At 70.5% G+C, this 55,764-nt stretch carries 57 protein-coding genes and 2 pseudogenes (2 of these 59 running past the window's edge); 41 read left to right on the top strand and 18 right to left on the bottom strand.

Translation table 11 applies throughout. The annotated features are described in order from the left end of the window. The 3 genes from dnaJ to OG883_RS24510 form a co-directional block, all read left to right on the top strand. On the top strand, nt 1–769 hold the 3' portion of the coding sequence (gene dnaJ / locus OG883_RS24520) for a molecular chaperone DnaJ (protein ID WP_266544666.1). The gene continues 368 nt to the left of window position 1, outside the view; only the last 769 of its 1,137 coding nucleotides appear in the window; the start codon falls outside the window, past its left edge; it ends in the stop codon at nt 767–769. A gap of 663 nt (nt 770–1,432) precedes the next feature. Continuing rightward, nucleotides 1,433–2,509 carry a nitronate monooxygenase gene (locus OG883_RS24515; RefSeq protein WP_266544663.1) on the top strand — a complete coding sequence of 359 codons (1,077 nt, stop codon included), beginning with the start codon at nt 1,433–1,435 and terminating at the stop codon, nt 2,507–2,509. After that, nucleotides 2,506–3,249, top strand: coding sequence for a 16S rRNA (uracil(1498)-N(3))-methyltransferase (locus tag OG883_RS24510; protein ID WP_266544660.1), 744 nt, complete (start codon nt 2,506–2,508; stop codon nt 3,247–3,249). Before OG883_RS24515 ends, OG883_RS24510 begins: the two co-directional genes overlap by 4 nt. Before the next feature lie 126 nt (nt 3,250–3,375). Here OG883_RS24510 and OG883_RS24505 read toward each other — a convergent pair whose 3' ends face one another. Further along, nucleotides 3,376–6,171 (bottom strand): LuxR C-terminal-related transcriptional regulator, encoded by a 2,796-nt coding sequence (locus OG883_RS24505; RefSeq protein ID WP_266544657.1) that lies wholly within the window; start codon nt 6,169–6,171, stop codon nt 3,376–3,378. A gap of 132 nt (nt 6,172–6,303) precedes the next feature. On the opposite strand from OG883_RS24505, the gene OG883_RS24500 reads away from it, so the two are divergent. Together OG883_RS24500 and OG883_RS24495 are read left to right on the top strand one after the other, a co-directional pair. Next, nucleotides 6,304–6,660, top strand: a complete 357-nt coding sequence (locus tag OG883_RS24500; RefSeq protein ID WP_266544654.1) for a VOC family protein — start codon at nt 6,304–6,306, stop codon at nt 6,658–6,660. Next, a complete protein-coding gene (locus OG883_RS24495; RefSeq protein WP_266544652.1) occupies nt 6,657–7,109 on the top strand; it encodes a pyridoxamine 5'-phosphate oxidase family protein in 453 nt (150 codons plus the stop codon). The genes OG883_RS24500 and OG883_RS24495 overlap by 4 nt, the downstream gene beginning before the upstream one ends. A 61-nt stretch (nt 7,110–7,170) precedes the next feature. On the opposite strand, the pseudogene OG883_RS24490 reads toward OG883_RS24495, so the two are convergent. After that, nucleotides 7,171–7,290, bottom strand: a pseudogene (locus OG883_RS24490) (IS5/IS1182 family transposase); the annotation flags it as partial. Between the two features lie 112 nt (nt 7,291–7,402). Further along, the gene (locus tag OG883_RS24485; RefSeq protein WP_266544649.1) at nt 7,403–7,762 is read right to left on the bottom strand and encodes a hypothetical protein; all 360 of its coding nucleotides are present in this window, start codon (nt 7,760–7,762) and stop codon (nt 7,403–7,405) included. A gap of 112 nt (nt 7,763–7,874) precedes the next feature. On the opposite strand from OG883_RS24485, the gene OG883_RS24480 reads away from it, so the two are divergent. The 17 genes and pseudogenes from OG883_RS24480 (at nt 7,875) to era (ending at nt 25,663) form a co-directional block, all read left to right on the top strand. Next, the gene (locus tag OG883_RS24480; protein ID WP_323180961.1) at nt 7,875–8,483 is read left to right on the top strand and encodes a hypothetical protein; all 609 of its coding nucleotides are present in this window, start codon (nt 7,875–7,877) and stop codon (nt 8,481–8,483) included. 45 nt (nt 8,484–8,528) lie between these two features. After that, on the top strand, nt 8,529–11,723 hold the full coding sequence (locus OG883_RS24475; protein ID WP_266544644.1) for a S41 family peptidase: 3,195 nt from the start codon (nt 8,529–8,531) through the stop codon (nt 11,721–11,723). Nucleotides 11,724–11,891: 168 nt separating this feature from the next. Continuing rightward, a complete protein-coding gene (locus tag OG883_RS24470) occupies nt 11,892–12,251 on the top strand; it encodes a histidine triad nucleotide-binding protein (protein WP_266549396.1) in 360 nt (119 codons plus the stop codon). A gap of 6 nt (nt 12,252–12,257) precedes the next feature. Next, nucleotides 12,258–13,163: a ribonuclease Z gene (locus OG883_RS24465; protein ID WP_266544641.1), complete on the top strand. Its 906-nt coding sequence runs from the start codon at nt 12,258–12,260 to the stop codon at nt 13,161–13,163. A 26-nt stretch (nt 13,164–13,189) separates the two neighbouring features. Then, nucleotides 13,190–14,191 carry an adenosine deaminase gene (locus OG883_RS24460; RefSeq protein WP_266544639.1) on the top strand — a complete coding sequence of 334 codons (1,002 nt, stop codon included), beginning with the start codon at nt 13,190–13,192 and terminating at the stop codon, nt 14,189–14,191. Between the two features lie 158 nt (nt 14,192–14,349). After that, the gene (locus OG883_RS24455; protein ID WP_266549394.1) at nt 14,350–15,645 is read left to right on the top strand and encodes a glucarate dehydratase family protein; all 1,296 of its coding nucleotides are present in this window, start codon (nt 14,350–14,352) and stop codon (nt 15,643–15,645) included. 105 nt (nt 15,646–15,750) lie between these two features. Beyond that, nucleotides 15,751–16,857 carry a carbohydrate kinase family protein gene (locus OG883_RS24450; protein ID WP_266544637.1) on the top strand — a complete coding sequence of 369 codons (1,107 nt, stop codon included), beginning with the start codon at nt 15,751–15,753 and terminating at the stop codon, nt 16,855–16,857. Between the two features lie 267 nt (nt 16,858–17,124). Next, nucleotides 17,125–18,153, top strand: a complete 1,029-nt coding sequence (locus OG883_RS24445) for a PhoH family protein (protein WP_266544634.1) — start codon at nt 17,125–17,127, stop codon at nt 18,151–18,153. A gap of 31 nt (nt 18,154–18,184) precedes the next feature. Next, nucleotides 18,185–18,682: an rRNA maturation RNase YbeY gene (ybeY, locus tag OG883_RS24440; RefSeq protein ID WP_266544631.1), complete on the top strand. Its 498-nt coding sequence runs from the start codon at nt 18,185–18,187 to the stop codon at nt 18,680–18,682. After that, entirely contained in the window at nt 18,679–19,959 is a 1,281-nt protein-coding gene (locus OG883_RS24435; protein WP_266544629.1) for a hemolysin family protein, read from the top strand. The genes ybeY and OG883_RS24435 overlap by 4 nt, the downstream gene beginning before the upstream one ends. Beyond that, nucleotides 19,956–20,306: an MmcQ/YjbR family DNA-binding protein gene (locus OG883_RS24430; RefSeq protein WP_266544627.1), complete on the top strand. Its 351-nt coding sequence runs from the start codon at nt 19,956–19,958 to the stop codon at nt 20,304–20,306. Before OG883_RS24435 ends, OG883_RS24430 begins: the two co-directional genes overlap by 4 nt. A 182-nt stretch (nt 20,307–20,488) precedes the next feature. Then, a pseudogene (locus tag OG883_RS24425) lies at nt 20,489–20,617 on the top strand (XRE family transcriptional regulator); the annotation flags it as partial. An 89-nt stretch (nt 20,618–20,706) separates the two neighbouring features. Further along, nucleotides 20,707–21,417 (top strand): hypothetical protein, encoded by a 711-nt coding sequence (locus OG883_RS24420; RefSeq protein WP_266544624.1) that lies wholly within the window; start codon nt 20,707–20,709, stop codon nt 21,415–21,417. Nucleotides 21,418–21,500: 83 nt separating this feature from the next. Continuing rightward, the gene (locus OG883_RS24415) at nt 21,501–21,854 is read left to right on the top strand and encodes a cytidine deaminase (RefSeq protein ID WP_266544621.1); all 354 of its coding nucleotides are present in this window, start codon (nt 21,501–21,503) and stop codon (nt 21,852–21,854) included. 470 nt (nt 21,855–22,324) lie between these two features. Next, a complete protein-coding gene (locus OG883_RS24410; protein WP_266544618.1) occupies nt 22,325–23,668 on the top strand; it encodes a beta-xylosidase in 1,344 nt (447 codons plus the stop codon). A gap of 79 nt (nt 23,669–23,747) precedes the next feature. Continuing rightward, nucleotides 23,748–24,701, top strand: a complete 954-nt coding sequence (locus OG883_RS24405; protein WP_266544615.1) for a DUF916 domain-containing protein — start codon at nt 23,748–23,750, stop codon at nt 24,699–24,701. Nucleotides 24,702–24,721: 20 nt separating this feature from the next. Then, nucleotides 24,722–25,663 carry a GTPase Era gene (gene era / locus OG883_RS24400; protein ID WP_266544612.1) on the top strand — a complete coding sequence of 314 codons (942 nt, stop codon included), beginning with the start codon at nt 24,722–24,724 and terminating at the stop codon, nt 25,661–25,663. Between the two features lie 118 nt (nt 25,664–25,781). On the opposite strand, the gene OG883_RS24395 is transcribed toward era, so the two are convergent. Both OG883_RS24395 and OG883_RS24390 read right to left on the bottom strand, forming a co-directional pair. Next, nucleotides 25,782–26,048 (bottom strand): protealysin inhibitor emfourin, encoded by a 267-nt coding sequence (locus tag OG883_RS24395; RefSeq protein ID WP_266544610.1) that lies wholly within the window; start codon nt 26,046–26,048, stop codon nt 25,782–25,784. A gap of 127 nt (nt 26,049–26,175) precedes the next feature. Beyond that, a complete protein-coding gene (locus tag OG883_RS24390) occupies nt 26,176–27,237 on the bottom strand; it encodes a M4 family metallopeptidase (RefSeq protein WP_266544607.1) in 1,062 nt (353 codons plus the stop codon). 326 nt (nt 27,238–27,563) lie between these two features. On the opposite strand from OG883_RS24390, the gene leuA reads away from it, so the two are divergent. From leuA to OG883_RS24355, 7 genes are all read left to right on the top strand, one after another. Beyond that, a complete protein-coding gene (gene leuA / locus OG883_RS24385) occupies nt 27,564–29,333 on the top strand; it encodes a 2-isopropylmalate synthase (RefSeq protein WP_266544605.1) in 1,770 nt (589 codons plus the stop codon). Nucleotides 29,334–29,565: 232 nt separating this feature from the next. After that, complete coding sequence (locus tag OG883_RS24380) at nt 29,566–30,258, top strand: TerB family tellurite resistance protein (RefSeq protein WP_266544602.1); 693 nt, start codon at nt 29,566–29,568, stop codon at nt 30,256–30,258. A 175-nt stretch (nt 30,259–30,433) separates the two neighbouring features. Continuing rightward, complete coding sequence (locus tag OG883_RS24375; RefSeq protein WP_266544599.1) at nt 30,434–32,521, top strand: MMPL family transporter; 2,088 nt, start codon at nt 30,434–30,436, stop codon at nt 32,519–32,521. A 293-nt stretch (nt 32,522–32,814) separates the two neighbouring features. Next, nucleotides 32,815–34,050, top strand: coding sequence for a sensor histidine kinase (locus OG883_RS24370; protein ID WP_266544597.1), 1,236 nt, complete (start codon nt 32,815–32,817; stop codon nt 34,048–34,050). Next, the gene (locus tag OG883_RS24365) at nt 34,047–34,715 is read left to right on the top strand and encodes a response regulator transcription factor (protein ID WP_266544594.1); all 669 of its coding nucleotides are present in this window, start codon (nt 34,047–34,049) and stop codon (nt 34,713–34,715) included. Before OG883_RS24370 ends, OG883_RS24365 begins: the two co-directional genes overlap by 4 nt. A gap of 577 nt (nt 34,716–35,292) precedes the next feature. Beyond that, on the top strand, nt 35,293–35,688 hold the full coding sequence (locus OG883_RS24360) for a hypothetical protein (protein WP_266544591.1): 396 nt from the start codon (nt 35,293–35,295) through the stop codon (nt 35,686–35,688). Between the two features lie 60 nt (nt 35,689–35,748). After that, nucleotides 35,749–37,041: a VanZ family protein gene (locus OG883_RS24355; RefSeq protein ID WP_323180960.1), complete on the top strand. Its 1,293-nt coding sequence runs from the start codon at nt 35,749–35,751 to the stop codon at nt 37,039–37,041. Between the two features lie 434 nt (nt 37,042–37,475). On the opposite strand, the gene OG883_RS24350 is transcribed toward OG883_RS24355, so the two are convergent. Next, nucleotides 37,476–38,846: an FAD-dependent oxidoreductase gene (locus OG883_RS24350; protein WP_266544589.1), complete on the bottom strand. Its 1,371-nt coding sequence runs from the start codon at nt 38,844–38,846 to the stop codon at nt 37,476–37,478. 495 nt (nt 38,847–39,341) lie between these two features. Here OG883_RS24350 and OG883_RS24345 point away from each other — a divergent pair, with 495 nt between their 5' ends. Beyond that, nucleotides 39,342–40,157, top strand: a complete 816-nt coding sequence (locus OG883_RS24345) for a hypothetical protein (RefSeq protein WP_266544586.1) — start codon at nt 39,342–39,344, stop codon at nt 40,155–40,157. Nucleotides 40,158–40,164: 7 nt separating this feature from the next. Here OG883_RS24345 and OG883_RS24340 read toward each other — a convergent pair whose 3' ends face one another. Both OG883_RS24340 and OG883_RS24335 read right to left on the bottom strand, forming a co-directional pair. Then, nucleotides 40,165–40,437 (bottom strand): DUF397 domain-containing protein, encoded by a 273-nt coding sequence (locus OG883_RS24340; RefSeq protein ID WP_266544584.1) that lies wholly within the window; start codon nt 40,435–40,437, stop codon nt 40,165–40,167. Next, nucleotides 40,419–41,252 (bottom strand): helix-turn-helix transcriptional regulator, encoded by an 834-nt coding sequence (locus OG883_RS24335; RefSeq protein ID WP_266544581.1) that lies wholly within the window; start codon nt 41,250–41,252, stop codon nt 40,419–40,421. Before OG883_RS24335 ends, OG883_RS24340 begins: the two co-directional genes overlap by 19 nt. Nucleotides 41,253–41,366: 114 nt before the next feature. Between OG883_RS24335 and OG883_RS24330 the strand changes: the two genes are divergently transcribed. Together OG883_RS24330 and OG883_RS24325 are read left to right on the top strand one after the other, a co-directional pair. Beyond that, nucleotides 41,367–41,606: a hypothetical protein gene (locus OG883_RS24330; protein ID WP_266544578.1), complete on the top strand. Its 240-nt coding sequence runs from the start codon at nt 41,367–41,369 to the stop codon at nt 41,604–41,606. After that, nucleotides 41,603–41,818 carry a hypothetical protein gene (locus tag OG883_RS24325; protein ID WP_266544575.1) on the top strand — a complete coding sequence of 72 codons (216 nt, stop codon included), beginning with the start codon at nt 41,603–41,605 and terminating at the stop codon, nt 41,816–41,818. Before OG883_RS24330 ends, OG883_RS24325 begins: the two co-directional genes overlap by 4 nt. A gap of 9 nt (nt 41,819–41,827) precedes the next feature. Here the strand turns inward: OG883_RS24325 and OG883_RS24320 are convergent, their stop codons facing one another. Both OG883_RS24320 and OG883_RS24315 read right to left on the bottom strand, forming a co-directional pair. Further along, on the bottom strand, nt 41,828–42,241 hold the full coding sequence (locus OG883_RS24320; RefSeq protein WP_266544572.1) for a PIN domain nuclease: 414 nt from the start codon (nt 42,239–42,241) through the stop codon (nt 41,828–41,830). Further along, a complete protein-coding gene (locus OG883_RS24315; RefSeq protein ID WP_266544569.1) occupies nt 42,242–42,499 on the bottom strand; it encodes a type II toxin-antitoxin system VapB family antitoxin in 258 nt (85 codons plus the stop codon). A gap of 104 nt (nt 42,500–42,603) precedes the next feature. Between OG883_RS24315 and OG883_RS24310 the strand changes: the two genes are divergently transcribed. Next, nucleotides 42,604–42,873, top strand: coding sequence for a DUF1905 domain-containing protein (locus tag OG883_RS24310; protein WP_266544566.1), 270 nt, complete (start codon nt 42,604–42,606; stop codon nt 42,871–42,873). A 115-nt stretch (nt 42,874–42,988) separates the two neighbouring features. On the opposite strand, the gene OG883_RS24305 is transcribed toward OG883_RS24310, so the two are convergent. Continuing rightward, complete coding sequence (locus OG883_RS24305; protein ID WP_266549390.1) at nt 42,989–44,164, bottom strand: RNA polymerase sigma factor; 1,176 nt, start codon at nt 44,162–44,164, stop codon at nt 42,989–42,991. Nucleotides 44,165–44,172: 8 nt separating this feature from the next. Beyond that, nucleotides 44,173–44,580 carry a YciI family protein gene (locus tag OG883_RS24300; RefSeq protein ID WP_266544563.1) on the bottom strand — a complete coding sequence of 136 codons (408 nt, stop codon included), beginning with the start codon at nt 44,578–44,580 and terminating at the stop codon, nt 44,173–44,175. 302 nt (nt 44,581–44,882) lie between these two features. Between OG883_RS24300 and recO the strand changes: the two genes are divergently transcribed. The 3 genes from recO to OG883_RS24285 are packed head-to-tail and all read left to right on the top strand — an operon-like array spanning nt 44,883 to nt 46,855. Beyond that, nucleotides 44,883–45,629 carry a DNA repair protein RecO gene (gene recO / locus OG883_RS24295; RefSeq protein ID WP_266544560.1) on the top strand — a complete coding sequence of 249 codons (747 nt, stop codon included), beginning with the start codon at nt 44,883–44,885 and terminating at the stop codon, nt 45,627–45,629. Nucleotides 45,630–45,665: 36 nt separating this feature from the next. After that, a complete protein-coding gene (locus OG883_RS24290; protein ID WP_266544557.1) occupies nt 45,666–46,523 on the top strand; it encodes an isoprenyl transferase in 858 nt (285 codons plus the stop codon). Next, nucleotides 46,520–46,855, top strand: a complete 336-nt coding sequence (locus tag OG883_RS24285) for a hypothetical protein (RefSeq protein ID WP_266544554.1) — start codon at nt 46,520–46,522, stop codon at nt 46,853–46,855. The genes OG883_RS24290 and OG883_RS24285 overlap by 4 nt, the downstream gene beginning before the upstream one ends. Before the next feature lie 219 nt (nt 46,856–47,074). Here the strand turns inward: OG883_RS24285 and OG883_RS24280 are convergent, their stop codons facing one another. From OG883_RS24280 to OG883_RS24265, 4 genes are all read right to left on the bottom strand, one after another. Next, the gene (locus tag OG883_RS24280) at nt 47,075–47,512 is read right to left on the bottom strand and encodes a Fur family transcriptional regulator (RefSeq protein ID WP_266544551.1); all 438 of its coding nucleotides are present in this window, start codon (nt 47,510–47,512) and stop codon (nt 47,075–47,077) included. A gap of 75 nt (nt 47,513–47,587) precedes the next feature. Beyond that, complete coding sequence (locus OG883_RS24275; RefSeq protein WP_266544548.1) at nt 47,588–48,481, bottom strand: metal ABC transporter permease; 894 nt, start codon at nt 48,479–48,481, stop codon at nt 47,588–47,590. A gap of 2 nt (nt 48,482–48,483) precedes the next feature. Next, the gene (locus tag OG883_RS24270) at nt 48,484–49,242 is read right to left on the bottom strand and encodes a metal ABC transporter ATP-binding protein (RefSeq protein ID WP_266544546.1); all 759 of its coding nucleotides are present in this window, start codon (nt 49,240–49,242) and stop codon (nt 48,484–48,486) included. Nucleotides 49,243–49,283: 41 nt separating this feature from the next. Continuing rightward, a complete protein-coding gene (locus OG883_RS24265; protein WP_266544543.1) occupies nt 49,284–50,270 on the bottom strand; it encodes a metal ABC transporter substrate-binding protein in 987 nt (328 codons plus the stop codon). Nucleotides 50,271–50,414: 144 nt separating this feature from the next. On the opposite strand from OG883_RS24265, the gene OG883_RS24260 reads away from it, so the two are divergent. Continuing rightward, entirely contained in the window at nt 50,415–51,797 is a 1,383-nt protein-coding gene (locus OG883_RS24260; protein ID WP_266544540.1) for a glycine--tRNA ligase, read from the top strand. Nucleotides 51,798–51,809: 12 nt separating this feature from the next. Here OG883_RS24260 and OG883_RS24255 read toward each other — a convergent pair whose 3' ends face one another. Next, nucleotides 51,810–52,295, bottom strand: a complete 486-nt coding sequence (locus OG883_RS24255; RefSeq protein ID WP_266544538.1) for a hypothetical protein — start codon at nt 52,293–52,295, stop codon at nt 51,810–51,812. Nucleotides 52,296–52,481: 186 nt separating this feature from the next. Between OG883_RS24255 and OG883_RS24250 the strand changes: the two genes are divergently transcribed. From OG883_RS24250 to OG883_RS24235, 4 genes are all read left to right on the top strand, one after another. Further along, complete coding sequence (locus OG883_RS24250) at nt 52,482–53,693, top strand: sensor histidine kinase (RefSeq protein ID WP_266544535.1); 1,212 nt, start codon at nt 52,482–52,484, stop codon at nt 53,691–53,693. Beyond that, complete coding sequence (locus OG883_RS24245) at nt 53,681–54,328, top strand: response regulator transcription factor (RefSeq protein WP_266544532.1); 648 nt, start codon at nt 53,681–53,683, stop codon at nt 54,326–54,328. The genes OG883_RS24250 and OG883_RS24245 overlap by 13 nt, the downstream gene beginning before the upstream one ends. Nucleotides 54,329–54,421: 93 nt before the next feature. Then, complete coding sequence (locus tag OG883_RS24240) at nt 54,422–54,625, top strand: hypothetical protein (RefSeq protein ID WP_266544529.1); 204 nt, start codon at nt 54,422–54,424, stop codon at nt 54,623–54,625. 205 nt (nt 54,626–54,830) lie between these two features. After that, entirely contained in the window at nt 54,831–55,025 is a 195-nt protein-coding gene (locus OG883_RS24235; RefSeq protein WP_266544528.1) for a DUF6243 family protein, read from the top strand. 56 nt (nt 55,026–55,081) lie between these two features. Here the strand turns inward: OG883_RS24235 and OG883_RS24230 are convergent, their stop codons facing one another. Next, on the bottom strand, nt 55,082–55,764 hold the 3' end of the coding sequence (locus tag OG883_RS24230) for an MFS transporter (protein WP_266544525.1). Its footprint extends 772 nt past the window's final position; only the last 683 of its 1,455 coding nucleotides appear in the window; its start codon lies beyond the right edge, outside the window; it ends in the stop codon at nt 55,082–55,084.

Below are 55,764 nucleotides of genomic sequence, written 5' to 3'. Positions count from 1 at the left end.
GCTCAGCGAGGCGGCCTTCGGTACGACGAAGGACATACAGGTCGACACCGCTGTGGTCTGTACGACCTGCAGCGGCGAGGGCGCTGCGCCGGGTACCTCGGCGCAGACCTGCGACATGTGCCGCGGCCGCGGTGAGGTCTCGCAGGTGACGCGGTCCTTCCTGGGCCAGGTCATGACCTCGCGGCCGTGCCCGCAGTGCCAGGGCTTCGGCACGGTCGTGCCGACGCCGTGCCCGGAGTGTGCGGGTGACGGGCGTATCCGCTCGCGCCGCACGCTGACGGTGAAGATCCCGGCGGGCGTCGACAACGGCACGCGGATCCAGCTCGCGGGCGAGGGCGAGGTCGGCCCGGGCGGTGGCCCCGCGGGTGATCTGTACGTCGAGATCCACGAACTGCCGCACCCGGTCTTCCAGCGGCGCGGCGACGATCTGCACTGCACGGTGACGATTCCGATGACGGCGGCGGCGCTGGGCACGAAGTGCCCGCTGGAGACGCTCGACGGCGTGGAGGAGATCGACATCCGCCCGGGCACACAGTCGGGCCAGTCGATCCCGCTGCACGGGCGCGGCATCACGCATCTGCGGGGCGGCGGGCGTGGCGACCTGATCGTGCACGTCGAGGTGACGACGCCGACGAAGATGGACGCGGACCAGGAGCGACTGCTGCGGGATCTGGCGAAGCTGCGGGGCGAGGAGCGGCCGACGGGCCAGTTCCAGCCGGGGCAGCAGGGGCTGTTCTCGCGGCTGAAGGACGCGTTCAACGGCCGGTAGGCGGGAGTACGGGTGGCGGGTGGCGGGCAGGCGCGGGTCCTCCCGCGCCGGGCCCGCCTGACGGCGGCGGCTTGTGACGCGCCCGGGTCGACGCCCGCGCCTGCCTGACGGCGGCTCGCCTCGTCGGCGCCCGCGCCTGGGCCTGCCTGACGGTGGCCTGTGATTCCCACCCGCACTGCCCGTGTTGAGTAGCGGGGCAGGCGCGGGTCCTCCCGCGCCGCGTTGGTGCCCGCGCGCCTGACGGCGGCCTGTGACGTACCCGGGTCGGCGCCCGCGCCTGGGCCTGCCTGACGGTGGCCTGTGATTCCCACCCGCACCGCCCGTGTTGCACAGCGGGCAGGTGCGCGGCCGTGGGTGGTCCGTCCGCCTGGCGGGGGTCGTGCGGTTGTTCTGCCGCGTTGCTCGCCGCCGGCGGCTGCGCCTGGCACGCGGGTGCGTGCCCTCCGCACCGCCCGTGCAGGTCTCCCGGGCTCGGCAGCTCGTCGCCCCGCTGCGCGGAGCGTCCCGTGACCCCCAGCAGCCCCTCACAAAGGGCTGGGGGACCGGGGCTTGCCCCGGATCGGGAAGGGGCGGGCGAAGGGGCGAGCAGGGGAAGAGCACCCCCGAGCCGCACCCGGAACTCCCGATTCGGGCGGTCCGTGAGAGGCATGGCACCATGCCTGCATGTCCTCCGCACTGACCGATCTCTGCCGTCTTCCGATCGTGCAGGCCCCCATGGCGGGCGGCGCCTCCTGTCCCCAGCTGGCCGCGGCCGTTTCCGACGCCGGTGGTCTCGGCTTCCTCGCCGCCGGGTACAAGACCGCGGACGGCATGTACCAGGAGGTCAAACAGGTCCGCGGGCTCACCTCCCGCCCCTTCGGCATCAATCTCTTCATGCCGCAGCCCGGCACCGCCGACCCCGCCGCCGTCGGTGTCTACCGGCAGCAGCTCGCCGGTGAGGCCGCCTGGTACGAGACCCCCCTCGGCGACCCCGATTCCGGACGCGACGACGGATACGAGGCCAAGCTCGCCATCCTTCTCGACGACCCCGTTCCGGCCGTCTCGTTCACCTTCGGCTGCCCGACGCGCGAGGTGCTCGACTCCTTCGCCAAGGCCGGCACCTTCACCGTCGTGACGGTCACCACGCCCGAAGAGGCGCTGGACGCGCAGTGGGCAGGTGCCGACGCCGTGTGCGTGCAGGGCATCGAGGCCGGCGGACACCAGGGCACCCACCGCGACGACCCCGCCACCGACGGGGCCGGAATCGGGCTTCTCTCGCTCGTCGGGCTGGTCCGCGAGACCGTACAGCTGCCGGTCATCGCCGCCGGCGGCCTGATGCGCGGCGGCCAGATCGCCGCCGTGCTGGCGGCAGGCGCGAGCGCGGCGCAGCTCGGGACCGCCTTCCTGGTCTGCCCGGAGTCCGGCGCCAACGTGCTGCACAAGCAGGCCATGACCAACCCGCTGTTCGTACGCACCGAACTCACCCGTGCCTTCTCCGGCCGCCCCGCCCGTGGCCTCGTCAACCGCTTCATGCGGGAGCACGGCCCGTACGCCCCCGTCGCCTACCCCGAGGTGCACCATCTGACGAGTGGCCTGCGCAAGGCCGCCGCAAAGGCGGGCGACGCCCAGGGCATGGCGCTCTGGGCAGGCCAGGGACACCGGATGGCGCGCGAGCTGCCCGCAGGTCGGCTTGTCGAGGTCCTCGCCGCCGAAACGGACTCCGCGCGAGCCGCCCTGGCTCTGGGCGGCGGCGCCCGATGACCGCGCCCGTATTCGTTGTCGAGTCCCTCGAGGGCGTCGGACCCGGTTCGATCCTCACCCTGGACGGGCCCGAGGGACGGCACGCCGTCTCCGTACGCAGGCTCCAGTCCGGCGAGCGCATCGTGCTCACGGACGGCCAGGGGCGCGGGGCAGCCGGTGTCGTCGTGCGGGTCGTGGGCAAGGACCAGCTGATCGTCGAGCCGTTCGAGTTTCCGACGGAGCCCGAACCCAGGCCCCGTATCACCGTCGTTCAGGCACTCCCCAAGGGCGACCGCGGCGAACTCGCCGTCGAGACCATGACGGAGACCGGCGTGGACGCGATCGTGCCCTGGGCCGCCGCGCGCTGCATCACGCAGTGGCGGGGCGACCGGGGAGCGAAGGCCCTGGCCAAGTGGCGGGCCACGGCGCGTGAGGCGGGCAAGCAGTCGCGCAGGCTCCGCTTCCCCGAGGTCGCGGACGCCGCAACGACCAAGCAGGTCGCGGCACTTCTCGCCGAAGCGGACTTCGCCGCGGTGCTGCACGAGGAGGGCGCCGAGCCGCTGGCCACCGCCGGGCTTCCCGCCGAAGGTTCGATCGTGCTGGTCGTCGGGCCCGAAGGGGGCGTGTCTCCCGAGGAGTTGGCGGCCTTCGCCGAAGCGGGCGCGAAGCCCTACCGGCTGGGCGGCAGCGTGCTGCGTACGTCGACGGCGGGCACCGCCGCCACGGCGCTCCTGCTGGGACGCACCGGCCGCTGGTCCTAGGGCTTCCTGCCGCCTGCCGAGGCTGGTCGTCAGCAGTGAACAGCCGGCAGACCGAGTGGCCGCTCGGCGGACGGTACGCGGGACCGTCCCCAGGAGGGCGCCCGGCGGTCGGTGTCGACGCCACGGCTACCGGACGGCCCCGGGCGCGAGGCCGAGGCCGGTGAACGCGGCTGTGCCTGCGGCGGCATGCTCGCCCCCGGCGAGCAGCAGCGTGCGCGCCGACTGGTAGCGGCAGCCGGCCGCACCGAACGCGTCCGCGGCGGCGAGCAGCCGCGGCAGATCGCCGTCGAGCAGCGCCTCCGCCCGGTGCACCTGGGCGGTGGCAACCGGGTTGCCGGCGACCATGACCCGGGCGGCATCGACCCGGTCCCGGGCGTCCGGGTGCCCGGCGAGCACCGCCGCCTCCGCCCTGAGCGCCACATACCAGTGCAGCCAGATCCAGCTGACCCACTTCCACACCTGATCCGGCTCCGGAGCGACCCGCTCCAGCGCCGCGCTCGCGTCCCCGTGATGGAGCAGGACCATGGCGTCGAGGACCGCACCATAGCCGTAGCGGTGCTCCGGTGTGGTGCCCGCCCGGTCGACGACCGCGAGCCAGGTTGCCCGGGCGTCGTGGTCGCCGCGCAAGCCGTGGATCATCGCGATCGACGCGGCGGCCGGGCCGAGAGAGAACGACCGTTGCCGGCTGCTCTGCTCCCACGCATCGAGGAATCTCACGCTGCCCGTGAGTACCTCGTCGACATTGCCGGCGAAGGCATCCGCGACCAGGAGCCAGGACATGGAGTAGTGGCCCACCTCGGCCAGCAGCGGCTGGTCGGCGAGCTGCCTGCCCCACCGGCGGGCTTCCGGCAGCTCACCCACGCCGAGGGCGGTTCCGGCGGCCATGGCGAGGGCGTCCATCAGCTCGTGCGTACTGGCCGGGGTACGCGGTGCCGAGGCCAGGATGTCAATCCGGCGCCGGGCGGCAGCTGCGGCGGCGAAGGCCTCACCGGACCAGCTCCGGGCGCCGGAGAGCGCGTCGAGGGCGGCCGACTCGGCCACCGGGTCGCCCGCGCGCCGGGCGAGCTCGACTGCCTGTTGGGCGCGCGCGACCGTCTCCTCCACGGTGTTGTCCGTGGCTCCCTGGACCGCGCCGAACGCGTCCGCGACCACCGCCGCCTCGGCCAGCGCGACAGCCGCCTCGGCGGCCGGGTCGTCATCGCCGGCCAGCTCCCGCGCTGCCGCGAGCATGGCGGTCACCTCGTCCACCGGGGGAATCTGCGTGAACTCACTGGAGAAGCGGTACGCGATGGTGGCGGCGGCCGCCAGGTCGCGGCCGGCACCGGCAAGGTCCCCGGCCCGGCGTGCGGCCTCCCCGGCGGCACGGTGCAGGCGGAACATGTCGTCACCGAGCCTGCGGCACCCGGCCACCCCGGCGGCCTGCCGCAGCGCCGCGGCACCGGCGGCGTCGACAGCGAGCACGGCCGCCTGCTCGTACCGCTGTTGGGCCTCGCCGAGCAGGTTGCGGGTGAAGGTCAGCTCGGCCATGCACAGGGCGAGACGGTAGGCGTCCACGCGCTGCTCCGGCCGGCCGGCGGCCCAGGTGAGGGCGGACCGGAGATCCTCTGCCAGCGCGTCGAACCGGGCGCGCCAGTCCGCGCCGCCGGCTCCCGCGAGGGCGGTCGCGCCGGCCGAGCACCAACCGACATGGCGAGATCGGACGTTCAGCAGCTCGCCGGCGTCGGCGAGCCGCTCCGTCCCGTACTGACGGATGGTCTCCAGCGCCTGGTACCGGGTGCCGGCCGCGGACGGTGTCACGGCGAGCAGGCTCTGCTCGGCCAGCCTGCCGAGCCCGTTGGCAACCGCGGCCGGATCCAGCGGGGCGAACCCGGCCACCTCGGCGGCCGCCTCGGCGGTGAACGGCACGACGAAAACCGACACCCGCCGCAGCAGCGCCCGGTCCTGCGGGTCCAGCAGGTCATGGCTCCAGTCCAGCACCGCCCGCACCGACCGGTGCCTGTCGTCGGCGCGGGGTCCGCCGGCGAGGATCCGCAGTTGGTCGGAGAGGCCGGCCGTGAGGCCGTCCAGCCCGAGCGTGGGGCACCGCGCCGCCGCCAGCTCGATCGCCAGCGCCATGCCGTCGAGGCGTTCGCAGACGGCCGCGACCTGGTCGCGTACCGCCGGATCCGGCGGCCGGCCGACCGCCGCCGCCCGATCCATGAACAGGGTCACGGCCTCCGACTCGCCGCCGCCGACCCGCGACAGCGGCGGGACCGGGAAGACCCATTCGAACGGCACCATCATCCGGGCCCGGCTGGTCGTGAGCACCCGCAACTGCGGGCAGGCCGCCAGTAGTCGTTCCAGGAACGGCGCCACCCCGTCGCGTACCTGCTCGCAGTTGTCCAGCACCAGCAGCGCCTGACGATCCGCCAGTGCGGCCAGCACCGACTCGTCGATGCCGCGCCCGGGTTGCTCGCCCACACCCACGGCCGCCGCGACCGCCGCCCCTACCCGCCCCGGATCGGTGATCGGGACCAGGTCGACGAACCACACTCCGTCGGCGAAGTCGCCGGCCAGCTCCGCTGCCACCGCCAGCGCGAGCCGCGTCTTTCCCACCCCACCCGGACCGACCGCGGTCACCTGGCGATGTGCCTTCACCGCCTCGGCCAACTTCCCGCGCTCCCGCACCCGGCCGATGAACGCCGTCAGCGGTGCCGGGAGGCCGGGCGCCGAGGGCGACCGCTCGGCGCGAGCCGGCTCGGCCGCGCGCCGGGAGAGCGCCCGTCGATCCGGCACCTCCAGCTTGCGCAGCAACGAGGAGACGTGCGACTCGACCGTGCGTACGGAGATGAACAGCTGCGCGGCGATCTCCGCGTTGCTGAGGTACTCCCCGAGCAGCGCGAGCACTTCGGCTTCTCGAGCCGAGACCACTGGATTGGACACCGACTCATTATCCGTGGTGCTTTCCGTGGTCAGCACGGAGGTGGGCCACCCCTCGGCCGGGAGAGGCTGTGACCACAGAGAACGAGCCAGACACGACCGGGTCGACCGTGACCCACAACCACAGGAGTGACCATGACCGGTTCTTCCACCCAGGGAATCAAGACCGTGCTGCATCCCGTGTCCGACCTGGCGAAGGCCAAGGCCGTGTACGCCGCTCTGCTCGGCGTCCCGCCGCAGACCGACTCGCCCTACTACGTCGGCTTCGAGGCCGAGGGCCAGTCCATCGGACTGCTGCCGGGCGGTGGACCGCAGGGTCTGACCTCGCCGCTGGCGCACTGGCACGTGACGGACATCGAGGCGAAGCTGGCCGAGGTGACCGCCGCGGGCGCCGCCGTGAAGGAGCCCGTGCACGACGTCGGGGGCGGCCGCCTGGTGGCCACTGTCATCGACCCCGATGGCAACCTTCTCGGGCTGCTTCAGGACCGATGAATTCCGAACCCCGCTCCCGCGATCGGCGCCGTCGCGACACCGAGCACCGGCTCACCCACGACATCGACGTCTGGGTGGCCAGTGCCTCGGCGGACGGCGTACCGCATCTGGTGCCGCTGTCCTTCGACTGGGACGGCGAGGCGCTGCTGGTGGCCACCCCGACGGACAGCCCGACCGGCAGGAACATGGCCGCTACCCGGGCCACTCGGCTGGGGCTGGGCCACACCCGCGACGTGTCCATGATCGAGGGCGAGGTCGAGGTCCTCGAGATCGACGCACTGCCGCAGGAGCGGGGTGACCGGTTCGCCGCGCGCACCGGCTTCGACCCGCGCGCCCTGGCCACGCCGTACCGCTGGTTCCGTATCACCCCGCGCCGCGTCCAGGCTTGGCGCGAGGAGAACGAGCTGCCCGACCGCGCGCTGCTGCGCGACGGCCGCTGGCTGGTCTGACATCCCGGCCGGGCACCAGCGGCTCCCCGAGCCGAAGCCACCCCACTGATCACGCTCGGGATGGCAGGAACGCAGGTGCGTCACCGGCTTGTCCGGCGGTCACGGTGATCGCCGGCGGCCGGGCGCGGGAGTCGCCGGCCAGGCGGACCTCGGTGCTCGGGCCGCCTCGGGACCGCCCGAGGGCGAGCGCCCACCGCAGCAGGCGCGCGTGCGCGGTTTTCCGGAACGGGCCGAGCACGTCCGGAAGGTCCCGCCAGAGACAGGCCTGAGAGACAGGCCGTGAGAGCCAGGCCCTAGGCGCAGATCGCGTCGAACAGCGGCCAGCCGTCCAGCTCCACCGTCTCGTTGGCGGCCGGCAGGATCCCGCGCGCCTCGGCCTCGTCGACGAAGCGGCGTACGACGCCCGGCTTGTGGAGGTTGAGCCAGTGGTCCCGGTCGTCGGCCACCCCGCCCGACGGGATGTACGCGCCGGGGGTGAACCGGCCGGGCCCTGCCTGGAAGACGAGCCGCAGCCGTGCCTGTGTGCCCTCGCGCAGCAGCGAGAGCACTTCGGCGCAGTGTTCGCCGGTCTGGTCGTGGTGCCGGTGCCGTACCGACCACAGGTGGACAGTGTCGCCGACAACGAGGCGCCTGACTCTTCGGGTGGCTCCCATGCCGTCAGCGTACGTTTTCCGGTCCGCTTCCGGCCGCCGGTTTTCCGGCGAGTGGCCGCAAGCGGTCTACCGCAGTCGTGAGTACGGTGGGAGGCTGCCACTCATGGGGGCCATGAGACAAGCACTCCACCGGCGGACCCTGGCCGCGATCGGCGCCGCCGGTGCGGCAGTTGTGGGTGTGGCGGCGTGCGAGCCGTCGGCGGCCGACGGGGTGAGCGCCGTCGCCGTCGCGATCACCACCGACAAGACGGCGACCAGCACGCTCGAACGCCTGGACTTCGATGTGCGCTGGCTCAGCTGTACGGCGACGCTCAAAGTCGGAGCCAAGGCGTCCAAGTCCGCGTCCGGGACCGGATCGTCCGGGACAGGATCGTCCGGGACCGGATCCACGTCGCCCTCCGGCCGCAGCGTGGCCACCGTCGACTGCCAGGGCGAGACCGGATCCGGTCAGGAGATCACGCTCACCGGCAACGTGACCGAGGAGCGCTCCGGGAGATGCGTACGCGGCGACCTGATTGCCAAGATCGACGGCAAAGTCGTCTTCCGGGCCAGTGTGCTCGGCAACTGCGCCGCCGAACCGACGCACACGTCGACGCACACCTCGACGCGGACTCCCCCGTATACCCCGCCCGTCACCCACCGGCCGCCCACCGCGCCGCCCGGGCCCACCACGACCGTGACCGTTACCGTCACCGCGACAACCGATCCCGGCCACAAGTGATCGAAACTGCTGACCGTGCCGCGTCCACATGCCTAGGGTGATCGTGTGACGCACCCTGCCTACCTCCGGTATCCGCATCTCCACGGCGAGTTGATCGCCTTCACCGCAGAGGACGACGTCTGGGTCGCGCCGCTCGACGGCGGCCGGGCGTGGCGCGTGAGTGCCGACAACGTTCCGGTGAACCACCCCAGGATCTCGCCCGACGGCGCGCACATCGCCTGGTCCTCGCTCCGCGACGGCGCCCCCGAGGTGCATGTCGCGCCCGTCGAGGGCGGCCCCTCGGACCGTCTGACGTACTGGGGGAGCGGGAGGACCTCCGTACGGGGCTGGACCCCGGACGGCGAGGTCCTCGCCATCAGTACGTACGGCCAGGCCTCGCTGCGCCGAAGCTGGGCACGGGCCGTGCCGCTCGACGGCGGACCCGCCACCGTCCTGCCGTACGGGCCCGTCGGCGATGTGGCGTACGGGCCGCACATCCTGCTGCTCTCGGTCACCATGGGGCGCGAGGCCGCCGCCTGGAAGCGCTACCGGGGCGGCACGGCAGGCAAGTTGTGGATCGACCGGGCGGGCGAGGGCGAGTTCGTCCGCGTCCACGAGGAGCTCGACGGGAACATCGAGTATCCGCTGTGGGTGGGGGACAGGATGGCGTTCCTCTCCGACCACGAAGGCGTCGGGGCCGTCTACTCCTCGCTGCCCGACGGAGCGGATCTGCGCCGCCACACCGGCCTGGACGGTTTCTACGCCCGCCATGCCGCCACCGACGGGACCCGCGTCGCCTACGCCTCGGCCGGTGAACTCTGGCTGCTGGACGACCTCGACGCGGCCGAGCCCCGCCGCCTCGACATCCGCCTCGGCGGCCAGCGCACCGATCTGCGGCCCCGCCCCGTCACGGCCGCCCGCCACCTCGGCACCGCCGCGCCCGATCACACCGGACGCGGCAGCGCCGTCGAGATCCGCGGCGGCATCCACTGGGTCACCCACCGCGAGGGTCCCGCGCGCTCGCTCGCCGCGCAGCCGGGCGTACGGGCCAGGCTGCCCCGCACCTTCCGCGTCGAGGGCGAGGAACATGTCGTCTGGGTCACCGACGCCGAGGGCGACGACGCCCTCGAATTCGCCCCGGCCACCGGGGCGACGCCCGGCGCCGCACCGCGCAGGCTCGCTGCGGGCCGGCTCGGCCGCGTACTGAGCCTCGCCGTCGCCCCCGACGGGAGCCGGGCCGCCGTCGCCTCGCACGACGGCCGGGTGCTGCTCGTCGAGCGGGAGTCGGGCGAGGTGCGCGAGGTCGACCGCAGCGAGCACGGCGAGGCCAACGGGCTTGTCTTCTCGCCCGACTCGGGCTGGCTCGCCTGGTCGCACCCCGGGCCGTCGCCGCTGCGTCACCTCAAGCTCGCCAACACCGCTGATCTGTCGGTGGCCGAGGCCACCCCGCTGCGCTTCGCGGACTTCCAGCCCGCCTTCACGCTGGACGGGAAGCACCTTGCCTTCCTTTCCGAGCGCGCCTTCGACCCGGTCTACGACACGCATGTCTTCGACCTCGCCTTCGTCGGCGGCTGCCGCCCGCACCTGATCACGCTCGCCGCGACGACGCCCTCGCCCTTCGGGCCGCAGCGTCACGGGCGGGCCTTCGAGGCCGACAAGGACAATCAGCAGGACGGCGAGGAGAGCAGCGTCCCCGTCACCCGCATCGACCTCGACGGTCTCGCCGACCGCATAGTTCCGTTCCCGGTCGAGGCCGCCCGCTACTCCACGCTGCGCGCCGCCAAGGACGGGCTGCTGTGGCTGCGCCACCCGCTGCACGGCGTCCTCGGCGCGACCCGTGCCACGCCCGACGACCCGGGGCCCAAATCCGCGCTGGAGCGGTACGACCTGGTCCAGCAGAGCATCGAGGAACTGTCCGCGGACGCGGGCCACTTCGGGGTCAGCGGCGACGGCAAGCGGGTGCTGCTGTACACCGACGGCAAACTCAAGGTCGTACCGAGCGACCGCAGGGCATCGCGCGACGAGGACAGCGACACCAACATCACGGTGGACCTCACACGGGTACGCAGCCGTGTCGATCCGGCCGCCGAGTGGCGGCAGATGTACGACGAGGCCGGACGGCTGATGCGCGACAACTTCTGGCGTGCCGACCTCGGTGGCGTCGACTGGGACGGCGTTCTGGACCGCTACCGCCCGGTGCTCTCGCGGGTGGCCACGCACGACGATCTGATGGACCTCCTGTGGGAGGTCCAGGGCGAGCTCGGCACCTCGCACGCCTATGTCACGCCCCGGGGCGGGTACGGGAACAGCTCGACCCGGCAGGGGCTGCTGGGCGCCGACATCTCCCGCTCGGCGGAGGGCAGTTGGCGCATCGACCGCGTCCTGCCGTCCGAGACGTCCGACCCGAACGCCCACTCACCGCTGGCCGCGCCGGGCGTCGCGGTGCGCCCGGGGGACGCGATCCTCGCGGTGGACGGCCGGCCGGTGGACGAGGTCGCGGGTCCCGGGCCGCTGCTGGTCGGCGCGGCCGGCCAGCCCGTCGAGCTGACCATCTCCCCGGCGGGCGGGGGCGATCCGCGGCACGCCGTCGTCGTACCGCTGGCCGACGAGGAGCCACTGCGGTACCACGCGTGGGTCGCCGGCCGGCGCGCGTACGTCCATCAGCAGTCCGGGGGCCGGCTGGGCTATCTGCACGTGCCCGACATGCAGGCGCCGGGCTGGGCCCAGATCCACCGCGACCTGCGGGTCGAGGTGGCCCGCGAGGGTCTGGTGGTGGACGTACGGGAGAACCGCGGCGGCCACACCTCGCAGCTCGTCGTCGAGAAACTGGCGCGCCGCATCGTGGGCTGGGACCTGCCGCGCGGCATGCAGCCGTTCAGCTATCCGCAGGACGCGCCGCGCGGCCCGGTCGTCGCGGTGGCGAACGAGTTCTCGGGCTCGGACGGCGACATCGTGAACGCGGCGATCAAGGCGCTGGGGATCGGTCCGGTGGTGGGGACACGGACGTGGGGCGGCGTTGTCGGCATCGACAGCCGGTACTCCCTGGTCGACGGCACGCTGGTGACCCAGCCCAAGTGGGCGATCTGGCTGGAGGGTTACGAGTGGGGCGTGGAGAACCACGGCGTGGACCCGGACGTGGAGGTGGTGATGGCCCCCCAGGACCATGCGGCGGGCCGGGACCCGCAGCTCGACGAGGCGATCCGGATGGCACTGGCGGTGCTCGCCGAGAACCCGGCGAAGACGCCACCGGAACTGCGGTAGGCCTGCGCGGGGTGTGGCCGCGGCCGAGGGCCGGCCGCGGCCGGCGGGCGGCTGCCCGTGGGCGGCGTTGTGGCTGTCCGCCGCGGCGATGGGCAGGGGCGCCCGGCTCCGGGTGGTGTGGCCGATACGATGACGGACGTACTGGCCACACGCGAGGAGGACCCCGGCATGGCGGGAGAACCGCAGGCTGACTGCCTGTTCTGCAAGATCGTCGCGGGGGAGGTGCCGGCCACCGTCGTACGGGAGACGGAGACCATCGTCGCCTTCCGCGACATCAACCCCCAGGCGCCGACCCACGTTCTGGTCATCCCCAAGGCGCACTACCCGGACGCCGTCTCCCTCGCCGCCGCGGAGCCGCAGCTCACCGCCGATCTGCTGCGTGAGGCGGGCGAGGTCGCCGCCCAGGAGAAGGCCGTCGAGGCCGGGTACCGCATCGTCTTCAACACCGGCGCGGGCGCCGGACAGACCGTGTTCCACGCCCACGCACATCTGCTGGCCGGCCGCGGCCTCGCCTGGCCTCCTGGATAAAGCGCCTTGTCCGTACGTGAATTGGTCGTGCTCGGCACCGCCAGCCAGGTCCCGACCCGGCACCGCAACCACAACGGCTATCTGCTGCGCTGGGACGGCGAGGGCATCCTCTTCGATCCCGGCGAGGGCACCCAGCGCCAGATGCTGCGGGCCGGTGTGGCCGCGCACGACATCAACCGCATCTGCGTCACGCACTTCCACGGCGACCACTCGCTCGGTCTCGCCGGGGTGATCCAGCGGATCAACCTCGACCGGGTGCCGCACGAGGTGTCCGCCCACTACCCGGCGAGCGGGCAGCACTTCTTCGACCGGCTGCGGTACGCGACGGCGTACCGCGAGTCGGTGCGGCTCACCCAGACGCCGGTCGCCGCCGACGGGGTGCTGGCCGAGTCCCCCTCGTACGCCCTCGAAGCCCACCGGCTCTCGCACCCCGTCGAGTCGTACGGCTACCGGATCGTCGAGCCCGACGGCCGCCGGATGCTCCCCGGGAAGCTGGCCGCGCACGGGATCAAGGGACCCGACGTGGGCCGGCTGCAGCGCGAGGGATCGCTCGGCGGGGTGACTCTGGACGACGTCAGCGAGGCCCGCCGCGGCCAGCGGTTCGCCTTTGTGATGGACACCCGGCTCTGCGAGGGCGTGTACGCGCTCGCGGAGGGCTGCGACATGCTCGTCATCGAGTCGACGTTCCTCGACGAGGACGAACAACTGGCCGTGGAACACGGGCACTTGACCGCAGGACAAGCGGCGCGAGTGGCGCGGGACGCGGGCGTACGGCACCTTGTCCTGACGCACTTCTCGCAGCGCTACAGCGACGCGGACGACTTCGAGCGCCAGGCACGCGCGGCCGGGTTCGAGGGCGAGCTGAGCGTTGCCCAGGACCTGTGGCGCATCGCCGTACCCAAACGGATCTGACACCCGTACCCGCCTAATATGGGGCAATGCCCCTCCCCAAAGCCGAACTGCACCTTCATATCGAAGGCACTCTCGAACCCGAGCTCGCCTTCGCGCTCGCCGCGCGCAACAGCGTCCTGCTGCCCTACAAGGACGCCGAGGAGCTGCGCCGCGCGTACCTCTTCGAGGATCTCCAGTCCTTCCTCCATCTGTACTACGGGCTGATGGCCGTGCTGAACACCGAGGACGACTTCACCGACCTCGCCGACGCCTATCTCGCGCGCGCCGCCGGGCAGGGCGTACGCCACGCGGAGATCTTCTTCGACCCGCAGGCGCACACCGCCCGCGGCGTCGCGCTCGGCACCGTCATCGAGGGCCTGGCTCGCGCGCTGGACCGCAGCGAGGAGCGGCACGGCGTCTCCACCCGGCTGATCATGTGCTTCCTGCGCGATCAGTCCGCCCAGTCCGCGATGGAGACGCTGGAGGCGGCGAAGCCGTATCTGGGCCGGATCGCGGCGGTGGGTCTGGACTCGGCGGAGGTGGGGAATCCGCCGTCGAAGTTCCGCGAGGTGTACGAGGCGGCGGCCGCGCTCGGGCTGCGCAGGGTGGCGCACGCGGGCGAGGAGGGCCCGCCCGCCTACATCCGTGAGGCCCTGGACATCCTCGGTGTCGAGCGCATCGACCACGGGCTGCGCTGCATGGAGGAGCCGGAGCTGGTCGAGCGGCTGGTGCGGGAGCGGATTCCGCTGACGCTCTGCCCGTTGTCGAACGTACGGCTGCGGGCCGTCGACACCCTGGAGGAGCACCCGCTGCGGCGGATGATGGACGCGGGGCTGCTGTGCACGGTCAACTCCGACGACCCCGCGTACTTCGGCGGCTATGTGGGTGACACCTTCCACGCGGTGCACGAGGCGCTGGGGCTCGACGACGAGCGGCTGCGCGAGCTCGCCCGCAACTCCTTCCTGGCGTCGTTCCTCGAGGACGACGAGGAGCGGCGGGCGCGTCTGATCGCCGAGGTCGAGGCGTACGACTTCGAACGGCCCGAGTAGCCGGCCCGGTCGGCGGCCGGCTGCGGCCGGCGCGGGTGTTGACGTCCACTGTTCGCGTATCTCATCTCCCTTCTCATCCATGTGTGTGTCTGTAATGTCGCTTGTATGGGGTTATGTGGGGATGTGCGGGGAGGCGGAGTCGCGGCATGACCGAGGACCTGGACAGGAACCTCGCGATCACCGGGGTGCGGCTCACGCCCGTCCTCATCAGCGATCCGCCGCTGCTCAATGTGCAGGGCGTGCACCAGCCGTACACCCCGCGCCTGGTCGTGGAGATCGACACGGCCGGCGGCGTCACCGGCATCGGTGAGACGTACGGCGACACCACGTACCTGGAGCTGGCCCGGCCGTACGCCGCGCTGCTGCCCGGACACTCCGTCGCCGACCTCAACGGCCTGTTCACCCTTGCCAACCAGTTCGGCGTCACCGACGAGTGTGTCGAGGACGCCATCGACGTCGGCGGGCTGCGCGGCGTCCGGACCGCCGACAAGCTGAGGCTCTCCATCGTCTCGGCCTTCGAGGTCGCCTGCCTGGACGCCCTCGGCAAGGCGTACGGACAGCCGGTGCACGCCCTCCTCGGCGGCAAGGTCCGCGACACCGTCGAGTACAGCGCGTATCTCTTCTACCGCTGGGCGGAGCACCCCGGGGGCGGCGAGCGGGACGACTGGGGCGCGGCCGTCGATCCGGCCGGGATCGTCGAGCAGGCGCGCCGCTTCGTACGCGACCACGGCTTCCGTTCCTTCAAGCTCAAGGGCGGCGTCTTCCCGCCCGAGCGGGAGATCGCCGCGGTCAGGGCACTTGCCGAGGCCTTCCCGGGGCACCCGCTGCGGCTCGACCCCAACGGCGGCTGGACCGCAACGACTTCACTGCGGGTCGCGGAGGAACTGAAGGGCGTACTCGAGTACCTGGAGGATCCGGCGCCCGGCACCCCCGCCATGGCCGAGGTCTCGGCCGGGACCGATGTCCCGCTCGCCACCAACATGTGTGTGACGACCTTCGCGGAGATCCGCGAGGCCTTCATGAAGGACGCGGTCCAGGTTGTCCTCTCCGACCACCACTACTGGGGCGGTTTGCGCAATACGCGCGAACTGGCAGCGATCTGCCGGACGTTCGGGGTCGGCCTGTCCATGCACTCCAACACCCACATGGGCGTCAGCCTCGCCGCGATGACCCACGTCGCCGCGACCGTTCCCAACCTGGACTACGCCTGCGACAGCCACTACCCCTGGCAGAGGGACGACGTGATCACCGCGCGCCATGTCTTCCGGGACGGCCGGCTGACGGTCTCCGACGCCCCTGGCCTCGGTGTCGCACTCGACCGGGAGGCCCTCGGCCGTCTCCACCGGCGCTGGCTCGACGACGACGGCACGATGCGCGACCGCGACGACGCCGCCGCCATGCGCAGGGCGAAGGGCTACGAGGACTGGACGACTCCCGCCCTCCCGCGCTGGTAGCGGCTGCCGGGCCCACCGGACCAGGCACGCGAGTGCGCATCCACTGCCCCCTCCTGCTCCATCAGGCACACTGTCCTGATCCGCACCACGTACGGGGAGCGCACGGTGAGCACTCGGCACGGAGAGCATCCGGAACACACGGCCGGCCTGGACCCGCTGGCGGCACTGCGGACCTCCGACGATCCGCCCTGCGACGTCTTCCTCACCGGCAACGTCTTCCTCGACATCATCTTCACCGGCCTCGACTCCGCCCCCGTGCGGGGCACCGAGACCTGGGCCCGGGGCATGGGATCCAGCCCCGGCGGCGTCGCCAACATGGCCACCGCCCTCGCCAGGCTCGGCCTGCGCACCTCCCTCGCGGCGGCCTTCGGCGACGACCACTACGGCGAGTACTGCTGGGACGCCCTCGAACAGGGCGAGGGCATCGACCTGTCGCTGTCCCGCACCGTGCCCGGCTGGCACTCGTCCGTCACCGTCTCGATGGCGTACGAGGGCGAGCGCACGATGGTCTCCCACGGACACGAGGCGCCGCCGACCGAGCACGGCCTCCTGTGCCCGGCGCGTACCCGGGCCGCGATCGCCTCCCTCACCCCCGGCCGCGCCGAGTGGATCACCCAGGCCGCCCGCAACGGCACGCGCATCTTCGCCGATGTCGGCTGGGACGAGACGGGCCGCTGGGACCCCGCCGACCTCGCCGATCTGGAGCACTGCGAGGCCTTCCTGCCGAACGCCGAGGAGGCGATGCGCTACACCCGCACCGACTGCCCGCGTGCCGCCGCCCACGCCCTGACCGAGAAGGTCCCGCTCGCCGTGGTCACCCTGGGCGCGGAGGGCGCGTACGCCGTGGACGGTTCGACCGGCGAGAGCGCCCAGGTCCCGGCGATCGCGGTGGAGGCGCTCGACCCGACCGGCGCCGGGGACGTGTTCGTGGCCGGCTTTGTCACCGGCACGCTCGCCGGCTGGCCGCTCGAGGACCGCCTGGCTCTCGCGGGCCTGACCGCGGCGCTCTCGGTGCAGGAGTTCGGCGGCTCGCTCTCGGCGCCGGGCTGGTCGGAGATCGCGGCCTGGTGGCAGTACGTCCAGGGCTGCGACGACCAGGACCCGGCGGCCCTGCGCCGGTACGCCTTCCTGGAGGCGGTGCTGCCCGCGCCGAGCAGGCCGTGGCCACTGCGCAGGGCCGTACCGACGATCGGCTTCGGCCGCTCGGTCTGAGGCCCGCCCCGCGGCACGGCGGGCCTCCCCGGGGGCGGCCCCGGACGACGCCCCGGACGTTCCCGGCGGGCGCCCAGGACGAGCCCCGGCGGGCGCCCGGAAGGCCCGGGCAGAGCCCCGACAGAGCCCCGTCGGGGCCCCGGGCCGAGCTCCGCCGGAAAAAGCCCTCGGTCTTGTCAGTGTCAGGTCGTACGCTTGGTGTCCCAGAGGTTGTCGAGCAGCGAGAACCCTGCAACGGGAGGTATGTGCAGGCCACAGAGCCGGCCCATGACTCAGACACCCACAGCCCAGACCCCCGCGCCGGGGCAGGCACGAGCCCACTTCACCGTCCCCGCCAAGCATCCGATGGTGACGGTCCTGGGTTCGGGTGACGCCCTGCTGCGCGTGATCGAGAAGGCCTTCCCGGCAGCCGACATACATGTCCGGGGCAATCAGGTGAGCGCGGTCGGAGACGCGGTGGAAGTCGCTCTGATCCAGCGCCTGTTCGACGAGATGATGCTCGTGCTCCGCACCGGGCAGCCGATGACGGAGGACGCAGTGGAACGCTCGATCGCCATGCTCAGGGCGAGCGACAACGGCCAGGCCGAGGGCGGGAGCGAGACCCCGGCCGAGGTGCTCACCCAGAACATCCTCTCCAGCCGCGGCCGGACGATTCGCCCCAAGACCCTCAACCAGAAGCGGTACGTCGACGCGATCGACAAGCACACGATCGTCTTCGGCATCGGCCCCGCCGGTACCGGCAAGACGTATCTGGCCATGGCCAAGGCGGTGCAGGCCCTGCAGTCCAAGCAGGTCAACCGCATCATCCTGACCCGGCCCGCGGTGGAGGCGGGCGAGCGGCTCGGCTTCCTGCCCGGCACCCTCTACGAGAAGATCGACCCGTATCTGCGGCCGCTGTACGACGCGCTGCACGACATGCTCGACCCCGACTCGATCCCGCGGCTGATGGCGGCGGGCACGATCGAGGTCGCGCCCCTGGCGTACATGCGTGGGCGGACGCTCAACGACGCGTTCATCATCCTCGACGAGGCGCAGAACACCAGCGCCGAGCAGATGAAGATGTTCCTGACCCGGCTCGGCTTCGACTCGAAGATCGTCGTCACCGGTGACGTCACCCAGGTCGACCTGCCGAGCGGCACGAAGAGCGGACTGCGGCAGGTCCAGGACATCCTCGAAGGCGTCGCGGACGTCCACTTCTCCCGGCTCACGAGCCAGGATGTCGTCCGGCACAAGCTCGTCGGCCGTATCGTCGACGCGTACGAGAAGTACGACGGCCAGAACGGGCAGCGGCACTAGCGGTCGCGGACGAGAGAAGTAGCAGCGCACCATGTCGATCGACGTCAACAACGAATCCGGAACCGAGGTCGACGAGCAGGCGATCCTCGATGTCGCCCGCTACGCGCTCGCGCGGATGCGTATTCACCCGCTCTCCGAGCTCTCGGTGATCGTCGTGGACGACGCGGCCATGGAGCAGCTCCACATCCAGTGGATGGATCTGCCCGGCCCGACCGATGTCATGTCCTTCCCGATGGACGAGCTGCGGCCCCCGGTCAAGGACGAGGAGGAGCCCCCGCAGGGGCTCCTCGGTGACATCGTGCTCTGCCCCGAAGTCGCCAAGCGGCAGGGCGAGGACGCCCCGACGCAGCACTCCATGGACGAGGAGCTCCAGCTTCTGACCGTCCATGGAGTGCTGCATCTGCTCGGGTACGACCACGAGGAGCCGGACGAGAAGGCCGAGATGTTCGGCCTCCAGGCCGCGATCGTCGACAGCTGGAGGGCGGAGAAGGGACTGACAGGGCCGTCCCCGGCGCCGACCGTCTCATGACCGGCCAACTGATCTTCGGTGCGATCCTGTTGGTCGTCGTCGCCTGGCTGGCAGCGTGCGCGGAGGCGGGCATAGCGCGCGTCTCCAGCTTCCGTGCCGCCGAGGCCGTACGGGCGGGGAGGCGCGGCGCGGCGAAGCTGGAACAGGTCGCGGCCGACCCGACCCGCTATCTCAATGTGGCTCTGCTGGTGCGGGTGGCGTGCGAGATGGCGGCCGGCGTGCTGGTCACCTACGTCTGCCTGCAGGAGTTCGACGAGACCTGGGCGGCGCTGCTCGTCGCGATCGCGGTGATGGTGCTCGTCTCGTATGTGGCCGTCGGCGTCTCTCCGCGCACGATCGGCCGTCAGCACCCGCTGAACACCGCCACCGCCTCGGCGTACGTTCTGCTGCCGCTGGCCAGCGTCATGGGCCCGATCCCACAGCTGCTGATCCTGCTCGGCAATGCGCTCACGCCCGGAAAGGGCTTCCGCAAGGGCCCGTTCGCGAGCGAGGCGGAGCTGCGGGCGATGGTGGACCTCGCCGAGCAGGAGTCCCTGATCGAGGACGACGAGCGCCGGATGGTGCACTCCGTCTTCGAGCTCGGCGACACGTTGGTGCGCGAAGTGATGGTCCCGCGCACCGATCTGGTCTCCATCGAGCGGTACAAGACGGTCCGGCAGGCGCTGACGCTGGCGCTGCGCTCCGGTTTCTCGCGTATCCCCGTCACCGGGGAGAACGAGGACGACATCGTCGGTGTCGTCTATCTGAAGGACCTGGTGCGCAAGACGCACATCAACCGGGAGGCGGAGTCGGATCTGGTCTCCACGGCGATGCGGCCCGCGGTGTTCGTGCCCGACACCAAGAACGCGGGTGACCTGCTGCGCGAGATGCAGCAGAAGCGCAATCACGTCGCCGTCGTCATCGACGAGTACGGCGGTACGGCCGGCATCGTCACGATCGAGGACATCCTCGAGGAGATCGTCGGCGAGATCACGGACGAGTACGACCGTGAACTGCCGCCGGTCGAGGAGCTGGGCCACGGACGCTTCCGGGTCACCGCGCGTCTCGACATCGGGGACCTCGGGGAGCTGTACGGCCTGGACGAGCTGGACGACGAGGACGTGGAGACGGTCGGCGGACTGCTGGCGAAGGCGCTGGGCCGGGTGCCGATCGCGGGTGCCTCCGCGGTGGTGGAGCTGCCGGACGGGCGGAAGCTGCGGCTGACGGCCGAGTCCCCGGCCGGTCGCCGGAACAAGATCGTCACGGTGCTGGCGGAGCCGGAGGGGAACCCCGCATGACCCCGCAGGAGCTCAGGGCGTTCTGCCTGCAATTCAACGCGGCGGTCGAGGAGTTCCCGTTCGGGCCCGAGACCTCGGTGTTCAAGGTTCTGGGGAAACTGTTCGCCCTCAGCGCGCTGGGCGCGGAGCCTCTCAAGGTGAACCTCAAGTGCGAGCCGGAGAACGCGGTGCGGCTGCGCGGGGACCATGCGGCCATCGTCCCGGGCTGGCACATGAACAAGCGCCACTGGAACACGGTCACGGTCGGCGGGCTCCCGGACGGGCTGGTCCGCGAGCTGATCGAGGACTCGTACGACTTGGTGGTGGCGGGCCTGCCGAGGGCGGAACGCCTGCGCCTGGACAGGTAGCTCCGGCGGCGGCCGGGGGTGGGTGGCGGGCTGCCTGGTTCTTCACCCGCGCCGGCGAGATCGATCCGCCCTTTGGCTGCCGAGCGCCACGGTCCGCCGGTGCAGACGGGCGGCGCCGACCCGACTACCGCTCCAGGGAGCGCAGTTGGGACCGGAACGCGTCCGGCGTCGTCGCCGGGTTCCGGGTTCCGGCCCTCCCGTTTCCGAGGATCGTGCTGCACACACCGCTGCCGGCGGCGGACACGGCGGCGAAGCTTCAGCGGCCGGCGAGCCCGGAGGGGCGGCGGGGTACGGCATACCCGGTCAGGGGGCTGACCGGCGAGTATGTATATCCTCTGCCCGTTATCGGGGAGGGGGGAACTCCCCAGTGTTTTTGAGATTCAAGGGGAGTACCACTTTCATGCGTATCCGTATGCGCCGCGGCGTGGCCGCCGCTCTCACCGTTTCCGCGCTGTGCTTCTCCGCGGCTGCCTGTGGCACCGAGGACGAGAAGAAGCCCGCCGCCGCCGGTGACAAGGCCAAGGACAAGGGTGAGGAGAAGCCTGCCGCGCCGCTCACCGCCGCGCAGATGAAGGCCGCGCTGCTGGAGGTCAAGGACCTGCCGGCCGGCTGGAAGTCCTCTCCGGCCGCCAAGGACGACGACATCGCCAAGGTGGACAAGCCGGAGTGCAAGGCGCTCGGCACGGTCCTGTCGGGCAAGGTCGAGGGCGCCACCATGGGCGACACGCACGACTTCGAGGGCGCCGCCGGCACCTCCATCCTCAGCGAGCAGGTGTACACCTTCGCCGGCACCGGTGCCGTGGACCACATGAAGGCGCTCAGTGACGCGGTGGGCGTCTGCAAGTCGTTCGCCGTCACCGGCGACGAGGGCTTCCCGGTCAAGGTCGAGACGCTTGCGGCGCCGAAGGCGGCCGAGGAGTCCCTCACCTTCAAGATGACGCTGCAGATCCCGGGCCTCGGCCAGGGCATCAGTTCCAACCTCCTCGTGATGCGCCAGGGCAACGGCGTGGCCCGCATCGCCCACGTCCCGGGTGAGGAGAAGCTCGCCAAGGACTTCGACGACCTGGTCAAGCGTGCGGGTGACAAGTTCGTCAAGGGCGCGCAGAGCTGACGCTCGTCCCGGCGCGAACGGCGCAGGCCCCGGCACCGGGGCCTGCGCCGTTTCGTTCGCCGGGGCCGATCTATGCTCGGGGCATGACCCAGAGCACCGACCTCGGCCCCGAGGACCGCAAGATCATCACGCTGGCGCGCAGTGCCCGCGCCCGCAACGGGGTGCCCGAGGGCGCCGCCGTACGGGACGAGACCGGGCGGACCTACGTCGCCGGGACCGTGGCGCTGGACTCGCTCAGGCTCAGCGCGCTGCAGACCGCCGTTGCCATGGCCGTCGCCAGCGGCGCGCAGTCGCTGGAGGCAGCGGCCCTCGTTTCCGAGGCCGACGCCGCTTCCGACGCGGACCGCGCGGCGGTACGGGACCTGGGCGGGGCCGCGACCCCGGTGCTGCTCGCGGGTCCTGACGGGGAGCTCAAGGCCTCGGTCACCGCGGGCTGACGACCCCTCAGGTCCTCCCGTCTGCTCCGTCTGCTCCGTCCGCTCCCACCTGCTCCCGTCTGCCCTCGCGTACTCCCGAGTCCGCCGAGCGGGGCCGCGCCTCCGCCGAGCGGGCCGTCACCTCCGCCGAGCGGGGCCGTCACCTCCGGCGACAGCCTGGACTCGTACGTCGACGGGGCCGCCCTGCGGATGACGATCTTCTGGATTCGGGGTGAGCGGCGACGCCACGCCGGCGCAGTCGCCGGTGCTTCGTCCTCGACCGGTCCGGGCGGTGTGCCAGGGCCGGCGTCACCGTTTCCGGTGGCGCCGGTTCCTCTTGTGGCCTGCGGAAACGCGGATCTTGACACCATCTGATGGGTCATCAGATGGTGCATTTCGATTCCATTGACTTCTCATCGCCCCCGGCCGTCAATGGCCCCCTGCCGCCGCGGAAGAGCCGCCGCGTCCGCACTCATCAGAAGGGGGCAATCATGCTGTCAGCCGCCCGAAGACCCCGCAGGCCCGCCGTCCGCCGACGGCGGTGGACCGCCGCGCTGGGGGCCGTCGCACTGGTCGCGGGTGCGGCGTCGCTCGCCGCGCCCGCGATGGCCGCGGCCCTTGCGCCGGTGGACTTCGACACCCACTGCGTACCGCCGCCCATCGCCGGCATTCCGCCCATCGACGGCACCACGACCGGGGAGATCACGGTCGACAACGCCGCACCCAAGGTCGGCGACACCGTCAAGGTCACGTACACCGTCGTCAAGCCGGCCGCCAGCAACCCGGTCGACCTCGCGCTGCCGGCCGACATCATGACGCCCAGCGGCAAGGTCACCCTCGGCGGTGCCCAGCCGGGCAGCGTCACCGTCACCGGACCCAAGAAGAACCCGCCGGTCCCCGGCAAGGGAGCGTTCCCGTCGTTCTCGATGACCGGCACCTTCACGGTCACCAAGCCTGGCTCGATCACCCTCTCGCCCGGCGACTACAACATCCACACCAGCTACATCATGGAGCTGGACACCCCCTGCACGGTCATCAGTCCGCCCGCGCCCGTCTCCCAGACGATCGTCGCGACGGATGCCCCCGGAGCCAACGAGCGCACCATCCAGCTCGCCACGGCCTCCGGCAAGCCCGGTGACCGGGTCACCGTGACCGGCGCCAAGTTCACCCCGCTCGCCGACATCACTCTCGTCGGACGTGCCGGGGCGGCCGAGACCGCCGACAGGATGACCGTCAAGGCCGACGCCACCGGCGGATTCACCGCCCAGCCGGTGGTCAACGACAAGGCGACCACAGGCATCGTCGCGTACGAGGGCGCGGCCTGGGACGCGGCGAAGGGCGCAGGCCCGGCCGCGTACACGGTCGTCGACGACACCCCGCTGCCCGAGAACAGCCAGAAGCTCAATGCCTCGGTCGCGCCAGGCACGCTGTCCATGTCCCAGGCCGGTGACACCGTCGCGATGTCGGCGGTCGACTTCGGCGCGGGCGGGGCATCCACCGGCGATCTGAAGACGGTGACGGTCAAGGACTTCCGCGGCGGTCCCGCGGGCTGGTCCCTGACCGGCAAGGTCACCGACTTCACCGGGCCCGGCGGGAAGATCGACGCCGGCAAGCTCGGCTGGACACCGGCCTGCACCACCAAGCAGGGCAGTCCCAGCACCTGTGCGGCCGGCTCCGCAGGACCGGTCGGCAGCGCGGGCGCGACGCTCGCCTCCACGCCCAACGGGGCGCTCACCGGTGGTGAGTTCACCGTGGACGCGAAGGTCTCGCTGAACGTACCGGCGTACACCGCCCCCGGCGCGTACTCCGGTGTGCTGACCCTCACGCTCACCTGACCGCGGCGAACCGAGCCACAAACAGCGGGCCGGGCGCGCACCCGGTCGGCCCGCTTCGAACCCCGGGGGGCTCCGCACCATGCGCAAGCTGCTGTACGTGATCCTGCCGGTCCTGGCCGCCCTCCTGCTGAGCGGCACCCCGGCCGCCCACGCCGCCGACAACGGCAACTGGTCCGTCTACCCCACCGCCTCCGAGCTGGGCGGACGCCCCTACTTCTATCTCTCGGCCGATCCCGGCGCGACGCTGACCGACACGGTCACGGTCACCAACAAGACCGCGGCCCCGCTGACCTTCCGGCTGTACGCCGCCGACGCGTACAACACCGAACGGGACGGCGGATTCGCCGTACGCACCCGGAAGGAGAAGCAGCGCGGCGTCGGCGCGTGGGCCCGCCCCGAGCGTGACCGTGTCACCGTCCCGCCGCACGATTCGGTCACGGTGCCGTACACGCTCACCGTCCCCGAGGAGGCCGAGCCCGGTGACCACCCCGGCGCGCTGGTGGCCCTCGACGAGCGCGTCGGCCCCGCCTCGGGCTCGGTCGCCGTCGGCGTGCAGCAGGCGGTCGGGGCGCGGATCTATCTGCGGGTGAACGGCCCCACCGTGCCCGCGCTCTCCGTCGAGGACGTCGAACTCACCCATGATCAGCCCCTGGTGCCCGGCACCGGCGAGAGCAGTGCCCTGATCTCGTACACGCTCTACAACCGCGGCAATGTCACCCTCAACCCCAAGGTCGCCCTCAAGGCCGAGGGCCTCTTCGGCCGTGATCTGCTCTCCCGCGATCTGAAGAAGATCCCCTCGGAGCTGCTGCCGCGCCAGAGGATCCGCCTCACCGAACACTGGGCGGGCGCACCCCAGCTCGAATGGGGGGAGGTGAAGCTCACCGCCAGCGCACGGGACGTACGCGAGTCCGCCGGAGCCTCCTTCTTCGCACTGCCGTGGCTGGTCGCGGTGGTGCTCGCGGTGGCCCTTGCGGGAGCCGGAGTGTGGGCCAGAGTGCGGCACGTGCGGGCGCGCGTACCGGAGGGCCCGTGACATCAGGGACAATGGGCGCCATGAGCGCTCGTACCCAAGACAGCAACGCCCCCCACCGGGCAGGTTTCGCCTGCTTCGTGGGCCGCCCCAACGCGGGCAAGTCCACCCTCACGAACGCTCTGGTCGGCCAGAAGGTGGCCATCACCTCCAGCCGGCCGCAGACGACCAGGCACACCGTGCGCGGCATCGTGCACCGCCCCGAGGCGCAGCTGATCCTGGTCGACACCCCGGGACTGCACAAGCCGCGCACCCTGCTCGGCGAGCGGCTCAACGACGTCGTACGCACCACCTGGGCCGAGGTCGACGTGATCGGCTTCTGCCTCCCCGCCGACCAGAAGCTCGGCCCCGGCGACCGGTTCATCGCCAAGGAGCTCGCCGGGATCAAGAAGACCCCGAAGGTCGCGATCGTCACCAAGACCGACCTGGTCGACTCCAAGACCCTCGCCGAGCAGCTGATCGCGATCGACCAGCTCGGCAAGGAGCTGGGCATGGAGTGGGCGGAGATCGTCCCGGTCTCGGCGGTCGGCGGCAAGCAGGTCCAGCTGGTGGCCGACCTGTTGATCCCGCTGCTCCCGGAGAGCCCCCCGCTCTACCCGGAGGGCGACCTCACCGACGAGCCCGAGGTCGTCATGGTCGCGGAGCTGATCCGCGAGGCCGCGCTGGAAGGTGTACGGGACGAGCTGCCGCACTCGATCGCGGTGGTCGTCGAGGAGATGCTCCCGCGCGAGAACCGCCCGGCGGACAAGCCGCTGCTGGACATCCACGCGAACGTCTACATCGAGCGCCCGAGCCAGAAGGGCATCATCATCGGCCCGCAGGGCAAGCGGCTGAAGGAGGTCGGCACCAAGTCCCGCAAGCACATCGAGGCGCTTCTGGGCACGCCGGTCTTCCTGGATCTGCACGTGAAGGTCGCGAAGGACTGGCAGCGGGACCCGAAGCAGCTGCGCAAGCTGGGCTTCTGACCGAATCGGGCGGCGGCTCGGGCCGGGAGGAACCGGCCTCCCGCGCCGAGCCGCATGTCTGTGCCGTCAGGTTCGGTGGGTCCCGCGACTTCCGTCAGGAATTTCCTCAGGCGCGGCCTCAGGAACCTTCCTTGAGGACGCGGGATATCAGCTGACGCTGAGCGTCGGACAGCCGGGGATCGGAGCAGTAGACCGTGTGCCCGTCGACCGTGATCTGGTAGCTGAACCCGTCCGGCACCCCGATCGGTGGCGTGGCCCGGCAGTCGGCCACCGCCTGCTCGGCCAGGGCATGCCACTCGCTCGCATCGGTCCGCCCCGAGGTGTCCACCTCCGCGAACCGCTCGATGCCGGCGAATCCTCCCGTACGCCTCACCTGTATACGCATGGGTCCCGTTCTAGTACGGATCAGGCCCGGACGAAACCGGGGCGGCAGCGGGGCAGTGGGCGGGCAGGGCGGAACCGAGCCGGGCGGCCCGCGGCCACCCGGCTCCGGCCACCCGGCCCCGAACCGCTCAGCCGGTCGGCACCCCGACCTGCGACCAGGCCTTCAGTACCGCCTGATGCTCCTCCCCGTCACCGAAACGCGCCTGCGCCGCCGCCACCGTCAGCCGGGCGAAGCTCGCAAAGTCCGCGTCCACGGCCAGCTCGCCGCCCGTCAGGGTGTCGAACCAGATCTGCCCCGCCCGCTCCCAGGCCTTCCCGCCCAGCTGTGTGGCCAGCAGATAGAAGGCGTGGTTGGGGATGCCGGAATTGATGTGCACACCGCCGTTGTCCCGGCCGGTACGGACGTAGTCGTCCATCGTCCCCGGCTGCGGGTCCTTGCCGAGCACATCGTCGTCGTACGCCGAACCGGGTTCCTTCATGGAGCGCAGGGCGACCCCGGTGATCCGCGGCGCGAGCAGACCCGCGCCGATCAGCCAGTCGGCCTGATCCGCCCGCTGGTCGAGGGTGTACTGCTTGACCAGCGAGCCGATGACGTCCGACATGGACTCGTTCAGCGCGCCCGGCTGCCCGAAGTAGCTCAGATTCGCCGTGTACTGCGTCAGGCCGTGGGCCAGCTCGTGCGCGATGACATCGACGGGGATGGAGAAGTCGAGGAAGATCTCGCCGTCACCGTCGCCGAAGACCATCTGGTCGCCGTCCCAGAAGGCGTTCCCGTAGTTCTCCTCGTAGTGGACGCTGGCGATCAGCGGCAGGCCCTCGCCGTCGAGCGAACTGCGCCCGTACGACGTCAGCAGCAGCTCGAACGTCGCGCCCAGGCCCGCGTACACGCGGTTGACGGTGGCGTCCTTGCCGGGCTCGTCGCCCTCGGCGCGGACCTTTGTGCCCGGCAGCTCCGTGCCGTGACGGCAGTCGTGGATGGTGCGCTGCGGTTTGTCGGGCGCCGGACCGCGGGGCGCGAGGGCCGCCCGTGTGCCGACGACCGTGGTCAGCCGGCGCCGGGTGCGCTGGGCGGCGTCCGCCTCGAGAGTGCGGCAGGCCGGCTCGGAGAGCGTGGGGTCCTCGGCGCGCGCCAGTTTGTCGAGGACATGGGGCGGCACGATGGTGCAGAAGATGGGATGGCGTTCGTCCATGTCAGGCAATGTGACACTGGGTCGCGCCGCTGTCACTGGTTGCCACCATGATTGATGAAATGGAGTGATACGGAGGCCTGCGGGTGTGCCTAGTGTGATACAGCACCGTTTGACCGGAACGGAATGAGTGTCCCGCATACTGATACGGGACCGCCGTTTCCGTGCCGCTCGGCTAGGCTCACTCCATCATGCGTTTCGGGCTGCTTCTCCTTAGCTGCCGCGGCGAGGGCCTGTAGTCGTAGGCCGACCCCCTCCCCGCGGAGTTTGGTGTTGCGGTGATCACGACCCGTCGGCCGTCCCAGTGGACACACGAGGAGCCCCACGCAATGTCTGATATTTCCGTCGGTCGCCCCACGCCCGTCACCACCGCGACCCACACCCAGAAGCCCTCCGGGATGCCGATCCACAAGTACGGCACCTATGAGGCCGTGGACATCCCCGACCGCACCTGGCCCGACAACCGGATCACCGTTGCGCCCCGCTGGCTGTCCACCGATCTGCGCGACGGCAACCAGGCTCTGATCGACCCGATGTCGCCGGCCCGCAAGCGCGAGATGTTCGACCTGCTCGTCCGCATGGGCTACAAGGAGATCGAGGTCGGCTTCCCGTCCTCCGGCGAGACCGACTTCGCGTTCGTACGCTCCATCATCGAAGACGGCGCGATCCCCGAGGACGTGACGATCTCCGTCCTGACGCAGGCGCGCGAAGAGCTGATCGAGCGCACCGTCGAGTCGCTGCGCGGCGCCCACCGTGCCACCGTCCACCTGTACAACGCCACCGCCCCCACCTTCCGCCGCGTCGTCTTCCGCGGCTCGAAGGAGCAGGTCAAGCAGATCGCCGTGGACGGCACCCGGCTGGTGATGGAGTACGCCGAGAAGATCCTGACCGACGAGACGATCTTCGGCTACCAGTACAGCCCCGAGATCTTCACCGACACCGAGCTGGACTTCGCGCTGGACGTCTGCGAGGGCGTCATGGACGTCTGGCAGCCCGAGGCCGGCCGGGAGATCATCCTCAACCTGCCCGCCACGGTGGAGCGTTCGACCCCCTCCACGCACGCCGACCGTTTCGAGTGGATGTCGCGCAACCTGTCGCGCCGCGAGTACGTCTGCCTGTCCGTCCACCCGCACAACGACCGCGGTACCGCCGTCGCCGCCGCCGAGCTGGCGATCATGGCGGGCGCGGACCGTATCGAGGGCTGCCTGTTCGGCCAGGGCGAGCGCACCGGCAACGTCGACCTGGTGACGCTGGGCATGAACCTGTTCTCGCAGGGCGTCGACCCGCAGATCGACTTCTCGCAGATCGACGAGATCCGTCGTACGAGCGAGTACTGCAACCAGATGGAGATCCACCCGCGCCACCCCTACGCGGGCGACCTCGTCTACACCGCGTTCTCCGGCTCCCACCAGGACGCCATCAAGAAGGGCTTCGACGCCATGGAGGCCGACGCGGCCGCCCAGGGCAAGACCGTGGACGACATCGAGTGGGCCGTGCCGTATCTGCCCATCGACCCCAAGGACGTCGGCCGTTCCTACGAGGCGGTCATCCGCGTCAACTCGCAGTCCGGCAAGGGCGGTATCGCCTATGTCCTGAAGAACGACCACAAGCTGGACCTGCCGCGCCGGATGCAGATCGAGTTCTCGAAGATCATCCAGACGAAGACGGACGCCGAGGGCGGCGAGATCACGCCGACGGCGATCTGGTCCGCGTTCCAGGACGAGTACCTGCCCAACCCGGGCGACGCCGCGGCCCGATGGGGCCGTATCCAGCTGTGTTCCGGCCAGACCACCACCGACACGGACGGTATCGACACCCTGACCGTCGAGGCGGTCGTGGACGGCGCCGAGACCGTGCTGACCGGCTCCGGCAACGGCCCGATCTCGGCCTTCTTCGAGGCGCTGAGCGCGGTCGGTGTCGACGCACGGCTGCTGGACTACCAGGAGCACACGATGAGCGAGGGAGCGAGCGCGCAGGCCGCCTCGTACATCGAGTGTGCGATCGACGGCCAGGTGCTGTGGGGCATGGGCATCGACGCCAACACCACGCGTGCGTCGCTGAAGGCGGTCGTCTCGGCCGTCAACCGCGCGGCCCGCTAGCCACCTTCACCGCGTCCCCCGTCCGCTGCTTTCGGGCAGTGGCCGGGGGACGCGGTGCGTACGGGGCGAAGGCGGGCACGCAGGGCGTGGAATCGGCCATGTCCTGGCGTACTGCTGCCGGGGGTGCTGACGCAGCATCATCGATGTGGCTAACATCACGTGCACGCGGCAATGTTGCCGCGGGGGTGCCTCCCGTGCCCAGAGGGCTACGGGGGAGTTACGGAGGTGCGACGTGCTGCCAGCCCGAGGACTATTCGGCCGAAAAGTGCCGGTCTGCGGCGTTTACACCTCTTGGAACACCGTCGGTGACGGCGAGTTCTTCTGTTCCGACTGCGGAGGCGACCGCAACTACCGCCGCCGTACCGGCCGCCGCCGTTTCACACTTCTCGGTGTCCCGCTGCTGCCGCGCGGCCTGGCGGGCCCGGTCGTCGAATGCACCGCCTGTCAGGCCCACTTCGGCACCGACGCCCTCGACCACCCCACCACCTCCCGCTTCTCCGCGATGCTCCGCGACGCCGTCCACACCGTCGCCCTTGCCGTCCTCGCCTCCGGCGGCACCTCCTCGCGTCCGGTGCGGGAGACCGCCGTCGCGACGGTCCGCGCGGCAGGTCTCGACGACTGCACGGAGGACCAACTGACGGCCCTGATCGAGGCGCTCGCGGCCGACACCGGCCGTTTCGTCACCGACACCGGGCCGTACGGAGCGGCACTCGCCATCGAGCTCCATGAGGCACTGGAGCCGCTCGCACCGCATCTGGCCCCGGCGGGACGGGAGTCGATCCTGCTTCAGGGCGCGCGCATCGCCCTCGCGGACGGCCCGTACAGCCCGGCGGAGCGCGAGGTGCTGACGACGGTCGGCGCGGCGCTGCAGCTGCGCGCGGACGACACGGCGCGGTTGCTGGCGGCGGCCCGTACGCCGTTGTAGTCCGTACTCCCTGCGCGTACTGCCTGCGCGTACTCCCTGGGGAGTAATTTCCGGCCGGCGCCGCCCGGCGCAGTAACCCCCGTCTCGGCCGTCCGCGCGACGAATCGAGCGCTCCCCGACGGGAGTCTGGTGACGGAATCCAACACCGGACACCCGTGATGAAGGGGAGACACCCATGGGGCCCGTACACAAGAGGCGTCGAGTCGTGCCGTGGGCGGTGCTCGCGCTCTGGATCGCCGTCCTCGCCCTCGCCGGGCCTTTCGCCGGCAAACTCGGCGACGTACAGCGCGACAACATCGTGGACTACCTCCCGGCGAACGCGGACTCCACCCAGGTCGCACAGATCCAGCAGGAGCTGCCCGGTGGCGAGTCCACCGATCTCGTCCTCGTCTACCACCGCGGCGGCGGGCTGACCGCGGCCGACCGTGCGGTGGCGGACCGGCAGGCCGGGGAGATAGCCGCCGCACACGCACTCACCGGTCCTGCGAAGGGCATCCCCTCCAGGGACGGCACGACCCTGATGATCCCGGTGTCGACCACGGGGCCCGGCTCCGACGAGGAGGCGCGCGCAGCCTTCGTCGAGGACGTCCGCAAGAGAGTGAGCGGCGTCGAAGGGCTGAGCGTCGAGGTCGGCGGACCGGGCGCCCTGCAGACCGACATGGGGGAGGTCTTCGAGTCCATCGACGGCACGCTGATGATCGCGACCGTCCTCGTCGTCGCCGTCCTGCTGATCCTCACCTACCGCAGCCCGTTCCTGTGGCTGGTCCCGCTGGTCGTCGTCGGCGTTGCCGCCCTCACCACCAGGGCTGTGATCTACGGCCTCGTCCAGGGCTTCGACCTCACCGTCACCAGCCAGAGCGCGGGGATCATGACCGTCCTCGTCTTCGGCGCGGGCACCGACTACGCCCTGCTGCTCGTCGCCCGGTACCGCGAGGAGCTGCGGCGCGTCCCACAGCCGTACGACGCGATGCGCGCCGCCCTGCGCGGCTGCGGGCCGGCCGTCCTCGCCTCCTCGGGGACCGTCGCGGCCGGGCTCCTGTGCCTGCTCGCCGCCGACCTCAACAGCGCCCGCGGGCTCGGTCCCGTCGGCGCGGTGGGTGTGGTCTGTGCGCTGGCCGCGATGCTGACGCTGCTGCCCGCCGTGCTCGTCCTGCTCGGCCGCCGGGTCTTCTGGCCGCTCATTCCCGCGTACGACAGCGAGCCCAAGGCACGTCGCTCGCTCTTCGCCGCGATGGGCAGCTCCGCCGGGCGCAGGCCCGTGGCCGTCCTCGCCTCCGGCGCGGCCCTCCTCGGGGCCCTCGCGCTCGGTGCGTTCAACCTCCCCGGCAACCTCGCCCAGGAGGACAGCTTCACCGACCGGCCCGAATCCGTCTCCGCCATGCGGACCCTGGCCGACGCCTACCCCGACCGCAGCAGCCAGCCGATCAGCGTGGTCACACCGGCGGACACCGCGGACGAGGCGCTCGCCCGGGCCCGTACGACTCCCGGAGTGGTGTCCGCCGAACGCGGACGCAGCGCGGACGGATGGACCGAGCTCTCCGTCTTCGGCAAGGACGCGCCCGAGACGGCAGGCGAGACCGCGACCATCAAGGCACTGCGCGGTGCACTGGACGGCAGCTACGTCGGCGGTCCGAGCGCGCAGCAACTGGACCTGGAGGAGACCAACTCACGGGACCGGATGGTCGTCGTCCCGCTGGTGCTCGTAGCCGTCCTGCTGATCCTGATCGCCCTGCTGCGCAGCCTCGTCGCGCCGCTGATCCTCGTTGTCGCGGTCGTCGCGGTGTGGGGCGCGGCGATGGGTCTGGGCGGGCTGGTCTTCGAGCCGCTCTTCGGCTTCCCGGGCATGGACCCGGGGCTGCCGCTGCTCTCCTTCGTCTTCCTCGTGGCGCTGGGCGTGGACTACGGCATCTTCGTGATGCACCGGATGCGCGAGGAGGCCCTGTCCGGGGCGGAACCGGCGGCCGCTGCGCTGACCGCCCTGCGCACGACGGGTGGCGTCATCGCCTCGGCGGGCATCGTGCTGGCCGCGACGTTCGGGGTGCTGATGAACCTGCCGCTCGTGCCGCTGGTCGAGATGGGCTTCGTCGTCGCGGTGGGCGTCCTGCTGGACACGTTCCTGGTGCGGACATATCTGGTGACGTCCGCGAGTCTGCTGCTGGGGCGGTGGGTGTGGTGGCCGGGCGCTCTCGCCCGACCGGTGGGCGCGGGAGCCGCCGCGGTGGGTGTGCGGCAGCGGGAGCCGGAGCGGGCTGGGCGGGCGTGACCCGTCGCCCGCCGCGGATGCCCGGGGCGGGGTGTGTTCCCCACCCCGCCCCTTCCCGCAACCCGGGGTCTGCCCTGGGGCCCGCGCCTCAATCGCCGGCGGGGCTTGAGGTTCTCGTACGGCGGGGCTTGAAGTGCCCGCCCGAGGACTTCCCAGCCCGTCCGGCGATTGAGGACAACGCCCGGAGGGCGTTCCGGGGTTCTGGGGGCTTGCCCCCAGTTGCGGGAAGCGGCGTCCCGACGCCCGGGGAAACCCTCTCCCTCCCGCAGGCGCATTTCCCGGAGGATGGACCCGTGCAGCAGCCGCCGACCGACCCCGAACTCCCGCGCGCCCGCCCCCGCCTCGGCGAGCGCCTTCTCACCGCCGTCAGCCGTGACCCTCTGACAGTGCCGCACCGGCAGCGCAACGACGCCGTCATCGCCGCGGGCACGGGTGTCCTCGCCGTCGTACTGGCTCTGGTCGTCAAGGACGGCCGCCAGCCCGACGTACTCGGCTGGGCGCTGCTCGCCGGCAGCATCGTGCCCCTGGCGTGGCGCAGGAGACGGCCGCTTCTCGTGCTGCTCGCCGTGCTGGCATGCATCGGCCCGTACCACGCCTTCGACAACACGCACTTCGCGCCCGTCCCCGGCTCCCTCCTGGCTCTCTACACCGTTGCCACCATCCTCCGTCCGCTGCACACCATGCTCATCGGCACCGGTGTCATCGGCATCGCCCTCACGGTGATGTTCAGGGTCAACACCCACCAAGGCCTGGAGTCGCTGCGCACCTCCGGCTGGATCCTGGCGGTGCTCGTCCTCGGCGTGGACGTGCGCGTCTACCGTCGCTACATCGCCTCCGTCGTGGGCCGAGCGGAGCGGGCCGAACGCACCCGCGAGGAGGAGGCCGCCCGCCGCGTCGCCGAGGAACGCCTGCGTATCGCCCGCGATCTGCACGACCTCCTCGCCCACTCCATCACCCTTATCGGCGTGCAGACCTCCGTCGCCGCGCATGTCCTGGCCGTCGATCCCGACCGGCTCGACCGGGCCGCGATCGCCAAGGCCCTCGATGACATAGCGGACACCTGCCGCACCGCGCGCGGTGAACTGCGCACCACCTTGGAGGTGCTGAGAGCGGACGGCCCGGACGGCCCGGAACCGCACGGCCCACTGCCCGATCTGAGGGCGCTGCCCGGTCTCGTACGGGCGGCGAACGCGGACCTGACGGTGCGCACCGGGGAGGTACGCCTGCCACCGGCGGTCGAGGCCGCGGCGTACCGCATCGTGCAGGAGTCGCTGACCAATGCCGTACGGCACGGGGGCTCGGGCGTGCAGATCACCGTGGCGGTCCAACTGCGCGGCCGGGCGCTGGATGTCACGGTCACCGACGACGGTACGGGTCCGGGCGAAACCGGCGGCTCCGGCTACGGCATCGTCGGAATGCGCGAGCGCGCCCGCAGCGTGGGAGGCACACTGTCCGCGGGCCCGCGCGACGGCGGCGGGTTCGTCGTGGCGGCGGTCCTGCCGCTCCAGCCATCGGAGGCCCTCGCATGAGCACGATCCGCGTCCTGCTCGCCGACGACCAGACGCTCGTACGGGCCGCCTTCGCGATGCTCGTCGAGTCCGCCCGCGACATGGAGGTCGTCGGCCAGGCGGGCACGGGCGCGGAGGCGGTCGAACTGGCCCGCACCGAACGCGCGGACCTCGTCGTCATGGACATACGCATGCCCGAACTCGACGGCATCGAAGCGACCCGCCTGATCGCCTCCGACGACGACCTCGCAGGCGTCAAGGTCCTGATTCTCACGACCTACGACACCGACGAGCACATCCTCGAGGCGCTGCGCGCGGGCGCGTCCGGCTTCCTGGTGAAGGACACCAGACCGGCCGACCTGCTCGCCGCGATCAGGACGGTGGCGGCGGGGGAGTCGCTGCTCTCGCCGGGCCCCACGTCCCGTCTGATCGCCCGGGTCCTGAGCGCGCCCTCGGGGCCGCCCACCACGGGCGGCCCGGACGGTCTGACCGACCGCGAACGCCAGGTGCTCGCGCTGCTCGCGCGCGGCCTGAACAACACGGAGATCGCCGAGACGCTGGGCCTGAGCCCGCTGACCGCGAAGACCCATGTCAGCCGGATCATGGGCAAGTTGGGAGCCCGGGACCGGGCACAGCTGGTGATCGTGGCGTACGAGTCGGGGCTGGTGGTCCCGGGAGACGCCTAGACGCATCCGGCCACACTGGATCGCATCAATGTGCTTGCTTAACGATCTTATGACCTCGGCCCGTACTCACCCTGGGAGCATTGGATCAGCGCAGAACGAGAACGCAGGGGCGACCGTAGGGCGAGATGTAGGGCGAATGCTGAGGGACGTGCACCCCGGCCCGATGCCGGGCCGATCATCCCGCACCAGTCACCCGAGGGACTGCCGGCCAGCCCCGACACACCCCCACATGCTGGCCGAGTGGCCGCGAAGGCATCTTCGGCTCCGGTGATGACCAGTCGGTGTCCACGCACCGGCGACCGCCGGATTATGACGCGCACTATCAGTTCGGTGTTGCCGTCGATTCTCTGCCAATCGTGAGCGGCTGCAGGGCGTTCGCCATGCGCCCGAAGAGCCTTGAGTTTCATGACATCCAGTAGCGCGAGGCATGCGACGCCCAGCCGAAGGACTTGAGTCCTTTCGGCCACTGCGCCCTAAGGCGGTTTGAGGCAGTGCCGCCATGCCCCCAACATGGCGTGTCGGCTGGCGATCTTGGTTTGCAAGCGCCGGAGAATGACACCCATACGGGGAGAGAACTGTGTTCAAGAAAGCTATAGCCATTGCTGCAGCGGCAGCCGGGATCATCGCTCTGACGGGCGGAACCGCGTTCGCCTACGGCTCGAAGAGCACCAAGCTGTCCAACGGGGTCCTGAAGGTCACCGCGGACAACGGCTGCACCGTGACCGGCAATTGCAGCCTGTACTACGCCCAGACCAGCTACAAGAAGACTGGGGGCGACAGAGTCTCCATCCAGCTTGCGCTCAGCACAGGCGTTGCCCTCTTCAAGACGGATGCCATGAAGATCTCGGCTGGCGAGACGAAGACCAAGAACTGGGGTGGCCTCGCCAAGTCCCAGACCACAGACTGTTCGGTCGCCGGCTACATGATCGCGAGTACGGGCAAGTACTACACACCCAACCTGGACGTCTGCTGACCCTGTCCTGTCTGCGGCCGGGGTTGACTTGCCCCGGCCGCAGCGAACAGGAGGCCATTTATGATTGAAGCGTCCATCGGAGCCGTCCCCGGCTTGTTCCTGTCCTTTGCCGTCCTGGCTGTCATGTGTGCCGCGCCGACCGCACTGGTGTGCCGGGCGCGGAAGAGACCGGTGCTCCTGCCGGTGTTGCTGGCTGTCGCCGTTGCGGGGATCCTGACGGTCACCTTGCTGCCGAGCAGCTCGGGTGTGTCTGCGGGGCAGTGTGATGTCGGTCTTCCGCGGCATGTGCTCACGTCATCCAGTGCGCTCCTCAACGTTGCTCTGTTCGTCCCTGGAGCGGGTCTGGGTGTGCTCCTGTGGCGGCGGCCGGTGACAGTCGCTGCCAGCTTCATGATCTTCAGCGGTTGGGTCGAGTTCGTTCAGGCCGTCGCGCCCGTCGGGCGCTCGTGCAGCATCACGGACATCACGGCCAACGTCATGGGAACGCTGATCGGAGCGGCACTTGGTGCGACGTGGATCGGGATCCGTCAGCACCGCTTCCACCGGCCGGGGCGTGACCTCGCCTGGGGTGCCGCTCTGGCTGTCGTGGGGGCGGCCGTGCTGGCCGGCCTTCTGCTCACTCAGACCCAAACCGTCGACACTGTCGCCACAGACGACCAGCATCGGGCGCAGGTGGACGGAGTCGACGGATCGGAAGAGTGGATCAAAACCGCCGCCACAGCCGTGTTCGGTGAGGGAACTCATGTCGGGCAGACCTCTGCCGAGCTGAGCGGGAGATCACGCTCATTGATCACCGCGTCCACGAACCGCGGCACCATCTCAGGATGGTGGCCCGACCGTACGTTGATCCAGGCCTGGTCGTCCGACAACCAGGGCGACCCGGGCAACGTCACCGCAGCAGAGGCCACGAAGATCGCGAACGGCTACGCGAAGAAGTGGCTCCCCCAGAGCATCGCCCGAAGCAAACAGCAGATCCGAACAGTCGGAGATGGTCCCGACTCCGTATACGTGGTGACCTACCGGCGCTACTTCAGCGGCATCATGATGCCGATGCGGCTCGATCTCACCGTCACCAGAGCAGGCCGCATCCTCGGATTCACCTCCAGACCGGAGAGAGATCCTGTCCTTCCCGAACCAGCCATCACGGAGTTCGATGCCAAGCGTCTGGCCGGCCAGCAGGCAAAAGGCAAGGCCTCCAGCGCGCTGCTCCTCGCACAACGCGTGGGCGGGAACTGGCGACCCGTCTGGCTCATCGGCGTGAACAACTCCGACGTCTTCCTCGACGCTGTCACCGGGCTACCAGTACAGCCGGACAAACAAAGCGAGTCAGCCCCGCCGGCCCCGCGGACATAACCCCATCCAGGCGCCGCCTTCACCCCAAACCCTGGGCAGAGGCGGCGCCTCGGCGTTCCAGCGTCAAACCGTTGGAAGAGCACGCGGACCATCCGGGCGTCGCCCTGGACACGCGCACGTCGTCGTTCGGCCCATACAGCTCCCGCAATCGGAGCAGGCAAGCCCCCTTCATACGCCGGGGACCGATCCGACAGGCAGGGGCGGGAGCCACGTGGCGTCCCACCGTCAGACTGCATCGCGGCGGGGCCGGCGAGACCGCCCGACGAAGAAGCGGCGGTGCCCGGCAGCAACAGACTCCAGGGCCTCCACCCCGGAACGGCGCCTCAAGCGCCGGCGGGGCTGCGTTGCAGCCCGTCCGGCGCCTGAGGGCAACGCCCGCGGGGCGTTCCGGGGGATCTGGGAACAAGCCCCCGGTCAGGGAACAAGCCCCCCGCTCAGCCCTGCTCCGCGCTCGCGCGGATCATCGCCTCGCGCTCGACGATCTTCACGCGCTCACGCCCCTCCGCCTCGCCCAGCGACCGCTCCGCCGCGTCCAGGCGGTGCCAGCCCTCCCACGTCGTGTAGGAGACACCCTTGCTCTCGAGGAAGTTGACCACCGCGTCCTCACCCGGTGCGCCGGGGGAGAGCAGCCGGTTGTTGCTGTGGTCGTCGAGGAGATTGGCGACCGTCTCGTTGGCGTCGCCCTTGGTGTGGCCGATGAGGCCCACGGGCCCGCGCTTGATCCAGCCGGTCACATAGGTGGACGGAAGGTGCTCGCCGCCCTCCTCGATGACGCGGCCGCCCTCGTGCGGGACTGTGCCGGTGAGGAAGTCGAACGGCAGCTTGGGCAGCTCGTCGGACAGATAGCCGACCGCCCGGTAGACGGACTGCACGTCCCAGGTGTGCATCTCGCCCGTGCCCCTGACGTTGCCCGTGCCGTCCAGCTCGGTGCGCTCGGTACGCAGACCGACGACCTTGCCGTCCTCGCCGAGGACCTCGGTGGGGGACTCGAAGAAGTGCAGGAACAGCTTGTGGGGGCGGTCGCCGGCATCCCGGATCGCCCAGTTCTCCAGCGTCTTCGCGACCATGTCCGCCTGCTTGCTGGCGCGGCGGGTGGCGATGGAACCGTCGTCGTAGTCGATGTCCTCGGGGTTGACGACGACCTCGATGTTCGGCGAGTGGTCGAGTTCGCGCAGTTCCATCGGGCTGAACTTGGCCTGCGCCGGGCCACGCCGCCCGAACACATGCACCTCGAGCGCCTTGTTGGCGGCCAGACCCTCGTACACATTCGGCGGGATCTCGGTCGGCAGCAGCTCGTCCGCGGTCTTCGCGAGGATGCGGGCCACGTCCAGGGCGACATTGCCGACACCGAGGACGGCCACCTTCTCCGCCTCCAGCGGCCAGGTGCGCGGCACATCCGGGTGCCCGTCGTACCAGGACACGAAGTCGGCGGCCCCGTAGGAGCCGTCGAGGTCGATGCCGGGTATGTCCAGCGCCCGGTCGGCGTCCGCGCCCGTGGAGAAGATCACCGCGTCGTAGAACTCGTGGAGATCGTCAAGGCTGATGTCGGTCGGGTAGTCGACATTTCCGAAGAGACGTATCTGCGGCTTGTCCAGCACCTGGTGGAGGGCCGTGATGATGCCCTTGATACGCGGGTGGTCGGGGGCGACGCCGTACCGGATCAGCCCGAACGGGGCCGGCATCCGCTCGAAGAGGTCGATGGAGACGCCGGGATCGGTGGCGGCATCGGACTTCAGCAGCGCGTCGGCGGCGTAGATCCCGGCGGGGCCGGCACCCACGATCGCGACCCGCAGGGGGCGGGGCATGACAGGTTCCCTTCGAGCGAGGTCCACGGGGGCGTGGCCCCGGCGGGAGAGGCACGGCTGTCCGGTACATCGGGTGCGGGCGCGGAGTACGCGGCAGCAGTGCAGTCTCGTACGCCACCCTGGCAACGACGCTTCCGCTGCGGTACCCGTCCCGTACCTATGGACCCATAAGCCTGGTCTATGACCACCCGCCCCATGAGAGGTCGGGTAAGGACACCCTAACCGCCTCCTTCCGGCCCACTCGCACCGCCCCCGCCCGGGGCTCTCCCTGCAGGCCGTCGCCGACACGGTGGAACCCGACACCACCGCAAGTGGCTGGGCCGCCTCGGCGCGGTCGACGCCCTCACCAGGGAGAACGCGCTGACCGTGGCGCTCTCGCAGATCGTCGACACGCCCCGCGGCCTCCGAGCTCACGTCGCGTGGCCGGGCGTCACGCGGCACGCTGGGAACCAAACGCCGGGAACCAAGGGGATCCACGGGAAGGGGCCCCGCGCCATGCACGCTGCCGCAGGTACAGCACCGGGCGGTCGTCTCGTCGGCCTGCTCGAAAGCCCGGCCATCGGGATGTCCCCGTGGATCATCTTCTCGGTCCTGGTCGGGCCGGGCCGCTTCGAGGTGGCAGTGGGTATCGCCCTGGCGGTGGCGGTGGCACTCGTCATCGCGGGGCGGCTGCTCCGCCCCGGCAGCTCGATCAAGATCCTCGAAGTGTCGGACGTCGTCTTCTTCGCCGCGCTGGCCGTCATCGGAGCCATCGCCTCACCGGGCACCCACAGATGGCTGGAGACGTACGCCGGTGAGGTCTCCAACATCGCGCTGGCCGTCATCGCCTTCGGCTCCATGGCGGTGAGGGTGCCGTTCACGGTGCAGTACGCACGCGAACGGGTCGACCGCGAGCACTGGGACTCGCCCCAGTTCCTGCGTACCAACTACGTGATCACAGGAGTCTGGGGCCTCGCCTTCCTGGTGGCGGCCGTCGCGGGCGGCTTCGGTGATCTCGTTCTGCACAACCCGGACAACCTCTGGACCGCGTGGATCATCCAGATCGCGGCGATCGTCGCGGCGCTGCGTTTCACCGAGTGGTACCCGCAGGTCGTCCGGAGCCGCACCAACACGGTCCATCACTCGCCGCCGGTCCGCGCCCTGCTGATCCCGCTGGTCGGTCTGCTCATCCCGATCGGCATCGTCGTCCTGATCTTCGACGCCGGGGCGTCCTGGTTCGGCGTCGTCCTGATCCTCGTCGGGGTCGTGCTGGCGCGCGCCATCAGAAAGGACGCGGAGGTGACGCGGCACCCCGGGCGACACGTCAAGTAGACCGTCGTCAGCGGGTGACGCCCCCGACGAACGCGGTCCAGGCGGCGGCCCCGACGACGAGGACGGGCCCGGAGGGGTTCTTGCTGTCGCGTACGGGGACGACGCCGGGGACGTCGTCGAGTACCTCGACGCACGACTCTCCTCCGTCGCCGCCGCTGTGGGTGCTCTTGCGCCAGGCTGCGCCAGGGAAGGCGTACGCCACTTCGACGCACTCGCCGCCGTCGCCGTCGCTGTAGCTGCTCTTGCGCCACTGGGCGGTGCTCAGGTCGTACTCACGCATCGTCTGAAGTCCTCCGCCGCCGATTCGATCAGGGCCAGGGACGCCTCCGGCGACAACGCGGCGGCCCTCAGCAGATCGTAAGTCGCCTGCGCTCGCTTCACCACAGCCGGATCGTCCAGCAGATTCCCCGAATACACGCCTTCTGTATAGGCCGTTGGCGGAGCGTCCTCGAACTCCATGAGCCTCAGCATCTTGCCCATCTGTGGGTACGCCCCTGCCGCGTTCGGCAGAACCTGGACCAGTACCTTCCGTTCGCGTACAAGGGCCGCGATGTGGTCCAGCTGCTGCGCCATCGCGGTGGGCCCACCCGCTGGGATGTGCAGCGCTGCCTCGTGCAGGATGGCCCAATGCACGGGCCGCGCAGCGTCCTTGAGGATCTGTGCGCGGTCGATCCGCGCGTTGACCGTCTCCTGGACGTACTCTTCGGCAGCGAGCGGATTGCTCGCCAGGACGACCGCGCGTGCGTACTCCGCGGTCTGGAGGAGCCCCGGGACTACTGTGGGTGCGAAGTCGCAGATCTTCGTCGCGAGCGCTTCAAGCTCCGCCGCGGCCGCGAAGTAGTCCGCGTACCGCGAACTATTGATCAGCTTCCGGCACATCCGCTCGAAAAAGCCTCCGGTTTGCAGCGTCTCATCGATCCGCTGAGCCACATCCAATTGCGGCTTCCGAATGGCCTGTTCGAATTGACCGATGTACCCGCCCGACACGAAAACCCGCGCGCCCAGCGTCGCCTGAGTGAATCCCGCATCCTCCCGGAGCCGCTTCAACTCGGTCCCGAAGAACTCCCACGCCGCCTGCCGAGAACCATTGGCCATGAATCAAACCCCTTGTGCTGCCTGCCCGTTGTAGTGCGCGTACCCCTGGCGAGAGTAGCTGCGCACCGTCACCGTTGTAATGCGAAACGTGAGATCTGATCGGGAAGGGAAGTCATGGCGAGCAATGAAAACCCTCGGCACTCGGTGGATTGCATCGACGAGGCAGAGGACGCTGTGAACAATTTGCGTACGGCTCTGGCGCGGTCCGGCATTACCCTGCCGTCGCTGCGGATGGACCTCGCTTCGTACGCACGGGAGACCCCCTGTCCCCTCGTGGAATTGGGGCGCTGCGACGTCGGCACGGTCCGCATGCTCGCGGCCGTACTGCCGAAGGAACGGGGAGCCGCACGGTGACATCGCCCATCGGCTCGTTCGTCGTCGACATCCGCACCGGCCGCGTGGGGCGGCTCATGGGAGAGGTGGGTCCGCGGCTGCTGCTGAGACCCGTCGGCGGGGGCCGGGAGTGGGAGTGCGAGCCGCCGCAGGTGCGGCCCGCGACCGCGGCGGAACGGATCAGTGCGACGACTGCGTACGTGAACGCACGCAGTCGGGGCGAGCTTCCGTGACGCGAGAGGTCAGCTCCGGAGGTCGATCATGCGGGTCGGCTGCCCCGTGGTCCGGGCGATCGTTTCGAAGTCCCGGTCGTAGTGGAGGAGCGTGAGGCCGGACTGTTCGGCGACAGCGGCTACGAGGAGATCGACGGGTCCGGCGCTGCGGTGTTCGCTCTTGGCGGTGAGCTGTTCCTGTACTACTCGTGCCCGCCGGTAGATACCGTCCGGGATCGGGCACCAGCTGTAGTAGACATCGAGGACACTCTTCATCCGTTTCCGGTCCTCCGGCGAGCGTGCGGAGTAGAGCACTTCGAGCTCGGTGAAATCGCAGATCGCGACGAGACCGGCACCGATCCTGTTATCCCACTCGACTGTGATGTGGCCTCGCAGGACACGGGCGAGGGCGGAGGTGTCGATGAGGTAGTCGGCGACGCTCACTCATGCGCTCCTGCGCATCTCGGAAGACTCTTCGCTCTGTACGCCGCCTCGGTACTTGCGCTTGTCCAGGAGGATGTCCATGTCCACGGCGCCTTCCGCGGCGAGCTCGCGGGACTCTTCGAGAGCGCGCAGCCGCCGGTATCGTGCGGTCACCTCGCGCAGGGCTGTGTTGATCGTGTCGCGTTTGGTGGTGGTGCCGAGCTCCTTCGCGGCTGCTTCCAGAGCCTCGTCGTCGAGGTCGATGACCGTGCGGCTCATGGGCCCTCCCGGGGTATACACAGTGACGTATATCAATATACCTCTTCCGTTATACATCCGGGAGGGCTGCGATGAGTTCTCCCGCCCCGCGCGGTCCCCCCTGCATGGACGAACAATTCACCGCAACCCTGCGGAAGAGCCCGAACAAGGGCGGCTGGACCTACCTGGTGTGGCCCGAGTCCGTCGAGTACTTCGGCACCCGGGGCCTGGTCAAGGTCAGGGGGACGATCGACGGTCATCCGTTCCGGAGCGCGTTCATGGCGCTGGGGGACGGCACGCACATGCTTCCGGTGAAGGTGGACGTGCGTAAGGCCATCGGGAAGGAGGCGGGGGACTCGGTGACCGTACGCCTTGAGGAGCGCGTGGAGGATTGACGGCTCCTCGTGGAACGCGTCGCGCAGCTGGTCCCGACCCGCCTGCTCACTGTGAGGCGACCGCTCCGGCCACGGGGCCGCACCAAGTGCTGCGGGAAAATCCGGGCGCGACCCGTCAGCGACACCGGCGGGCGTTGAGCCGGGCGGCCTGGCGCGTCAGGTGGTCGCGCTCGGCGAGGTTGGGTGCCTTCCGGGCCGCCTCGGCGTACAGCCGTGCCGCCGTCGCCAGGTCGCCGTCGCGCTCGTGGAGGTACGCCGCCACCGCGGCGTGGCGGGGCAGTGAGTCGTCCAGCGCCACGAGCGCCGCCAGGCCGGCGCGCGGTCCGTCGGCCTCGCCGACTGCCACCGCGCGGTTGAGCCGGACGACCGGGCTGTCGGTCAGGCGCGTGAGCTCGTCGTACCACTCGACGATCTGCACCCAGTCGGTCTCCTCGGCGGTGGGCGCGTCGGCGTGGAGTGCCGCGATGGCGGCCTGGGCCTGGAACTCGCCCAGCCGGTCGCGGGCGAGGGCCGCCTGCAGGATCTCGACGCCCTCGGCGATCGACTCGGTGTCCCACCGGTCGCGGTCCTGCTCGGCGAGCGGCACCAGGCTGCCGTCGGGCGTGGTCCGGGCGGCGCGCCGGGCGTGGTGGAGCAGCATGAGGGCGAGCAGCCCCGCCACCTCGGGGTGGTCGATCGCGGCCGCGAGCTGCCGGGTGAGCCGGATGGCCTCGGCGGCGAGGTCGATGTCGCCGGAGTAGCCCTCGTTGAAGACCAGGTAGAGGACGCGCAGCACGGTGGCGACGTCGCCGGGCTGGTCGAACCGCACGCCGGAGACGGTGCGCTTGGCCCGGCTGATGCGCTGCGCCATGGTCGCCTCGGGCACCAGGTAGGCCTTGGCGATCTGGCGGGTGGTCAGCCCGCCGACGGCGCGCAGCGTGAGCGCGACCGCGGACGACGGCGTCAGCGACGGGTGGGCGCACAGGAAGTAGAGCTGGAGCGTGTCGTCCACCGCCTGTGCGGGCCCGGGAGCCGGCTCCTCGTCGACGAGGTCCTCACGCCGGCGGCGGGAGGCGTCCGCGCGGGTCGCGTCGAGGAACCGGCGCCAGGCCACGGTGACCAGCCAGCCCTTCGGGTCCCGCATGGGGGCGCCCCTGCTCGAAGAGCTCGGGGAAGGGTCGGCCGGCCAGACGCGGACCGCCTCGACCAGCGCGTCCTGCACGGCGTCCTCGGCCGCCGCGAAGTCGGCTCCGCGGCGGACGAGGATCGCGAGCACGCTCGGCGTGAGGCTCCGGAGCAGGTCCTCGTTCACCTGAGAGGTCACTCCGTGATGGTGGGCGGCGCGGCCAGGAACGGGCGCACCTCGAGCCACTCGTGGATCGGCTTTCCGCCCGCCCCAGGGGCGGCCGACAGCTCCCCGGCCAGCTCGACGGCGCGCTCGTAGCTGTCGACGTCGATCACCATCCAGCCGGCGATGAGGTCCTTGGTCTCGGCGAACGGTCCGTCGGTGACCGGCGGGCGACCCTCGCCGTCGTACCGGACGAACATCCCCTCGGGGGAGAGTGCCTGACCGTCGACGAACTCGCCGGTCCCCTCGAGCCGGGCCGCGAAGTCGTTCATGTACTGCACGTGGTCCGAGATCTCCTCCGGCGTCCACTGGTCCATGGGCACGTCGTTGACCGCAGCCGGGGCGCCGCGGTAGTGCTTGAGCAGCAAGTACTTGGCCATCGTGTTTCTCCTCGGTGCTGGTGCGACCCATTCTGGTCGCGTTCACTGCGGGGACGGAGCCGGCCACGGATTCTCGACATCGACGTCCGAACTTTTTTGGCTCTCGCAGATGAACCTGGGTGAGCCGTCCCGCGGTGCCCGGGTCCACGCCGTGGCGCGAGGGCGAGACGGAGCGAGGCTTTCCAGGATCAGCAGCGGCCGAGCAACCGAAGCAGGAGAAGGCCTCGCGTGCGTCGCTGTACGAAGAGCCGGATCGAGCATCCGATGGCGGTCGGCCGCAGGCCGTACGGGACAATGGCCGCATGAGCCTGTTCCGTGACGACGGCGTCGTCCTCCGTACCCAGAAACTGGGCGAGGCCGATCGCATCATCACGCTGCTCACCCGCAGTCACGGCCGTGTGCGCGCCGTCGCCCGTGGCGTACGGCGCACCAAGTCCAAGTTCGGCGCCAGGCTCGAGCCCTTCTCGCACGTCGATGTGCAGTTCTTCGCCCGCGGCAGCGAGCTCGTCGGCCGCGGGCTTCCCCTGTGCACACAGAGCGAGACCATCGCTCCGTACGGTGGCGGCATCGTCACCGACTACGCCCGCTACACCGCCGGCACCGCCATGCTGGAGACCGCCGAGCGGTTCACCGACCACGAGGGCGAGCCCGCCGTCCAGCAGTACCTCCTCCTCGTCGGCGCCCTGCGCACCCTCTCCCGTGGCGAACACGCGCCACATCTCATCCTCGACGCCTTCCTGCTGCGCTCCCTCTCCGTCAACGGCTACGCGCCCAGCTTCGACGACTGCGCGAAATGCGGCCTGCACGGACCGAACCGGTTCTTCTCCGTCGCCGCGGGCGGCGTCATATGCGGCGACTGCCGGGTACCCGGCAGCGTCGTACCCTCTGCGGAGGCCATCGGGCTGCTCAGCGCGCTGCTGACCGGCGACTGGCCGACGGCGGACGCGTGCGAGGCCCGCCACGTCAGGGAGGGCAGCGGGCTGGTGTCCGCCTATCTGCACTGGCACTTGGAGCGCGGACTGCGTTCACTGAGGTACGTCGAGAAGTAGAAGCAGCAAAGCAGCGAAATAGGAGATGTGAGCCGCATGGCACGACGCGGAATCCTGGGCCGGTCCCGCCGCGAGTACAAGGTCCCCGAGCCGCACCCCTCCGGCGCGCGTCCGCCGAAGATCCCGGGCGAGCTCGTGCCGAACCATGTGGCGTGCGTCATGGACGGCAACGGCCGCTGGGCCAAGGAGCGCGGGCTGCCGCGCACCGAGGGGCACAAGGTCGGCGAGGGCGTCGTCCTCGACGTCCTCAAGGGCTGCATCGAGATGGGCGTGAAGAACCTCTCGCTGTACGCCTTCTCCACGGAAAACTGGAAGCGCTCGCCCGACGAGGTGCGCTTCCTGATGAACTTCAACCGGGACGTCATCCGCCGCCGCCGCGACGAGATGGACGAGCTCGGCATCCGTATCCGCTGGGTCGGCCGGATGCCCAAGATGTGGAAGTCGGTCGTTCAGGAGCTCCAGATCGCCCAGGAGCAGACCAAGAACAACGACGCGATGACGCTGTACTTCTGCGTCAACTACGGCGGCCGCGCCGAGCTCGCCGACGCCGCCGCGGCCATCGCCGCGGACGTCAAGGCGGGCAAGCTCGACCCGTCGAAGGTCTCCGAGAAGACCATCCAGAAGTACCTCTACTACCCGGACATGCCGGACGTCGACCTGTTCCTGCGCCCCAGCGGCGAGCAGCGCACCTCCAACTACCTGATCTGGCAGAGCAGTTACGCCGAGATGGTCTTCCAGGACGTGCTGTGGCCGGACTTCGACCGCCGTGACCTGTGGCGCGCCTGCCTCGAATTCGCCCAGCGCGACCGCCGCTTCGGCGGTGCGATCCCCAACGAGGAGCTCGAGGCGATGCGCGGCCGGCCCGAGGGTACGCCCGGGGACACCTCTGCATGACGGCTCGCGGATGCGGTGGCGCCGTGCTCTTCGCGTGCGGGGCGCTGCTCGCGGTGCTCAGCTTCATGTTCACGATCGAGATGGAGACGTTCGTCGGCCTGCGCGACAACCTCGCAGGCTTCGCCGTCTTCTTCGGCGTACTCGCCGCGGGGTTCACCGCGGGCGGGTACGCCCTCTTCGGCAGGCGCTCGCGCGGCGCGCTCGTCGTGGCGCTGTGCATCGGCGCGGCGCTCGCCTGGCGGGCGTACACCGTCGCGCCGATGCTGCACTGCTCCGACTACAACAGCGTCGGCCGCAACGACGACGGCTCGTACGACTGCTACGACCGCTAGGAAGTGCCCCGGGCCTCGTCCGGGTGCCCGGGGGACTTCCGGCAGGCTGGGAGGACCAGCCCGCCCGGCGGTTGAGGACAAGCGAGGCCGAGCCGCGCAACCCGGCGAAGGGTTGCGGCACCGCCCTCGGGCGAGGAGCTCGGGTCGGCGATCCGGCGAAGGGTTGTGGCACGCCCCTCGGGCGAGGAGCTCCGGTCGGCCCGCCGGCGAGGGCCCGGGTCAGCCCTCCGGCGAGGAGCTCGCGCACTCGGCGCACGTACCGAAGATCTCGACCGTGTGCGCCACATTGACGTAGCCGTGCTGGGCCGCCACCGCCTCCGCCCACTGCTCCACCGCGGGGCCCTCGACCTCCACCGCCTTGCCGCAGACCCGGCACACCAGGTGGTGGTGATGGTCGTCGGTCGAGCAGCGCCGGTACACGGACTCGCCGTCGCTGGTACGCAGTACATCCACCTCGCCCGCGTCGGCGAGGGACTGCAGGGTGCGGTAGACCGTGGTCAGACCGACCGAGTCGCCGCGGTGCTTGAGCATGTCGTGCAGATCCTGCGCGCTGCGGAACTCATCCACCTCGTCGAGCGCCGCAGCCACCGCGGCACGCTGCCGGGTCGACCGGCCTCGCACCGGGGCGGTGTTACCGCCGATTGGCGCCGTGGTCACAGGTGCCTCCTCGCATTGCCCGCACAGATGTCGGGCTATTCTGCCAGGCCCGCGGGCGGAGCTTGACTCCGTCGCTCAGACCTTGACGTCGTCACTCGGCCGCGGTGCGCCCGGCACATCCATGGTGCACTCCGCCTCGTTGGCCTCCAAGGCATGCGCCCGCCGTCTCGCCAGGGGGGTGGCCAGCACGGTCAGCCCGATGAAGACCGCGATGGCGAGCAGCACGATCGTCGCGCCGGGCGGCACATCCTGGTAGTACGACGTGGTGGTTCCGGCCAGGGAGACGGCCACGCCGATCACCACGGCAACAGTGAACGTGGCCTTGAAGGACCGCGTGATCTGCTGGGCCGCGGCCACCGGCACCACCATCAGTGCGCTGACCAGCAGCAGCCCGACCACGCGCATCGCCACGCTGACGGTGACAGCGGCGGTGACGGCGATGAGCAGGTTCAGAGCCCGCACCGGCAGCCCCGTCACCCGCGCGAAATCCTCGTCCTGGCTGACCGCGAACAGCTGCCGGCGCAGCCCCAGCGAGACCAGCACCACGAACGCGGCCAGCAGCACGATTGCAGTGAGGTCCTCCTCGGAGACCGTGGACAGCGAGCCGAACAGGAACGAGCTGAGATTGGCCGTGGACCCGGTGTCCGAGAGGTTGATCAGCAGGACACCGCCCGCCATGCCGCCGTAGAAGAGCATCGCCAGCGCGATGTCACCGCGGGTGCGGCCGTACGCCCGGATCAGCTCCATCGTGATCGAGCCGGCGACCGCGACGATCGTCGCCATCCACACCGGGTTGGTCGAGAGCAGGAAGCCCAGGCCGACACCGGTCATCGCGACATGGCCGATGCCGTCGCCCATCAGCGCCTGCCGGCGCTGCACCAGATAGATGCCGACGGCGGGGGCGGTGATGCCGACCAGCACGGCCGCGATGAGCGCCCGTTGCATGAACGCGGACTCGAGGATTTCCATGATCAGGTCAGCAGTCCTGTGCGGAGCGGCTCGTCGGCCGCGTGCGGATGTACATGGTCGTGGCCGGGCAGCGCATGCTGGCCCACGGCCTGGGGCGGCGGCCCGTCATGGACCACGCAGCCGTCGCGCAGCACCACAGCGCGGTCGATCAGCGGCTCCAGCGCGCCCAGCTCATGCAGGACGAGCAGCACCGTGGTCCCGGCCGCGACCTGCTCGCGCAGCGTCCCGGCGAGGACGTCCTGGCTGTGCAGGTCCACCCCTGCCATCGGCTCGTCCATGATCAGCAGCTCGGGCTCGGAGGCGAGCGCGCGGGCGATCAGCACCCGCTGGTGCTGGCCGCCGGAGAGTGCGCTCACGGAGTCCTTGGCGCGGTCGGTGAGTCCGACGAGCTCGATGGCACGCTTCACGGCGGCCCTGTCGGCCCGGGAGAGGCGGCCGAGGCGCGTACGGGACAGACGTCCCGAGGAGACGACTTCGCGCACGGTCGCCGGTACACCGCTCGCCGCGGTGGTGCGCTGCGGTACGTAGCCGACACGGGCCCACTGGCGGAAGCGGCTCAGCGGGGTGCCGAACAGCGTGATCTCGCCGCCGGTGAGCGGCACCTGGCCGATCACGGACCGTACGGCGGTGGACTTGCCCGAGCCGTTGGCGCCGAGCAGGGCGACGACCTCACCGGGCTGGACGGTGAGGTCGATGCCGCGCAGAACCGGGCGCGAGCCGAGCGTGGCCTGGGCCCCGCGGACGGATATGACGGGCTCCATGGCTCGTGCCTCCGATGCTGCTGTGCGTGTCACTGCGGATGTCACTTCGCGCCGAGTGCCTTCTCCAGCGCGGCGAGGTTGGACTCCATGACCTCGACGTAGTCGGCGCCCTTGGACTTGTCCGTGATTCCTTCGAGCGGATCGAGGACGTCCGTCTTCAGGCCGGTGTCCTGGGCGAGGGTCTTGGCGGTCTTGTCGCTGGCGAGCGTCTCGAAGAAGACGGTGGTGACCTTGTCCTTCTCCGCGATGGCCTGGAGCTCCTTGATGCGGGCCGGGCTGGGATCGGACTCGGGGTCGATGCCCGCGATGCCCTCCTGGTCCAGGCCGTAACGCTCGGCGAGGTAGCCGAAGGCGGAGTGGGTGGTGATGAAGGTCTTGGTGGCCGTGTTCTTCAGGCCCGATTCGTACTTCGCATGCAGCCCGTCGAGCTTGGTGACCAGTGCGGCGGTGTTCTTCCGGTAGTCCGCGGCGTGGTCCGGGTCGGCCTTCTCGAGAGACTTTCCGACGCCCTTGGCGACCTCGGCGTACTTCACCGGGTCGAGCCAGATGTGCGGATCGCCTCCGGCTTCGCCCTCGCCCGCGTGCTCGTCGCCGTGCTCGTCGTGGCCGGGCTCCTCGCCCTCGTGGCTGTGACCGCCCTCGGTCCCGTGCTTCTCCAGCGTGGTGAGGGTGGCGGCGTCGATCTTGTTCTTCGCCTCGGACTGGGCGATGGCCTCGTCGACCGCGGGCTGGACGCCCTTGAGGGAGAGGATGTAGCCCGCCTCGTTCAGCTCGGCGGTCTGGCGGGGCTTGAGCTCCAGGTCGTGCGGCTCGATGCCCGGCTTGGTGAGGGTGGAGACGGAGACGTGGTCGCCGCCTATCTCCTCGGCCAGGTACTGCATGGGATAGAACGACGCCACCACCTTCAGCCTGCCTTCGCCGTCCTTGCCGTCCGTGGTGCCGGAGGTGGAGCAGGCGGACACGGCCATGAGGCCGAGTGCGACGGCTCCGGCGACGGCGGTGGTGGGTATGAGGCGGCGTACGTTCATGACACTCATTTTCAACAAAACTGGAAACGATTGTCAACAAAGCCCCTGAGCTGCCTCAACCCCGAACCGATTTGATCCAAGGGGTGCGGCCGCCGGTAACCTGAAGCATTCGCCGTTCGTCGTCGTCGTAATGAAGAGAGCACCGTGGCCGCCGACAAGATCGACACCATCGTCAACCTGAGCAAGCGCCGTGGCTTCGTCTACCCGTGCAGCGAGATCTACGGCGGCCAGAAGGCCGCCTGGGACTACGGGCCGCTGGGTGTCGAGCTGAAGGAGAACATCAAGCGCCAGTGGTGGCGCTACATGGTCACCTCGCGCGAGGACGTCGTCGGTATCGACTCGTCGGTGATCCTGGCCAGCGAGGTCTGGGAGGCCTCCGGCCACGTCGCCACCTTCACCGACCCGCTCACCGAGTGCACCTCCTGCCACAAGCGTTTCCGCGCCGACCACCTGGAAGAGGCGTACGAGGAGAAGCACGGCAAGGCCCCCGCGAACGGCCTCGCCGACCTCAACTGCCCCAACTGCGGCAACAAGGGCACCTTCACCGAGCCCAAGAGCTTCTCCGGCCTGCTCTCCACCCACCTCGGCCCCACCCAGGACACCGGCTCCGTCGCCTACCTGCGCCCCGAGACCGCCCAGGGCATCTTCACCAACTTCGGCCAGGTGCAGCAGACTTCCCGCAAGAAGCCGCCGTTCGGCATCGCGCAGATGGGCAAGTCCTTCCGGAACGAGATCACTCCGGGCAACTTCATCTTCCGCACCCGCGAGTTCGAGCAGATGGAGATGGAATTCTTCGTCAAGCCGGGCGAGGACGAGCAGTGGCAGGAATACTGGATGGAGCAGCGCTGGAACTGGTACCGCGATCTTGGTCTCCGTGAGGAGAACATGCGCTGGTACGAGCACCCGGCCGAGAAGCTCTCCCACTACTCCAAGCGCACCGCCGACATCGAGTACCGCTTCAGCTTCGGCGGCAGCGAATGGGGCGAGCTCGAGGGCGTCGCCAACCGCACCGACTTCGACCTCTCCGCGCACTCCAAGGCCTCCGGCACCGACCTGTCGTACTTCGACCAGGAAGCCGGCGAGCGCTGGACGCCGTACGTCATCGAGCCCGCCGCCGGTGTCGGCCGCGCGATGCTCGCCTTCCTCCTCGACGCGTACAACGAGGACGAGGCCCCCAACGCCAAGGGCGTCATGGAGAAGCGCACCGTGATGCGCCTCGACCCGCGTCTCGCGCCGGTCAAGGTCGCTGTGCTGCCGCTCTCCCGCAACCCGCAGCTCTCGCCGAAGGCCAAGGGCCTCGCCACCGACCTGCGCAAGAACTGGAACATCGAGTTCGACGACGCGGGCGCCATCGGCCGCCGCTACCGCCGCCAGGACGAGATCGGCACGCCGTTCTGCGTCACCGTCGACTTCGACACCCTCGACGACAACGCGGTCACCGTGCGCGAGCGCGACACCATGAAGCAGGAGCGCGTCTCCCTGGACCAGATCCAGGGCTACCTGGGCAGCCGCCTGCTCGGCTGCTGACCACCGCGAGACTCACAGGCCGGCCGGGCCAGGCGCCCGGCCGGCCTTCGCATGTGCCGGGCCGTCCTTCGCATGCGCCCGTACGGCCTGTGCATGTGCCGGGCCGTCCTCTGGATGCGCCCGTACGGCAAGGAACGCGCACAGGCCCGCCAGCGGCAGCTCCGCACACACGGCCATCGCCACGGCCGCCGCCAGCTCGGTGCCCGGTGCCGACGTCAGCACATCCGCGCACGCGTCCGCCGCCAGCAGCAGCGCGGCGCCGGCCGCCGCCACCCGATGGCCGCCCCCGCCCCGAGCGAGCCGGGTACCCGCCGTCAGCAGACAGGCCGCCTCCAGGGAGTCGAGCGCCACCCACGCCGCCGCCCGGCCCGGCGGCAGGGTCGCGGCGAGGAACCCCATCCACGGCAGCAGCGCAAGGCCGGCACCGGTCAGCAGCCGGGCCTGCCAGGTGCGCAACCGGGCTGTTCCGCAGGGGGAGTTGAAGGCGAGGAGAGCCATGGAGTGTGCCTCGTTCCGCTGTCACGAACGTCACGAACCCGGCCGTCGGGCTCGTGATCAACACTCCAGTTCCGGGCGCGCACAGTCAGTAACACTGCTTGCCCACTTGGGGTGGCACCAGTTGCACCCCCGATCCGGTAACTGGCCTCCTCGCCGCAGGCCGACGCCGGCACATACGGTTGGATCATGACCATCCCGCCCCGGCTGCGCCGCTCACTCACGTGGCTGCGGCGCGACCTCCTCTTCATCGCCTCCGGGGTGCCACTGCACCTGATCACCGCGCCGCTGTTCCTGTGGGCCGTGACGCTCATCGCCCGGACCGTGCAAGGAACGTCCAGCGCAGCCCCGGCGGTCCTGCCCGTCCCCGCCGCCCTGATCGTCATCGCCGGATTCGGGCTCACCCAAGCCCACCGGTGGCGCTACCGGGAACTGTGCGGAGTGGATCTGCCCCGGCTGCGGTTCGCCGTCGCCGGGCGGCAGCTCGGCTACAACTGCCTCGTGGCGCCCTGCCTCGGCGTACTCGAACTGCTCGTACTCGCCCTGCTGGTCGCGGGCACGGCCGCGACCACCGTCTACGCGTGGATCATGCTGCTGCCGGTGGACTGGCGGACAGGCCACCCCGGTTACACCACCCAGGCCGCCTACGTCATGGCCGCGGGCGTCCTCGCACTGTCCGCCACGCCGGGCCTCGCCGGAGCGCTCGTACGCCTCGAGAACCGCATCGCCCCCGGGCTGCTCAAGGACGGCCCGGCCGAAGAGCTCAAGCAGCGGGTCGAGGACCTCACGGAAAGCCGGGCCGGAGCCGTCGACGCCGCCGATGCCGAACGCCGCCGCATCGAACGGAATCTGCACGACGGCGCCCAGCAACGGCTCGTCTCGCTCGCCCTCAACCTGGGTATCGCCAAAATCACGCTCAAGGACCTGCCACCCGAGGCCCGGCAGGTCATCGACGACGCACACCGCGAAGCCAAGGAATCGATCGAGGAGCTCAACACCCTCGTACGGGGCCTGCACCCGGCCGTACTGGACGAACTCGGCCTGGACGCCGCCCTGTCGGGACTGGCCGCCCGGGCGCCCCTGCCCGTACGGCTGCGTGTCGACATGACCCGGCGCGCGGCGCCCGCCGTCGAGGCCGTCGCCTACTTCGTCGTCTCCGAAGCGCTGACCAACATCGCCAAGCACGCCCGCGCCACCCGCGCCGATGTGACCGTGTCCCGGCTGGGAGAGTTGCTGCGCGTGGTCATCGCCGACGACGGCGTCGGAGGTGCCGACCCGTCCGGCGGCACCGGCCTCAAGGGGCTCTCCCAGCGCGTGGGATCCGTCGACGGGACCTTCCGGATGAGCAGCCCCACCGGGGGCCCGACCGCCATGACCGTGGAGCTGCCGTGCGTGCCGTGATTGCCGAGGATTCCGTACTGCTCAGGGTCGGCGTGGTCAAGATCCTGGAGATGGCCGGATTCGAGGTCGCCGCGGAAGTCGGCGATGCACAGGCGCTGTTGGCCGCGGTCGAGGAACACCGCCCGGACATCGCCGTCGTCGACGTCCGGATGCCGCCGGGCTTCACCGACGAGGGCGTACGTGCCGCACTGCAGCTTCGGCGGCAGTGGCCGCAGACCGCGGTACTGATGCTCTCGCAGTACGTCGAGGAGCGGTACGCCGCCGAGCTGCTCGCCACCCACACCAGCGGCGTCGGCTACCTCCTCAAGCAACGGATCGCGGACGTCGAGGAGTTCATCGAGGTGCTGCGGCGGGTCGCCGAGGGCGGAACGGCCCTGGACCCTCAGGTCGTCGCACAGCTGCTGGTGCGACGGCAGAGCGATCCGCTGGAGCGGCTGACCGAGCGCGAACGGGAGGTGCTCGCGCTGATGGCGGAGGGGCGCTCCAACGCAGGAATCGCGGGCCGGCTGGTGGTCAGCGAGAGCGCCGTGGCCAAGCACATCAACAGCATCCTCGCCAAGCTGGACCTGCCACGCGCCGACGCCGACCACCGCCGGGTGCTGGCGGTGCTGCGTTTTCTGGAGCGGGGCGCCTGAGCACGAAGTGAAGCCTGGACAACGGGGCGAGAAGAAAACCCTGTTGATGTTGTCCGTACTGCACACTGGGCGCAATCATCACCAGGAGGAGCGATGCCGTCCACGACCACCAGCAAGGTCAGCAGATGGGATCAGCACGGCCGCGAGCATGTCGTCCACGTCCAGAAGTCGGGGATGCAGCGGATGCTGACCTGCGTCACATGCGGCTGGCGCAAGGGGGCGCAGTTCCTGCCGTGGCTCAAGGCCGAGGAGCACCTGGCCGGGGCGCATCAGGCGACGGTGGACCCCGGCGCCTGACCCCTCCCACGCGCTCGTGGCAGCGGGCCCGTCACGTCGTCGGCCGACGGCGCTCGCCCGAAAACTGGTACCGAGACGCTCTCCGGCGGGGTACCGTCACCTGCATGTCTTCGTTCTTCCAGATCTACGAGTGAGAGGGCGGCGGTCCACCCCCGCCCCCATCTGACGATTCCCGAAGTCACTTCTCACCACGACGGAGAACCCCGTGGCCAAGAGCCGGAACAATCTCCTCGGCGTGGGCGGACAGCGCAAGAAGCTGTCCCGCGCCGATCAGCAGGGCAACGGTCCCGCGCGCAACGCCGATCGCAAGACGGCCGCCGAGCAGAAGCAGGACCTCGTACGCAAGATGCGCGAGCGCGCCCAGGGCCAGTCGGAGGCGCCGCAGGACGAGCAGGCCTGATCATGACCGTGGGCCCGGACCGCACGACGCGGTCCGGGCCCACGGTCATGTCCGGGCTATGCGCGCGCGGGGGACGGCGACTTCTCCCGCTCCGGGGCCTCCAGCCGCTCGGCGGTGCGCCGTGCCGTCTCCCGAGCCCAGGCTCCGCTGGTCAGCGCCCCCACCACCAGGACGCACAGCCCGCATCCGACGATCACCCACCAGGCGGGGCGGCTCGCCTCGGCGAAGCCGTCGGTGTAGGACGCGGCGGACACTCCGGCCGCCAGTACCGCCCCGATGACGGCGACACCGAGCGTCTGGCCGACCTGCCGGCTGGTCGAGGCGACAGCGGCGGCCACCGCGGCCTGGGAGCGGGGCATTCCGGAAACGGCGGTGTTGGTGATCGGCGCATTCACCATGCCGAAGCCGAGGCCGAACAGCGCGTACCCGAGGAAGAGCAGCCCGTCGGACCTCTCGGCCTCGAACGCGGCGAACAGCACACCGCATGCCGCCATGGCGATGCCCCCGATCAGCAGCGGGAGGCGGGGACCGCGGCTGCCGACGAGCCGTCCCGACACGGGCGCGCAGACGAAGGTCATAGCCGCCATCGGCAGCATGTAGAGACCGGCGTGCAGAGCGGTCAGACCGCGGACGTCCTGCAGGTACAGGGTGTTGATGAAGAGGAAGCCGCCGAGCGAGGCGAACGCGCACACCGCGATGACGGTGGCGCCGCTGAACGGTGCGCTGCGGAAGAAACGCA

Source organism: Streptomyces sp. NBC_01142 (assembly GCF_026341125.1).
Classification (GTDB): Bacteria; Actinomycetota; Actinomycetes; order Streptomycetales; family Streptomycetaceae; genus Streptomyces.
This window is presented reverse-complemented; position numbering and strand designations above follow the sequence as displayed.

Coding starts and splice junctions, on each gene's coding strand:
- OG883_RS24405 (WP_266544615.1), top strand. CDS start 23,748: ATGCGCAAGCTGCTGTACGTGATCCTGCCGGTCCTGGCCGCCCTCCTG.
- OG883_RS24435 (WP_266544629.1), top strand. CDS start 18,679: ATGACCGGCCAACTGATCTTCGGTGCGATCCTGTTGGTCGTCGTCGCC.
- recO (WP_266544560.1), top strand. CDS start 44,883: ATGAGCCTGTTCCGTGACGACGGCGTCGTCCTCCGTACCCAGAAACTG.
- OG883_RS24315 (WP_266544569.1), bottom strand. CDS start 42,499: ATGAGCCGCACGGTCATCGACCTCGACGACGAGGCTCTGGAAGCAGCC.
- leuA (WP_266544605.1), top strand. CDS start 27,564: ATGTCTGATATTTCCGTCGGTCGCCCCACGCCCGTCACCACCGCGACC.
- OG883_RS24345 (WP_266544586.1), top strand. CDS start 39,342: ATGCACGCTGCCGCAGGTACAGCACCGGGCGGTCGTCTCGTCGGCCTG.
- OG883_RS24470 (WP_266549396.1), top strand. CDS start 11,892: ATGGCGGGAGAACCGCAGGCTGACTGCCTGTTCTGCAAGATCGTCGCG.
- OG883_RS24290 (WP_266544557.1), top strand. CDS start 45,666: ATGGCACGACGCGGAATCCTGGGCCGGTCCCGCCGCGAGTACAAGGTC.
- OG883_RS24415 (WP_266544621.1), top strand. CDS start 21,501: ATGACCCAGAGCACCGACCTCGGCCCCGAGGACCGCAAGATCATCACG.
- OG883_RS24495 (WP_266544652.1), top strand. CDS start 6,657: ATGAATTCCGAACCCCGCTCCCGCGATCGGCGCCGTCGCGACACCGAG.
- OG883_RS24460 (WP_266544639.1), top strand. CDS start 13,190: ATGCCCCTCCCCAAAGCCGAACTGCACCTTCATATCGAAGGCACTCTC.
- OG883_RS24515 (WP_266544663.1), top strand. CDS start 1,433: ATGTCCTCCGCACTGACCGATCTCTGCCGTCTTCCGATCGTGCAGGCC.
- OG883_RS24300 (WP_266544563.1), bottom strand. CDS start 44,580: ATGGCCAAGTACTTGCTGCTCAAGCACTACCGCGGCGCCCCGGCTGCG.
- OG883_RS24365 (WP_266544594.1), top strand. CDS start 34,047: ATGAGCACGATCCGCGTCCTGCTCGCCGACGACCAGACGCTCGTACGG.
- OG883_RS24275 (WP_266544548.1), bottom strand. CDS start 48,481: ATGGAAATCCTCGAGTCCGCGTTCATGCAACGGGCGCTCATCGCGGCC.
- OG883_RS24340 (WP_266544584.1), bottom strand. CDS start 40,437: ATGCGTGAGTACGACCTGAGCACCGCCCAGTGGCGCAAGAGCAGCTAC.
- OG883_RS24255 (WP_266544538.1), bottom strand. CDS start 52,295: ATGGCTCTCCTCGCCTTCAACTCCCCCTGCGGAACAGCCCGGTTGCGC.
- OG883_RS24310 (WP_266544566.1), top strand. CDS start 42,604: ATGGACGAACAATTCACCGCAACCCTGCGGAAGAGCCCGAACAAGGGC.
- OG883_RS24285 (WP_266544554.1), top strand. CDS start 46,520: ATGACGGCTCGCGGATGCGGTGGCGCCGTGCTCTTCGCGTGCGGGGCG.
- OG883_RS24250 (WP_266544535.1), top strand. CDS start 52,482: ATGACCATCCCGCCCCGGCTGCGCCGCTCACTCACGTGGCTGCGGCGC.
- OG883_RS24390 (WP_266544607.1), bottom strand. CDS start 27,237: ATGGACGAACGCCATCCCATCTTCTGCACCATCGTGCCGCCCCATGTC.
- OG883_RS24430 (WP_266544627.1), top strand. CDS start 19,956: ATGACCCCGCAGGAGCTCAGGGCGTTCTGCCTGCAATTCAACGCGGCG.
- OG883_RS24480 (WP_323180961.1), top strand. CDS start 7,875: ATGAGACAAGCACTCCACCGGCGGACCCTGGCCGCGATCGGCGCCGCC.
- OG883_RS24510 (WP_266544660.1), top strand. CDS start 2,506: ATGACCGCGCCCGTATTCGTTGTCGAGTCCCTCGAGGGCGTCGGACCC.
- ybeY (WP_266544631.1), top strand. CDS start 18,185: ATGTCGATCGACGTCAACAACGAATCCGGAACCGAGGTCGACGAGCAG.
- era (WP_266544612.1), top strand. CDS start 24,722: ATGAGCGCTCGTACCCAAGACAGCAACGCCCCCCACCGGGCAGGTTTC.
- OG883_RS24375 (WP_266544599.1), top strand. CDS start 30,434: ATGGGGCCCGTACACAAGAGGCGTCGAGTCGTGCCGTGGGCGGTGCTC.
- OG883_RS24395 (WP_266544610.1), bottom strand. CDS start 26,048: ATGCGTATACAGGTGAGGCGTACGGGAGGATTCGCCGGCATCGAGCGG.
- OG883_RS24335 (WP_266544581.1), bottom strand. CDS start 41,252: ATGGCCAATGGTTCTCGGCAGGCGGCGTGGGAGTTCTTCGGGACCGAG.
- OG883_RS24485 (WP_266544649.1), bottom strand. CDS start 7,762: ATGGGAGCCACCCGAAGAGTCAGGCGCCTCGTTGTCGGCGACACTGTC.
- OG883_RS24330 (WP_266544578.1), top strand. CDS start 41,367: ATGGCGAGCAATGAAAACCCTCGGCACTCGGTGGATTGCATCGACGAG.
- OG883_RS24445 (WP_266544634.1), top strand. CDS start 17,125: ATGACTCAGACACCCACAGCCCAGACCCCCGCGCCGGGGCAGGCACGA.
- OG883_RS24410 (WP_266544618.1), top strand. CDS start 22,325: ATGCTGTCAGCCGCCCGAAGACCCCGCAGGCCCGCCGTCCGCCGACGG.
- OG883_RS24355 (WP_323180960.1), top strand. CDS start 35,749: ATGATTGAAGCGTCCATCGGAGCCGTCCCCGGCTTGTTCCTGTCCTTT.
- OG883_RS24420 (WP_266544624.1), top strand. CDS start 20,707: ATGCGTATCCGTATGCGCCGCGGCGTGGCCGCCGCTCTCACCGTTTCC.
- OG883_RS24500 (WP_266544654.1), top strand. CDS start 6,304: ATGACCGGTTCTTCCACCCAGGGAATCAAGACCGTGCTGCATCCCGTG.
- OG883_RS24270 (WP_266544546.1), bottom strand. CDS start 49,242: ATGGAGCCCGTCATATCCGTCCGCGGGGCCCAGGCCACGCTCGGCTCG.
- OG883_RS24265 (WP_266544543.1), bottom strand. CDS start 50,270: ATGAACGTACGCCGCCTCATACCCACCACCGCCGTCGCCGGAGCCGTC.
- OG883_RS24240 (WP_266544529.1), top strand. CDS start 54,422: ATGCCGTCCACGACCACCAGCAAGGTCAGCAGATGGGATCAGCACGGC.
- OG883_RS24350 (WP_266544589.1), bottom strand. CDS start 38,846: ATGCCCCGCCCCCTGCGGGTCGCGATCGTGGGTGCCGGCCCCGCCGGG.